Origin of the sequence: Luteolibacter flavescens, from assembly GCF_025950085.1 — a bacterium.
Classification (GTDB): Bacteria; Verrucomicrobiota; Verrucomicrobiia; order Verrucomicrobiales; family Akkermansiaceae; genus Haloferula; species Haloferula flavescens.
The window spans coordinates 57,672-114,021 of sequence record NZ_JAPDDS010000004.1; the positions used below are offsets into that span (position 1 = coordinate 57,672).

Below are 56,350 nucleotides of genomic sequence, written 5' to 3' on the forward strand. Positions count from 1 at the left end.
CACCGGGTTCCGGTTCGTCAGCTCTCTCGTCGCGCTGAAGGAGATCGAACCGAAGGAGGAGAAGAAATGAATGCGTGAAGTAAATTGAGGATCACTCCTTGCGGACCTTGGGGTGCACCCGCGGCTTCCCCTCGATCAGCACCGGCAGGCGCTTCTCCAGCCACTCGCGTGCGGCCCTTGTCTTCACGGTGCAGGCCCACAGGGTGACGACGTGCCAGCCCAGCCGGTGCAGCTCGTTTTCCACGCGGGCGTCGCGGGCCTTGTTTCCGGCGATCTTTGCCTCCCACCAGTCGCGGCGGGTACTCGGCATCTTGAAGTCCGGGCAGTGCTCGTGGCCGTGCCAGAAGCATCCGTGGACGAAGATCGCCACGTGGTGTTTTGCCAGCACCAGGTCCGGCCGTCCGGGCAGGGACTTGTTGCGCGGGCCGGCGACGGTGAAGCGGTAGCCGAGCCGGTGCACCATCGAGCGCACCAGCAGCTCCGGCTTGGTATTGCTGCCGCGGATGCGGGACATCACCTCCGAGCGCTTTTCCGCGGACCAGATGTCGGCCATGCGTGGAATAGCGCGGAGGAATCCACCCGGCGCAAGCGGATAGACGGGCAGCTTCGCTTGAAACCGGCGAATTCCGCTCGGTTGTTTGCAAGTGGAGTAGCGTGCGGCAGCGTGGCTTTCCGCTCCTCTGCAAGGTGGCGATTGCAAGAGCCGTGCGGCCTACATATGAGAAGGCAAGATGAAGATGATAAAGACGATTCCTCTCCTGGTCACCCTTTTGACTTGCGCGGCGTCGCAAGCGGCATCCGTGATTTACCGTTTCGATGGAGTCGTCTCAGGAAGCCTCTTTGACGACTCGAGGATATTTGAAAGCCAGCACGGTGTTATCATGGGCGTCACCACGGTAACCTACTTTTTTGAAGTGGACTTTGATCGTGATGCCGGTCAATTTACCACCCCCGTACAGACGGTGGAGTATTTCTACAGCGAACTCAAGGGGGACGGATTGGCCGAGTCCTTCATGGGCAGCACGTATGATCAAGATGCAGTCCAAGGCGCCAATATTGATTTCTCTGACTTTCACGATACTGGCAAGTTGACTGGCGGCAAGGTGGTGACGATCCACACCAACGATACGAGAACGTCCTTGTGGCGAGTCGAAGACTGGCAGGTTGGACAGAGTTTTCTATTCACGGATGTCACCCGGCCCGTAGGAAGCGTAACCAGCATAGGACTGCATGGTAACGTCACGCTGACATCCATTGAACCAGTCCCCGAGCCTGCTTGCGCCACATTGGCCGGCTTGGCTGGACTTCTCGCCCTGCGCCGCCGCCGGTAGTTGCGGCGGTCATGTTCCCGCTTGCTCTGCGAGAGGGGGGCTGCGGAGACCTGATCATTTTCACTTTTCTCAAGTTGGATCCATGGATGCTTCTTGTGTGGATCGCTAAAGATGAATGGTTTGTGGAAGAATGGAATCGACGATCTGCTTCGGTTCTCACAAGATCCACCCACCGCCATGCACCTCCTCAACCGCCGCCGCCTGCTGAAAAACTTCACCCTCGGGGCCGCGGGCCTGTGGGTGCCCGGGGCCTTCGCCGAAGCGCTGACGCTCACGCCGAGGCAAACCGAAGGGCCTTTCTACCCCGTGAATCTGCCGCTGGACACGGACAATGACCTGATCGTCCTGAATGATGGCCTCACGCCCGCGCTCGGGGAGATCACCCACTTCAGCGGCAAGGTTACCGACGTGAAGGGCGCGCCGATCCGCAATGCGGTGGTGGAGATCTGGCAGGTGGACCACCACGGCGTCTATATCCACGAGGGCAGTGATGGCGTGGAAAAGCGCGACAAGAATTTCCAAGGCTTCGGCCGCTTCCTCACCGGCTCGACCGGCGAGTATTACTTCCGCACCATCAAGCCGGTCCGCTATCCCGGCCGCACGCCGCACATCCACGTGGCGGTGAAGATGAAGGGCCACAAGAAGTGGACGACCCAGTGCTACATCAAGGGCGAGAAGCAGAACGACACGGACGGCGTGATCCGCGGCATCAAGGATGAGAAGCAGCGCGCCTCGGTGATCGTGGACTTCCTCCCGCTGCCCGGCGTGAAAACCGGCGAGCTGGCGGCGCGCTTCGACATCGTGATGGGATATACGCCGGAGGCATGAAAAAAGCCGGGAAGCAGGTTCGATCCGCTTCCCGGCTTTTGTTTGGTCATTCGGGCGGAATGAATTCCGCGCTCCCAGGGAGTCTTACCGCAGGGGCGGGGGATTCGGGTTTCCGGCGAGCGGATTGGTGGCGATCACGTTTCCGCGGCTGGTGTCGAGCACCTTGGCGAGGGCGGCGACGGTGCCGCCGATGTCGCTGAGATTCTGCGGCAGGATCATCGTGTTGGTCTCCTTCGCGAGGTTGCCGAATTGCGTCACGTACTGCTCCGCGATGCGGAGGTTCACGGCGTCCTTGCCGCCGGGCTCCTGGATGGCGTGGGCGATGCGGACGATTCCCTCGGCGGTGGCATTTGCCAGCAGCTCGATCTCGCGGGCCTTGCCCTCGGCCTCGTTGATCTGGCTGAGCTTCTTCGCCTCGGATTGCTTGATGACTTCCTGCTTCTGGCCTTCGGCCACGTTGATCTGCGCCTCGCGCTGACCTTCGGAAAGGGCGATCTGCGCACGGCGTTCGCGCTCGGCACGCATCTGCTTCTCCAGCGCGTCCTGCACGGACTGCGGCGGCTTGATGTTCGCGATCTCGTAGCGCGTGATTTTCAGGCCCCACGGCTCGGACGCCTTGTCGAGCGCCTGGATCACCGCAGCATTGATCGTGTCGCGCTCCTCGAAGGTCTTGTCGAGTTCCAGCTTGCCGATCTCCGATCGCAGCGTCGTCTGGGCGAGCTGGCTCGCGGCGTAGTAGTAGTTCTCGATGCCGTAGGATGCGAGCTTCGCATCCAGCACCTGCATGTAGAGCAGGCCGTCGATCTCGATGGCGATGTTGTCCTTCGTGATACAAAACTGCGGCGGCACATCCATCGCCACTTCCTTCAGCGAGTGCTTGTAGGCCACGCGGTCGATGATCGGCACGGTGATGTGAAAGCCCGCCTCGAGCGTCTTGTGATACTTGCCGAGCCTCTCGACCACGTAGGCCTGGCGCTGGGGAACGATGCGGGCGGTTTTCAGCAGCGCGACCACGATCAGTGCGACCAGGCCGAGGGTGAAGATCAGTCCGAAGTTGCCGCTGTTCACGGCGAGGAGGTTGAGGGCCAGTTGGGTATTCATGAGCGGATGGGGAAAAGTCGTGGTGTCAGAAGCGGGGGCGGACGTGGAAGGTGAGGCCTTCGCGGCGCTCGATGATGACGGTCTCTCCGGTGGCGACGGGAGCTTCGGAGCGGGCTTTCCAATTCGAGCCCTTGATCTCGATGAGACCGTCTTCGCCGCGGCCCGGGAGATGGGCGATCACACGTGCCTCTCGACCGGTGAAGTCGTCATCGGCCATGCCGCCGCCATTCGCCGAGTGACCCACGAACCACTTCTTCACGAAGCGGCGCAGGGTGAAAAGCAGCAACAGGGAGGTGATCGCGAAGGTCGCCGCCTGCGAGCCCAGCCCCGGCGTCAGACCCAGCCAGGTGGTCACCGAGGTGGCAATCGCGCCTGCGCCGAAGAACACCATCACTACTCCAGGCGCGAAAAATTCCGCGAGGATCAATAGGACACCGGCGATCAGCCAGACGATTTCCGGATCTATGGGCATGAGGGTTGGTCAGGGGTTTCGGCAGCTTTCTAACACGGGACCTGCCCGCGCCGAATTACAATCTGGCCGGAATGCTCCACCGTCCAGAGGGGAAAACGGGCGCGTGCAATGGGGTCTTGGCGCTGCGCCCATCTTCTCCCACGCTCCGCGCGTGACCACTTGGCAAACCGCCTGCTCGATCCTTGAAAGCTGCCTCGCCCGCGGCGTCCGTGAATTCGTCGTCTGCGCCGGAGCGCGGAATGCGGCGTTGGTGGAGGTGTTGGCGCGGGCCGAGGCGGCGGGGCTGGCGCGCGTGTGGCGGCATTTCGAGGAAAGGAGCGCGGGGTTTTTCGCGCTCGGGCGCACCATGGCCACGGGCGAGGCCTGCGCGGTGGTCACCACCAGCGGCACGGCGGTCGCTGAGCTGCTGCCCGCGGTGATCGAGGCGTATTACCAGGGCCGGCCGCTGCTCGCGCTCACGGCGGACCGTCCGGAGCGCTTCCGCGGCACCGGGGCACCGCAGGCGATTTCCCAGCCGGGTATCTTTGGCGAGCATGCGGGGAGTGGCGATGTGACCGAGTGGAACCACCGCGGTCCGTGGCACTGGAATGTGGAGCTGGAGGAGGACTTCCAGCCCGGCGAATGGACGCCGCCGCAGCCGGTCGAGAATTTCCGCCCGCCGCTGCCGAATTACTCTGTCGCCGTTCTCGCCCGCTGGCTGCGCGAGGATCTCTACCGCGGGCTCGTGGTGATGATCGGCGATCTGGAGCCGGAGGATCACGAGACCGTTTTCCACTTCTGCCTGGACCTCGGCGCGCCCGTCGCGGTGGAGGCCACCAGCGGCTTGCGCGAGGCGCTCGGCCAGCTCGCCCTGCCGGATCCGGACCGCATGCTGAAGGATCGCCCACCGGGGAAGATCCTGCGCCTCGGCGGCGTGCCGAGCGGGCGCTTCTGGCGGGACCTGGAGGACCTGCCTGACACGGAGATTTGGAACATCACGCGCACCGGCTTCCCGGGACTTGCGCGGAAGTGCGATACCATCACCTCGCCCGTGGGCCGTGTGATCCAGGGCCTCGGCGACGTGGAAAATGCGGGCGACGCGCTCGACTACTTCCATCGTACTTCGCGCCGCGCCGGGGAGATCGATGACCTGCTGGAAGCCTATCCGGACAGCGAGCCGGGCCTGCTGCGCGTGCTGTCTTCCTACGCCTCCACGGGCTCGTCGCTGTATCTCGGGAACAGCATGCCCATCCGCGAGTGGAATCTCTTTGCCCAGCGCGACAAGCCCGTCACGGACGTGCGGGCGAACCGGGGTGCGAACGGTATCGATGGCCAGCTTTCCACCTGGCTGGGCTGGACGGCGGACGTCGAGGACTCGTGGTGCCTCGTGGGGGACCTGACCGCGCTCTACGACCTCGCCGCGCCGGCATGGCTTGGCCAGATCGAGACAAAGGGCCGTGTCTTCGTGGTGGTGAACAACGGCGGCGGCCAGATCTTCTCCCGCCTGCCGCGTCTCGATGCGATGAGCGACCGGGCGAAGGACCTCATGCTGAATCCCCACGACGTGCGCCTCGATGGCTGGGCCGCGATGTGGGGCATGCGCTACCTGAAGATCACGAATGAAGACGGCTTCGACGCGCTGGAGCCGGGCGACGTTTCATTGCTCGTCGAGGTCATCCCGGATGCGGGCGAGACAAAGGAATTCTGGAAGGCGTGGGATGCCAGGTAGCAGGCGCTACATCACCTCGCTGACGAAGAGCGCGGGCTCCTCCAGCGAGTCGCCCATGCGCAGGCCGAGCAGCTTTTGGTAAAGCGCGCTCGCCGGGGTGAGCAGGGTGATTTCGCGCCCCTCCCACTCCAGCGTCACGCCGCCCGCGGCGGGGACGAGCAGGAACCACTGGCTCTCGTCATCGAGATCCACCTCGACCAGCGCGCCCGCATCGATGGGGTCCTCGGTGCCGAATTCCGCGAGCTGCAGCGTCTCGAAGGCGGTCACGTCGCGCGCCATGTCCTCCACCTGCTTCGCCTGTCCGGCGGCCAGGTAGGAGGCCTCCAGACTACGGGTATCGTACTTGCTCTCCGCCTTGCTGCCGGGGTCGGTCGCGGCGGCATGGCTGTCGCGTGCGGCCTGCGTCAGGCGTTCGAAGCGTGAGCGGAGTTCGTTGCGGATGGCGTCGAGGAGTCGGTCTTTCATCGGCGGGCGTGCAGCCTTGCGCGGACCGGGCCGCGAGGCAAGATCGCGGCATGTTGACCGTGTATGCCTACCAGAACTGTGACACCTGCCGGAAGGCGCTGAAGTGGCTGAAGGCGGAGGGCATCTCGCACGAGGTGAAGGCGATCCGCGAGACGCCGCCGGCTCCTGCCGAGCTGCACGCTGCCATCAAGGCCCTCGGCGGCGAACTCCGCCCGCTCTTCAATACTGCCGGTGGCGACTACCGCGAGCTGGGCATGAAGGACAAGCTGCCCACCATGACCGCGGATGAAGCCGTCGCGCTGCTCTCGAAGAATGGCAATCTCGTGAAGCGGCCCTTCGTCATCGGCGAGGGCGTGGTGCTCACCGGCTTCAAGGAAGACGAGTGGCGGAAGGCGCTGAAGTAGGGCGCGCGGGTCACGGCTCGAGCTTCTCCCCGTCCTTCTCCAGCACGGGATTTCCGCGGACCAGACGGTTGCGCTCGAAGGAGATCTTGTCCGCCCCGGTGAAGTAGTCGGTGCTCACCCACTGGGCCCCGCTCGCGAAGGCCTTGTCGCGCATCTTGTCGGAGGGCTTGTTCACGTTCGCGCGCGTGCGGACGAGGAAGCCCGCCTTGACGAGGCGCTGGATCTTGTCGAACTCGCGCACGGGGTCGTTGCACTTGAACCACCCAGCGGCGGGATGGTCCTCCTCCGGAGCGCTGGCGAAGATCAGGCGGCCTTCGAGCGATGGATTTTCCTCCAGGTAGCGCTTGCGGATCACGTCGGTGTTATCGAGGCAGAAGATGAATTTCCCGCGCAGGCTGTCCACCTCGGGCCAGCCGCTTTTCATCACCGCCTCGCGTAGCGTGGCGCTGGTGCCGCGCACGTCGTCCGGGCGCAGGATGCGGCTGGCGGGGATCACCGAGAGGATCTCCTTTTCGAGGCCGAGCAGGCGCTCGCGGGTGAAGGTCTCCGGCTTCGTCGGCAGCGGCGGTTGCGGCTGGTCCTTGCACTCCAGCAGGATCATCACGGGCAGGTGGCGCGGGTGCTTGTCCGACCACGCGAGCATCTCCGCCAGCCCGCCGGTCAGCAGCGGGGTATTGCTCCAGCAGTCCACGTCGGGCACGTGCAGCACCTTCGTGCCGGGCTTCTTCCACAGGCCGTCCGGGTCGTGCGGCGGCAGCTTCGTATTGCGCAGCTTGGCGAGCTTCAGGCCCAGGGGATCGGCGAAGAGGCCGCCCTTTTCATCGAGGAAGATATCGAGCTCGAATTGGCGGATGCCGAGGTCGAGCTGCTTTGCCAAGGGCGGGTGAGAGTAGTTCCACGCCTCGGCGTTCTTGTTGAAGGTCTTCAGCGTGCCGAGCAGTGCCGGGGGAGGAGCGAGGTGGTAGGAATTGTGGCTGCCCAGCGCCTGGATCTCATTCAGCCGTGGCGAGGCCATGGCGAGGGTGGGGAGCAGGCAGGCGAGGAGGCTGAGACGCATGACGCTCCGACTAGCGCGTGGAGGCGGGTGCGGCTAGGTGAAACGGGTCCGGTGACGGTTTCGTGAGGCATGACGAAATTTTGCATGCAAAAATTAGCCGATGTCTTGTCGTATCAACTCCCGCTTCCCATGCTTTCCCGGATGAAACCCTCCTTCCCGCTGCTCGCCGTGCTGTCGCTTTCGCTGGCGGGCCCGTCGGCTGCGGCGTCGCCATTCTTCGATCCCGCGGTGCCGGTCCACGCCACGCCGGTGAATGCCGGATCGGCCGGGGTGATCGCGCGCGGCCTGCTGGTCCGCACCGGCGGGGATGGCTGGGTGGTCTTTGACCAGGACCTGCTGCGGCCCGCGCTGTGGTTCCACGCGCCGGAGGGAAAGCCGCCGGTCTCGCTCGCGATGATGTCCCAGGCCTCGTGGGAAAAGGCGACGCAGAAGGGCGGGGTGAAGCCGCCGGTGCCTGCCGCACCCGGGCTGGCGATGACGCCGGAGCTGCCGGGTGTCGCGGGGAATGCCGATGATCTCCTGAAGGATCCGCGTCCCACTTACGGCAACGATCCCGGCCGGGGCGGGCTGGAAGGCACGGGCCGCCGCTTCCTCGGCTACCACCTCGCGGGAGATGCCGGGGTGCTTTCCTACCAGTGCGGCGGGTTGGTGGTGCGCGAGTGGTACGATGGGAATAGTAGCAATCTCAGCCGCCATCTCTCGGTCGCGGCGGGTGGGGAAATGCTCTTTCTGGTGGCGGCGGGTGATTTCGAGGTGAAGGGTGCGACCGCCACCTCGCCCGCGCTCCAGGTCTCCGGCAATCACCCCGGCCTGAAGCTGGAGGCGCGCGAAGGCCACCTTTTCGCCCGGCTCGCGGCATCGAAAGGGGACAGGCGCGTGACGCTGAACTACGGGAAAGATCGTACCAGCTCCACGAGTCCGACGCCCGCTCCACCGGCAGCCTACGCGCCGCGCTGGAAGCAGGGCATCGACACGCGCATCACGGAGGCCACCCGCAGCGGACCAGGCTGGGCGCTGGACCGGATCGCACTGCCGGAGGGGAATCCGTGGAAGCGCCGCGTGCGCCCGGCGGACATCGTTTTCCTGTCCCCGGAGAAGGCCGCGGTGGTCACCTTCGAGGGGGATGTCTGGCGGTTGGATCTCGGCGGGGCGCGGGTCCGCTGGACACGCATTGCCGCCGGGTTATGCGAACCGCTTTCGATCGAGCAGGTGAAGGGCGTCGTGCAGGTCCACACCCGCAACGGCCTCGTCCGCCTGCGCGACCTGAACGGCGACGGCGAGACGGACTTCTACGAGAATCATAGTAGCTTGCTCGTCCAGACCGCGGGCCTGCGCGGCTACCCGCTCGACATGGAGGTGGACGCGGAGGGGAACACGTGGTGCTCCACCGGCGGCATCGTCACCGATGACAAGACGCTCACGAACAGACCCGCGCCGGGACCCCACACCGGGGCAATCCTCAAGATCTCGGCGGACGGGACGAAGATCGACGTGATCGGGAAACACGCGCGCGAGCCATTCTTCGGCCGGGATCCTGTGACGGGCCACCTCGCGATGTCCGAGCAGCAGGGGCATTGGCAGCCATCCTCCGCCAGCTACCCGGTGCCGGAGGGCGCGTCCTTCGGTTTCGGCTACGCGGATGATTCGAAGATCACGCCGCCCGCGGTGTGGATCCCGCACGATCAGGACACGTCATCCTCCTCGCCGATGTGGCTGCGCGGCACCGCCTTCAAGGGCTGGGAGGGCGGACTACTACAACTCTCGTACGGAACGGGCAGGCTCTTCCTCGTGCGCCATGGCGAGGGCTGGCCGGCACGCGAGGGGGCCGTCATCCCGCTGGGGATCGAGACCGGCATCCCCGTGCTCCACGCCCGCACTCATCCGGTGGATGGCTCCATCTGGCTCGCCGGTTTCCGCATCTATGACTCGCGCGCGCCGGAGCTGGAGGCACTGGCACGGCTGCGCCCCACGGGCGAACCGCTGGCGGCCCCGGTGGATGCGCGAGTGGTGAAGGAAGGCGTGGTGATTTCCTTCGATGCCCCGCTCGATCCCGCCTCCGTGACGCCGGACGCCGTGCAGGCAAAGGAGTGGCAATACAGGCGCAGCGGCGGCTACGGCTCGCCACGCTTCAAGCGCGACGGCACGCAGGGCGTCGATCCTGTCCCGACCGGCGGCACCTTCCTCTCGAAGGATGGCAAAAGCGCCTTCATCCACATCCCGGAGCTGAAGCCGACGATGCAGCTCGAAGTCAGCCACCGCTTTCACCTGAAGGGCGGGAAGGATGACGCTCGCTCGGTTTTCTTCACCGTGGCCGCGCCTTCGCCTGCGGTGTGGGACGCGCTGGGATTTGACACGCCGAGGCTGGATGCGGCCGCGGCGAGCGTGCATGGCGGCGCGGCCGCGAATGCCACGCCGACCGTGGAGTTGGGCAAGGATCTCTCCACCCGCTACGGGTGCATCGCCTGCCACTCGCTCGATGGCACGAAGGAAGGCCACAGCGGTCCCTCGTGGAAGGGCCTCTACGGCTCGGAGCGCCGCCTGACCCAAGGGCCTCCGCGCAAGGCGGACGATGCCTATCTCATCGAGTCGATGGTGGACCCGGGCAAGGCAATCGTGGAGGGCTACGCGCTCGGCATGGGCAGCTACGCCGGGGTGCTGAGCGACGCGGAGATGCAGAGCATTGTGCTCTTCATCAAGTCGCTGGAGTGAAGCGGACTCACTGCTTCGGCGGAGCCCAGCCGATGGCGACCAGGTCGGTCACCTCGATGAATTCCCGGCCGTCATTCGTGCGGCGCTTGATCAGTCCCAGACGCAGCGGCACGCCATCGCCCGCGACCTGATGGCCGATGGTGTCCTTGTCGAAGCCATTCGATCCCTCGAAGACGGCTCTCAGTCCTGCGAGCGCGACGGAGTCCTTGCGGACCCAGGCGGTCGTCTGCCTCCCCGGCATCGGCACGCTGAGGCGGTAGCGCACCCAGTGCGGGCTCGGCTCTTCGCCGTGCTCGGGCTTCACCAGCAGGTTGAGGATGGCGGCCTTTTCCGGCGGCCCCACCAGCAGTTTCCTGAAGTGGTCGTCATTGAAGCCGGTGAAGGATTCCCAATACACCTTTGGCCCTTCGTCGGTGAAAACCACGAGCACCGGGAAGCCATCGGGCATCGCCTTCGTGCTGACCTTGAAGGAAAAGAATGTGGGTGGCGCGGACGCGGCCTGGTCCAGGCTGACGGCACTCGCCGGGATTGGGCCGTCGCCATTCTCCTTGGCGTGCTTTTCCATCTCCGGTCGTGTCTCCTCGGGATAGAGGACATACGCGCTGCGGGCCTGCCAATCGGGTGCGCCGAGGAAGGCGATCAGCGCCTCCTGGGCATCGTGCGCCTCGGACGCTTCCGGTGCGGGCGGAGGCAGTTGGCCGCTGTCCGTTTCGACCGGGGCAGGGGCGACCTCGGCGGTCGGCTCCGGCTTCGGTGCCGGATTTGGTGGACGATTCACCGCGTCCGGAGACGGGGTCTGCAGCAGATGCGGTTGCAGGTCCTTCGCGAAGTAGAACCCCACGCCCGCGAGTGCCAGGGCGAACAGCCCGATCGCGGCGAAGAGGCCCGCGCGGGATTTGCGGCGCGGCGGCAGGGGCGGGAGTTCGCTTTCGAAGTCGTCGCTGTCAGCGGCCTCTTCCTTCGCAGGTGGCAGGGGAGGGGTCGCAGGTGCAGGCGCTGGCTCACCCCATGGGCTCGGGCGGGTGTCGGCAGCGAGAGGCGGGAAAGCGGGTGCGGGGAGGGGATCTGGCGCGGCCACCGGCACTGGCACCGGAGCCACGGGAAGCTCCGCCTGCGGTGCGGGTGCAGCCACCGGTGCCAGTTCCTCCGTCGCGGGGACAGGCGTCTCGACCACCGGGAGAGCGGGCAGGCGTGCCACCTGCCCGCGGGCGGGGTCCGGGCTGATGATTTCCTGCCAGCACTTCGGGCAAGGTCCCTGCATCCCGGCGATCGATGCGGGCACGGTCAGCACCGCGCCGCATGCCGGGCAGTCGAATTGCAGGGGAGTCTCCGGGGTCGAACTCACGGGGGGCAAGCTAGGATTCCGGCGGGCGGGGTCAAGGAAGCGAGATGAATGCTTCGCTTGCACCGCCGGGATGAAAGTTAATCCAAGTTAGATTTATGCCAGTGTTAGGCAATCATTCTTTCCTTGATCCTCAATAGAAAAGATAGCTAAGACTTCAGCCCCTTACACTCCGTGACCCGCGGAGTGGTTCACCCCCATCCCCTCGATCCCCCCATGAAGACTCAAGCCGCAAGGCTCCTTGGTGTCGTGTTGGCAGCATCGGCCGCCGTGACCTCTCATGTCAGCGCAGGTACGGAACCGGATCCGTGCTATCCGGACAACCGCCACGCGACCTCGACCGCGATCGGCAAGAGCACGCTCGGCATGGCATGGGCGACCTCCCGCGACGTGGGCAGCCATCTCTACCGGAACCGCGCCGGCATCCGCCCGGGCAGCAGGCTCGTGGAGGAAACCGTGGCCGTCTCCCCGAGTGCGAAGGGCGGCATGTCCGCGAAGGGTGGTGCAAAGGTTTCCGCCATCTCCGTGCCCGTTCCAAACCGCTGGGAAGTCTTCGGCTCGCTCTTCTACCACACGCAGGACAGCGACGGTGACCGCTACGTGAACCGGAAAAAGAAGAAGGACGAGAAGGATAAGGACAAGGACAAGAAGTACGAGCTCTACGAGGTCGGTCTTGGCGGCGTCCCCGGCTTTGCCACCGGCACGGAGGAAAGCTCGCTGGATGTCTTCGGCGGCACCGTCGGCACCGAGTTCCGCATCAATCGGAACTGGACCGTCGGCGTGGGCTTCACTGCGGCGCAGGGCGATCTCGACATGGGCTCGGTCGGCAGCGCGGACATCGATTCGATCGCGATCTCGCCTTACCTCTCCTACTACCGTGCCGATACCATCGGCTCCGCCGACCTGTGGGCGGGCCTGATGTATTCCTACGGCATGCATTCCTACGAGACCCGCCGCTACACCGGCGCGGGCATCGCGACCGGCGAGCCGGATGCGGACACGCACACGCTGGAGTTCAATGTCGGCCTGAATTTCGGTGAGCGAGATGTGCTTCACGGGCCTTACGCGGGCTTCCGCTACGTCGCGGGCACCGTGGATGCCTACACCGAGACCGGCCCGGGCGGGACGTCCTTCAATGAGCAGGACGTGGACTCGCTGGTCTCTATCCTCGGCTACCAGGTTTCCTGGAAGATGCGCGGTGGCAGCGGCTACTGGGTCCCGCAATTGCGCGCTGCCTGGGAGCATGAATTTGAAGACGGCAACACCACTTCCTTCGGCATCCCGTACGCTTCTTCGGACGAAGACATCGGCGTGGTCGGTGCCGGCATCGGCTACTGGTGGGACAGTGGCTGGCGCCTCGGCGTCGAGTATGAAGGCCGCTTCGGCAGCGAGACCGAGTCCCACTACGGCGGCGTCACCGCCGGGAAGGAATTCTGATCGCGGCGAAATTTCCAGCGCATCATCGGCCCGTCCGGATTTCTTCCGGGCGGGCTTTTTTTGTCGGCTGCGGGAGGTTGTGGAGCGGCGTGGATTGTGTTAGATGACATGGGGCGAAAGGCGGCGGGCGCTGCTTTCGACCGCTCCATTTCCGGCCGTGAAATTCCGAGACTACTACGAGGTACTGGGCGTCCCCCGCGGCGCGGGCAAGGACGAGATCCGCAAGGCCTTCCGCAAGCTGGCGCGCACGCACCACCCCGACGTGGCGGGCGAGGCCGACAAGGCCAAGGCGGAGGAGCGCTTCAAGGAGATCAACGAGGCCTACGAGGTGCTCGGCGACGAGGAGAAGCGGAAGAAGTACGACGCCTTTGGCCAGAACTGGAAGCACGGCGACGGCTTCACCCCGCCGCCCGGCAGTGGTGGCGGCGGCTTCCCTCAGGGATGGCAGACCGGGGCCAGCGGCGATATGGAAGACGCCTATCACTTCGAGGGCACCGGCTTCAGCGACTTCTTCGAGAATGTCTTCGGTGGCCGTGCCGGGCGCGGTGGCTTCGCGCGGGGTGGGGCTGCTTCCTCCGGTGGATCACGGCCGAGGCGTGGCCGCGACATCGAGTCGGAGATCCTTGTCACGCTGGACGAGGTGATGTCCGGGGCCGAGCGGACGCTTGCCATCCAGCCCCAGGGTGGGGGTGAGCGGCGCACCGTGACGATCCGCATCCCGAAAGGGGTGACCGAGGGCCAGATGATCCGCGCCGCGGGACTCGGCCAGCCGGGCACAGCCGGTGGAGAGGCGGGCGATCTCTTCCTGCACGTCCGCCTGGAGCGCCATCCCGACTATCGCGTGGTGGAGCACGATCTCTACCTCGACCTGCGGCTCGCGCCATGGGAAGCCGTGCTGGGGGCCACCATCGCGGTGCGCACGCCGCATGGCGAGACCCGCATCCGGGTGCCCGCGGGCACGGAGGCGGGCACCGAATTCCGGCTCTCCGGAAAGGGCCTGCCAAAGGGCAAGTCGGGCGACTCCGGCCACCTCTTCGCCGTCGCCCGGATCGCAATGCCGCCCGATGTGACCGACGAGGAAAAGCGCCACTGGCAGGCGCTCGCCGACATCTCGAAATTCAACCCACGCCAGTCATGAGCACTCCATCGCCTACAGGTGACGATCTGGTGGACCTCGACACCGCCGCCCGGCTCTGCGGCCTGCCCGCGGAGACCATCCTGGAGTACAGCCGGACGGAGGTCATCACCGTGACGAGCTCGGGAGAGGGGAGCCCGCCTGCCTTTGACGCCGTCTGCCTCCATCGGCTGCGCCGCATCGAGGCGCTGCACCACGAGTGGAGCATGCCGCCGGGTTCCGTCGGTCTCGTGATGGGTCTCCTCGACCGGTTGGAGGCTGCGGAGAGGGAGTTGCGGGCGATGAGGGAGCGGCAGCGGTGAGACCGAAAAATTTGCAGAGTTTCCGGGAATAAAAGTCGTTTGACCCGCCGGGGAGCGGTGCAACGTGTTAGACGCCCGGGGCAACCCGGCGCGAAACCTACCCAGAATATGAAACTTACCTACCTGCTTGCAGCCGCCTCCCTCCTTACTTTTGCCGCCTGCGAAAATAAGGAAACGCCAGAGGTGCAGGAGAAAATCAACGACGCGCTGGACCGCCGTCCGAACGAGGAAATCAAGGACGCCGCCGAAGACGTCAAGGACGCCGTCAAGGACGTGGGCGACGAGGTCAAGGATGGCGCGAAGGATCTCAAGGACGCGGCGGACGACGCCACCCGCTAATTTTCACACCGATCGACCGGCGACATTTGCCGGGATCGACAGCCCCTTCCTCACTCCAGAGGCGGGGGCGAATTTTTTCCCGGAGCCCGGTTACTTCAGCACCCGGTGGAGCTTGCGGAAGACCAGCGCGCCACACATCGCGCCGAGGATGTCGGCGGTCAGGTCGGCGGCGTCATTCCCGCTGCGGCCGGGGACCTGCGTCTGGTGCCACTCGTCCGTCGCACCGGTCAGGAAGCACACGGCGAAGGTGATCGCGAAAATCGTGCCCCAGTCCGGAGCCTTCGGCTTCAGCCGGTAGAGGAAGGCGGAGAAGAGTCCCGCCCCGCCGAAGAAATAGCCGAAGTGCAGCACCTTGTCGCTGGCGCGGAAATCCAGCGCCTGCGGAAGGTGATTCACGCGCGAGGACAGCCACCAGAGCGTGCCGAACCAGACCGCGAATGCGGCAAGCCACAGCCAGGGCGAGCGGGTCAGTCGGCGCATGTCGCTACCGGGCTTACTGCTTGCGCAGCTCGTCCTCGAGTCGCTCTGCCAGCCACTGCTTCATCATCGACTGGTAGTTGAGGAAGCGGGAACGGGCGATGCGCTTGATGCGGGAGAGCATCCGCGGGTCGAAGCGCAGCGTGATCGTCGTCGATTCGCGCGAGTCGGGCTCGTGGATGGAGCCGGACATGAGCCGGGCTTCCAGCTCATGGGTCTCCCAAAAGCGGGCTTCGGCCTCCTCGTCGTCAAAGGTCGGGATGTCCGACCACTTGGAAATGGACTGCATGGGCTGGCTCATTATTTGAACTCGGCGTACTTGCGTTCGTAGAATCGTTGCTCTCCCTCGCTCATCGGGCGCGCGGCGATCACGCGGGCGCGCTTGCCGTCGGTCCAGAAGCACACGAAAAGATACCGGTCGGCCACCGTGCGCCCGAGGGCGTAGAAGCGGCTTTCGCCCGTCTCCTGGTCGGGCAGCAGGCGCAGACCGAACGGGTCCTCAAGGGCCTCCTCGAGTTCGCGGGGCTTGATGGACTTCAGGTCGAAGTGGACGTCGATGAGGTCGAGTTCCATGAGAAACAGTTGCGGCCCGCAGAAAACACGAGAATCGGGGCCTTGGGAATGGGAAATTGGAAATTAGGGGAAAAGCCGCATTTCCGGCCTTCTAACGGTCCGGAATCCTGAATCTACAATGCCCATCCAATCCCATCAGTCGTCGCCGAAGAGATCGACGACGAGGCGGCTGACGGAGTCGGCGCTCATCATGAAGGGGAGCGCTTCATTCCCGACGCGTCCGTAGAAAAGCCGGTTGGTCGGGCTGTCGCTGGCGGGTGCGAGGAGCAGTTCGCGGCGCTGGATGCCGATCTTCTCGCCCAGGGCGTCGCGCTGGTGGACGCCGAGGGTGAAGCGGATGGCAGGCTTCGCCAGCGCGTTGCGGGCATTTGCATCGTCGGGCGAGAGCCAGGTGTCGCAGCGGAGCTTCAGCAGCGGGTCGAGCAGGCGGTTCGCGCGCTCGGTGATGAGCTCGGCGCTGCGGTCGGTGCCGTTTTCCTGCGCCTTCCAGGATTCGTCGCCCCAGTTGTACTCCAGCATCAGCTTCGGGTAGCCCTCCACCTCGCGCTCGATGAAGGCGAGGTCGATGGAGGCCACGTTCCAGACGTCGGTCAGGCGCCACTGCCAGACGCGCGTGGCGATGTCGTGGATGAAGGCGTCATCGAGCTTCATCACCCGCGGCACGCCATTGTGCATCGCATGCCAGGTGCCGTCGCGGCTCTGGCCGAAGTGCAGGTCCACGGTGGCGTCCGTGGTGGTCACGATGCGGAGCTTCAGCGCCGGGCGATCCAGTCCGTAGGGTGCCAGATCGACCGCGGCGTCGCTGGGGAAGCCGATGACCTTCGTCTCCGTCAGGGCCTTCAGCAGCCGGTAGAGCGACATCTCATTGAGCGGCTCCATTCGCCCGGCGGGATTCTGCACCTGCCAGCGTCCGCCTTTCGGCCGGGCCAGCACGATCTCGTCGGAGTTCGCCGGGGAAATGAGGATGCCTTCCAGATCCTCCACCTTCAGGTCCGTCAGGCGTGGGTCGCGCAGCTCGTTCACCGTGTCCGGCAGGCCGGCGATGGAGACGAGATCCTCGGCGGGAATATTCGTCGCCGGGGTGCCGCTGGAGGTGAGGGTGGGGGCCAGCGGCTTGAGTCGCAGCTCGAAGACGGAGCCCGGGCGGTCGCTCACGGTGGCGAAGACGGTGTCCGCTTCCGGCGTGGCGGGCGGCAGAATTTCCATCACGGTCTCGTCGTTCTGGCCGAAGTGCTTGATCGCGATCTTCTGGCGGCCGTTCACGTCGTCCGCGGGCAGCGTGACCTCGGAGCGGTCCGCGATCTTCACGGCGCGCAGCAGGTAGAGGTCGGTCAGCAGCTTGGTCACCGCAGCGGTGTCGGTGCGCAGCTCGAGAGGCTTGGTGATCAGCCACGGGGCATTGCCACCGGTGCGGGAGAGCAGCACCTCCGACTCCGAGCTCTGGATGCGGACGGACTGGAGCGCGGCGGGATTGAAGAAGAGCGGGTGATGGTCACGCAGGTGGCGCAGACCGTCGCGGAAGAGGAAGTGGATGTCGCCCGTGGTGGCGTAGATGTCGCCGCCATGGGCGTCATCCTGTGGCTGGAGGAAGACGGTGGGGATCTCCTCCTTCGTCTTCGGGTCGCGGTGCAGCCACTCCGTCTTGCGACCGAGTAGGTAGGTCGCCAGCGAATTGCCGTCCTTGTCCTCGATGCGCACGCCGATGGTGCCCTCGACCAGGCCGGCCTTCGAGGAATCGATCTTCCCCTCCGGGATGATCTCCTCGACGCGGGTGCCGAGCGTGAAATTCAGGATGCCGTCCGCGGCGCTCGGGTCCATGCGGTCGTCCCATGGCTTGGCCACCCGCCAGATGCCTTTTTCGAAGACGCACTCCGCCTTCACCCCGTTCCCCGAGAGCAGGATGCGGTGGATCTTCTGCGGGTCGAAGTCGTAGAGGCGGTCGCCCTGGACCGCGGACTTCGGCCCCAGCAGGCGGTCGAGGCTGCCTTCGGAAAAGCGCATCGCGGCGGTCATGGTGACCCCGGTGGTCACCACCAGCAGCAGCAGCGTGAAGGAAATCGAGCGCATGGCGATGGATGGGTGGGCCGGATCAGGCGCGGCGCGACGACCAGACGAGACCCGCGATGAGGGCACCGAAGGCGGGGAGGAAGAAGAGATTCACCCGGTTGATGAAGGAGACCTGGCTGTCCAGCAGCGGCAGCTTGTAGCTGCCCAGCGTGCGCGGGCCGGTGCCTGCGAGGTCCTCGCGGCCGATGAGCCAGTTCACGCTGCTGGCGAGGAAGTCCTTGTTGATATCGGAGAAATACCTCGGCGAGAGGAATTCCGAATTCGACACCACCACCATGCGGGAGATGCGGTCGCCGAGGTCGTCGCGCGTGGCCGCCCCGCGGATGACGGCACCGGCCAGGCTCAGCGGGCCGGGGTAGTCCTCGTTGCGGTCGAATTCCGGCTTGGCGGTGGAGAATTTCGTCTCGCCCCAGAAGTCGCGGTCGGTCTCGATCAGCACGTAGGGGCGGATGCCCTTCGCGGTGAACTCGTCATTGTCCTTCTCCCGCACCTCGAGGCTGGAGGTGGCACCTTCGAAGATCGTGGTCTTGTTCGCGAAGTCGCGGGTGAAGTCCATGCCCGCGGTGAAGCCGGCGCGGACATTCGTGACGACCTGGTCGCCCTTCTTGGAGATCACGCGGTCCTTTCTCGGGGTGATGCCCAGATTCCGGAGAAAGGCCCGGAGGCGCGGCGGCGTGTCCGCGGAGCCGAGGGTGACGAGCACGGAGGACTTCGGGCGCTCCCAGTATTCCGTCAGCACGGCCAGCTCCTGCGGGCTGAAGTCGTAGGCGGGATTGATGATCGCCACGGCGGACACGTCGTCCGGGATGCGGTCGATGCCGGAGATCTGCGCGCGCAGCGTGAGCGCATTCTGGCTCAGCAGCGTGGCCTCGAAGTTCGTGAGTGGGGAGTCCGCGCCCTCGTTGCGGAAGCCGCTCTTGTCGGCCAGCAGGTAGATCTTGCGCGGCTTTCCTTCCAGCGCGGAGACGATGCCGGTGGTGATGGCGTCCTCGCCGAGGAAGCCGGTGATCTTGCGCTGGCTGTTCTCGCCCTTGAATTCGGTCTCGTAGCGGATCATCCGCTCGGCCTCGATGAAGTGGACGTGCGAGCTGGCATTCCCCGCCGCCTCCGCGGTCAGGCTGACCTGCTTCTGGTCCTTGGTGCGGGCGTCCACGATCACCAGGTCGGTGGTGAACATCGACTTGTTGAAGGAGATCTGGAAGACGTCGCCATATTCCTTTGCCACCTGCTGGGTCCGGTCCGGCGAGCGGACGGGGTCGAGCAGCTCCAGCTTCACCTTTCCTCCGGAGAGGCGGAAATACTCCTCACCCAGCGCGCGCACGCGGTCGTAGATCGGGCTGCTGCGGCGGAAGGCGAGCAGCAGGCGGATCGGCTCGGTGCGGTCCCGCACGGCAGGCGACTCGAGGTAGCGCTGCGTGGCGGGGGAGAGCATGTAGGCGGAGTCCGCGCTGAGGTCCTTTGGCACGTAGTGCTTCGCGCCCAGGTAGTTCAGCCCGGCGAAGAGCACCGTCACGCAGGCGACCTGCAGCAGCGAGAGCGCGCCGGTGCCGAAGCGCCGCACGGGCTTGGCCGGCTTTTCATCCTTCATAGAGGAGTCGGAAACGTTGCTCATGGGATATCAGCGGCGCCAGCGGCGGTAGTCGACCACCTGGTAAGTGATGAAGAGGACGAAAGCCGCGAGGCTCAGGTAATAGACGACCGGCCGGGTATCCAGCAGGCCCTTCGTGAAGTAGTGCAGGTGCTCCTGGCTGGAGATGTAGTGGAACATCGGCGCGGCCGCGAAGTGCTCGCCCCAGATGGCCGTCACGTAGCCCAGGAAGTAGTGGATGACCAGCATGCCGATGGTGAGCAGGCCGGCGATGATCTGGCTGGAGGTGAGCGCGGAGGCGAGGCAGCCGATGGCCGTGAAGGCGGCACCCATCAGCAGCAGGATCGAGTAGGCCCCGAGCATCGAGCCCGGCGAATACGCGGGTGGCACGTCCGTAACCCATTCATACATGCGGAACTGCAGGTAGCTCGGCACCCACAGCAGGGTGTAGAAGACCATGGCTGCACCATACTTCGACAGCACCACCTGCCAGCTCCGCACCGGGGCGGTGAGCAGGCCTTCCAGCGTGCCGCTGCGCTCCTCCTCCGCGAAGAGGCGCATGGTGATGAGCGGGAAGATGAAAAGGAACCAGAACCAGAAGAGCGTCGTATTGTAGGCCGAGTAAACGAGGCTGTTCTGGCTGGGCGAGTCGCGGAAGCCCTTCATGGCCGTGGACAGGGCAAAGCCTTGCATCCCCGTCACGAAGACGAAGACCACCCAGCCGAAGGGATTGAGGAAATATCCCTTCAGCTCCTTGCGGAGCATGATGAACAAGAGTCGCATGGTGAAATCCGGCCCGCGCGCGCGGGGCCGCTTGTGTAGGGAAAGGTCCCGCGGGCGGAAACACCAAAAATGAGGGGCCGCCGGACCGGGCGGGTCTCGCCGCGGGGCATTGGATTTACGATGTATGCAGGCGGATGCCCTGTTTTCCCCGTCTTTCCCCTTTGCTAGCGGGATTCCCCTCTTTAAATGCCGGGTGTGACCGCAAAAACCCTCTTGCTCTCCCTGGCACTCGCGACCGTCGTTTCCACCTCCGCCCCGGCGGCGGTGAGCACCGGGGTGGATGCCCCTGCGACCGTGCCGAGCGTGGCCGAAGGCCCGGCGAAGGCCGCTCTCGATGCCTTCCGCGAAGGCCGCCACACGGCCGGGGTGGATCTCGCGAAGCCTCTGGCGGAGAAGGGCGATGCGGACGCGCTCTTCCTGCTGGGCTTCGCCGCCGAGACCGGCCAGGGCATGCCCGCCTCGCGCGACGCCGCGCTGGAGAGCTACAAGAAATCCGCTGCCGCCGGGAACAAGGACGCGACCTACCGCCGCGCGCTGATCCTGCTGAACTCGAAGGAAGAGAAGGACCGCCAGGAAGCCCGCGAGGTGCTGGAGTCCGCCGCCGGTGCCGACCCGGCCAATGCCGGCCGCATCCTCGGCGAGGCATGGCTGCGCGGCCTGCTCAGCGAAAAGCCGGACTCCGCCAAGGCCGCGGAGTGGTGGACGAAGGCGGCGAATGCCGGTGACACGCCCTCGATCCTGCTGCTCGCCCGTTTTTACGAAGGTGCCTTTGGCTTCAAGGAAGAGGCCGATGCGAAGAAGTCGCTGGAGTACTACCAGAAGGCCGCCGCGCTCGGCGATGCCTCCGCCCTCATCCCGCTGGGCTCCCGCCTGCTCAATGGCGACGAGTCGATCCGCAATGAGAAGGAAGGCCGCGAGTGGCTGGCCAAGGCGATCGAGAAGGAGCAATGGTCCGCCTACCTCGCGCTCGGCGACTTCGAGGAAAACATCAAGAAGAACGAGAAGGAGGCCCTCGCGCAGTATCAGAAGGGCGCGGAAAAGGATCAGGCCGACTGCATCCTCCGCGTCGCCGCCTTCCATCTGGAGGGCAAGGGCGGTCTGAAGAAGAGCGAGGAAAAGGGCCGCGAGTGGCTGGTGAAGGCCGCCGAGGCGGGCAATGCCGTGGCCGCGCTGGAGATGGCCTCCCGCCTCTCGAAAGATGAGAAGCCCGAGATGATCTCGGTTTACAAGTACCTGCTCTCCGCCGCGAATACCGGCCTGCCGGTTGCGCAGAATGAGATCGGCCTGCTCTACGTCTCCGGAAACCTCGGCCTGAGCGACCCGACGGCTGCCGTGGCGTGGTTCACCGCCGCCGCGAAGGCCGGTCACGCTGCCGCCCAGAATAATCTGGGCACCCTCTACGAGCGCGGCATGGGCGTGCCGGTGGATTACAACAATGCAGGCCAGCTCTACTCCCTCGCAGCGAACCAGGGTCACGCCGCCGCCACCACCGGCCTCGCCCGCCTGCACGCCGCGGGGAATGGCACCACGCAGGACCTGCCAAAGGCTTGGGCGCTCGCCTCGCTTGGCATCGAGCGCGGGGACGAGGAGGCAAAGACCCTGCTCGGCGAGCTGACCAGCAAGATGAGCGAGGCCGACATCGCCGGCGGCAAGAAGGAACTTGAGGCCCTCAAGAAGCCCGCAGGAGAAGCACCTGCGCCAGCCCCCGCGCCGACCCCGGCACCAGCTCCCGCGCCAGCCCCGGCCGCTCCGAAGAAGACCTCCGCAGTCACCCCGGCCATCGAGGTCCCGGCGCTCGAAGCGCCGAAGGAAGAGAAGAAGGGTGAATAAGCCAAGAGTCTGGAGTTGAGAGTTGAATGGGGAGAGCGGAGAACCAGTCGTCGCCGCTCCGGCTCTCAACTCTCAACCATCCGCTCTTAACTTAAGCTCATGCGCATCCTCGTCACCGCCGGTCCCACCCGTGAAGCGCTGGATCCGGTGCGCTATCTGACGAACCGCTCGTCGGGGAAGATGGGCTATGCGATGGCGGACGCCTTTGCGCGCGCCGGGCATCAGGTGCTGCTGGTCTCCGGTCCGACCTCGCTGGAGGTGCCGGATGGCGTGGACTTCCTGCCCATCGAGTCGGCGGACGAGATGTTCGGAGCCGTGCAGCGGCACATCGGACGCATGGATGCCGCCGTCTTCGCCGCCGCGGTGGCGGACTACCGGCCTTCCGTGGTGGCGGACCAGAAGATCAAGAAAACGGGCGAGACCCTGACGCTGGAGCTTGTCCGCACGCCAGACATCCTCGGGTCTGTTAGAGGCGACTTCGGCTTCACCGGCACGCTGGTTGGCTTCGCCGCCGAGACGGAGAATCTGCTGGAGAACGCCCGCGCCAAGCTCGCGCGCAAGGGCTGCGACCTCGTCATCGCCAATGACGTGTCGAAGCCAGGCATCGGCTTCGACTCGGACCGCAATGAACTGCTGCTCGTTTTCCCGCAGCACGTCGAGGCGCTGCCCGAGGATGAGAAGCATCACCTCGCGCCGAGGATCGTCCGGGAGATCGAGCGGCTGATGGCGGAGCGATGAAGTTTTGGAAGAAGCAGAAGGTCCAGCCCACCCGGCTCACGGACTGGTTGTTCTGCGGGGCGATGTTTCTCTTCGCCGTGGGCGGTCTTTCATTGGGTGAGTTCAATCGACGCCACGGGGCCACGCGCGAGGCGGAGCTGACCGAGGTATCCGGCCTGGCCTCCGATGCCGAAGTCTCGACGGTGAAGGGCGAGTACGGAGCCCGGACGAAGTTCCTGAAGTTCACCGTGGAGGGTTTCCGCATGACCTATCCCGACGACAAGCCGGGCTATGATCGTGTCTTCGCCGCTGTGGAGAGCGGCACGCCGGTCACGGTGAAGGTCTCGACGAAACGGGAGACGGTTTTCCCGCGCGATGGCTGGGTGCCGATCTACGCGCTGACCATCGGTGATGATGTGGTCCTCACCTACCAGCAGACGATCGCTGAAAAGCGTGGCAGCTCGAAGGCGATGCACATCTTCGGGGGAGTGCTGACGGTGATCGCGGTGTATGGGCTGTATGGCTGCTACCGCAATCGCCCGAAGACCGGCGGGCTGATGGATGCGTCGCGCGGGCGGGGGAGGAATGGCTGGTAGTTGTTAGAGCCTGCGCTTCCGGCTTCGCCGAGCCAGGTGCCATCCTGGGGGCTCGCGGCCACTGGCCCGCTTGGAAGGATGGCGAACCACGGGCGAGGGCTGCTTTTCACGGCAGGGCTTCGCTGGGAGCGCGTGCCACCGGCTCGCTTGGATGGTGGGCGAAGTGATCTAACAGGCGCGCCCTTTTGGGGTTCCGTGCGAGCGGCTTTCACCTTGGGTTTGCCGAGGCTTTTACCCTGGGTTCGCCAACCTTCCAAGCGGGCCAGTGGCCGCGCGCTCCCAGGGATCACCAGTATCGGCGGAGCCGGGAGTGCTGGCTTCAGCCGGCTTGGATGGGCGGGCGAAGTGGCTATTGAAAGCCGGGGGCACGTGAGGCTATCGTGGTCCGCATCGCTCCGCGTGCGGTGCGCCGGTAGGGAAGCCGTGTGTGATGCCCGCCGCCATTATCACCATGCGAGGAAGGCTTCCGGTGGTGCCTCCATTCCCGGAGCCACAAAGCAAAGCCCGCCGCCAGAACCGCTTCGCCGCACGCGGAGCGATGCGGACCACGATGGCACAGGGTCTCCGTCGGCATTGAGAGCTGCTTCGGGCCGGTCTGATGACCGGCGCTCCCAGGGTAGGCACTCCCGGAAATGATCACTTCACCGTGACCTTGCGGCCCTTGCCGGTCTCCCAGGCGCCCTTGACGCTCTTGTAGATGGCATCGAGCTCGGCGACGCTCTGGACGCGGAATTCCACCATGCCGGCGTGGCTGGTGCTCGGGTAGTTCTTCTGCACGATTTCCTTCACGTCGGTGCCGGTCTTCTGGCCCACGCGGTCGAGTAGTTCATTGCCGCGCTCCACCACGCGGCGTGCGGTGCCTGAGGCGGAGTTCTCCAGCGACGTGGTCACGTGGTAGAAGCGCACGAGGCTGCGGCCGTTCGTGTCGATGATCATTTCGTTCACCACCATGGTGCCATCCAGCAGGTACTGGTGCATGCTGATGGAGGAGATGCGGTCGAGCGCCACCATGTAGTGGCCGCCCGGCAGGCTCGCCTGCCAGAAGCGGCGGTTGTCGTCGGTCTCCTGGACATTCTCCGCGGCTTCCTCGCTGGCGGGGTCGCTGTTAGGGTTCGCGGTGCCGTCCTGCTGGGCACGGGCGAGGGGGGCGGAGAGCAGCATCAGTCCGGAGAGCAGGTGGAGGAAGGCGGTCTTTTTCATGATGGCGGGAGCTTGGCGCGGGTCGGCGGGTTTGGCGAGTGTGGACCTTATTTAGGGGAAGTTAAGGATTGAGGCTTGGTATTTGTTTATCCTACGTTGCGCCTCGTGGTCCGATTTCGTCCAAATGTCGCGGCGCTGATGGTGAAGCCGCAGGGTCAATTGCTCGTCTGTGAACGCTGGACCATCCCCGGTGCATGGCAGTTCCCGCAGGGCGGAGTGGACGATGGCGAGACCTTGGAGCAGGCACTCTTCCGTGAGGTGCGCGAGGAGATCGGCCTGCTCCCATCGCACTATGAGTTATTGGGTTACCGCACCGGCTACCGATATCTCTACCCGGAGGACGTGCGCTTCAAGAAAATGCGCAAACACGGGTGCCACGGGCAGGAGCAGACTTACTATCATTGCCTTGTGAGGGAGGATGCTCCGGAGGTGGATGTGAACCAGCGTCCGCGTGAATTTGGAGCCTACCGGTGGATACTTCCGGAGGAGTTCGACCTCGATTGGTTGCCCGAGTTCAAGCGCGATGTCTACCGGCAGGTGATGCTCGATTTCTTCAATGTGAAGCTATAGTACCCTGCAAGTATTGCAGGCTGCATACTTCAGCTTGCCCCGTAGTTCCGTTTTCGATGACGTGGGTTCCAAGAAAGACAAGAGCTGATGGAGATTTCCCCGGAGCAGTCGCAGAGTGTCATCAAATGCAGAAATAGCCAGGGACTGGAGGTGCAGGCGAACCTGCTGCGCCTCACCCGATACTCGGTGGTTTTCGAGGTTTATAATCCCTACAGCATCCTCCAGCTCTCCGAAGTCCTTTCCGACTTCCGGATCCTCACGAACAAGAGGCTGATCTACCGCGGCAAGGCCGTGGTGAGCAACATCCTCAACACCGGCCTGGTCATCGTCTGCGAGGCGAATCTCGAGGACGGCTGGCAGGAGGTGGACTTCCTTTCCGCCGTCAATGGCGAGACCGACTTGGGTGCGCAGTTCAGCTCCTTCATGTCAGAGTGGCGGGCCGCGAACCACGTGCAGGACCCCTTCAAGGTGGCCGTGGCGGACATGGCCAGCGCGCTCACCGGCGTGCAGCACTGGCTCAGCAGCATCGACGTGGGCATCCGCTCCACCGCGACCCGTCGGCGCGACGAGCTGGAGCGTGAGATTTTCAGCAGCGTCCAGCAGCGGATCCTCGAGCAGATGATCCCCTCGATGGAGAATTTCGAGACCGTGGCAGGCCAGATCGACGAGGAGGAAGTGCCCTCGCACAAGTCGTATGTCCGCCGCGAGATGCACCCCATCGTGCTCTGCGCCCCCTTCGTCTATCGTACCTACGTGAAGCCCCTCGGCTACGCGGGCGACTACGAGATGGTGAACATGATGATGCGCGATCCCTACGAGGGTGCGTCGTCATTCGCGAAGATGCTGAACTACGCGATCCTGAACACCGAGCCGGTGGTGGCCCACCGCAACCGCATCGACTACCTGGTGGACATGCTCGACCGCGAGTCGAACCGCCGCATCGGCAAGGGCCGCGCGCGTGCCTTCAACCTGGGCTGCGGCCCTGCCGAGGAAGTCCTGCGCTTCCTGCGCGGGCACGACTCCAGCGAGCTGATCGAGTTCGACCTCTTGGACTTCAACCCGGAGACGCTGGAGTACACCCGCGAGCGCCTCGACAAGGTGCGGATGGAGGAAGGCCGGAATACCCGCCTGCGCTTCATCCCGCGCTCCGTCCACCAGATCCTGAAGGCGGCCGTCCAGCCGGGCGGCGACCCGGAACTCGCCGCCTACGACGTGGTGTACTGCGCCGGTCTCTTCGACTACCTTTCCCAGCGCGTCGGCAAGCGTCTGGTCGAGTTCTTCTGCTCGATCGCGAATCCGGGCGGGCTCGTCGTCGTCACGAACGTGGCGGACACGAATCCTCGCAAGGCGTGGATGGAGTATCTGATGGAGTGGAACCTCATCTACCGCAGCAAGGAAGAGATGCTCGACCTGGTCCCCCCCGGCCTACCCACCAAGCGCGTGGAAGTGAAAGCAGATGCGACCGGGGTGAATCTCTTCCTGGAAATCGAACTGGCCGATGGCTGACGCCGCCACAGTCCCCTACACAGCGGCCGATGGAGCCGGGCTGAACCAAGCCTTCAAGCGCTATGAGAATGGCGTCTTCGTGACGAATGCGCGTCGCACCGCCTTGCTGTCCGCGCTCTTCATGGTCGCGGGGTCCACGCTCGACTGGATGGTCTTCCCGCACAAGGCGTGGCAATTCCTGCTGATCCGCATCGTCGTCGCGCTGTTGCTTTGCGTGGTCTTCTGGCTGCTCGGCCGGTTTTCCAGCGAGCGGTCCCACCGCCAGATCGCGCACGTCCTCTTCATGCTGCCCACGGTCAGCATCTGCTGGATGATCGCCGTGACGGGCGGGGGGAATTCGCCCTATTACGCGGGGCTGAATCTCGTCCTGCTCGGTCTGTCGCTCCTGCTGCGCAGTTCCTTCAAGGACTCGGTGGTGATGATTCTCCTGAATCTCGCCTGCTATTTCTGCAGCGTCTGGTTCTCGAGCGAGGAGTCGATCACCAGCCTGCTTTTCAACAATTCCTACTTCCTCGTCGTCACCGCGGTCTTCGTCAGCGCGGGCAGCTATTTCTACGAGCGCCTCCGCTTCCGCGAGTTTGCCCTGCGGAAGGAAGTCGAGGATGCCCGGGGCCAGCTCGAGGCGACGAACAAGCAGCTCAGCGAGCTGGACGAGGCGAAGACGCGCTTCTTCGCGAATATCAGCCACGAACTCCGCACGCCGCTCACCGTGATGATCGGCCTGACGGAGCGGCTTTCCGAGCGCTTCAAGCCGACCTCGGAGAAAGAGGTGAAGGACATGCTCGCGATGACCGAGCACAATGGTCTCCGCCTGCTGAAGCTGATCGACGACCTGCTGGATCTCGTCCGCTTCGATACCGGCCACGCCGACCTGAAGAACCAGTCCACCGACGTGGGCGGCATGCTCGACGGCCTCATGCAGTCGATGCGCCACCTGGCCGATCAGAATGGCGTGGCGCTGGAGTGGCGCTCCATGGGCTCGCAGGGCCACGTGATGCTCGACCGCGACAAGATCGAGAAGGTGCTGCTGAATCTCACGGTCAATGCGATCAAGTTCACCCCGGCGGGTGGCAGGATCGACGTGGACGCGGTCCGCGAGGGCGACCGCCTGAAGATCTCCGTGGCCGACACGGGCGTGGGCATTTCCACGGAAGTGCTGCCGCGCATTTTCGAGCGCTTCTGGCAGGTGGACTCGTCGTCCACCCGGAAGTTCCAGGGCGCGGGCATCGGCCTCGCGCTGGTGCGCAGCTTGGTGGAGACCATGGGCGGCACCATCGACGCGAAGAGCACGGTGGGCGTCGGCACCCGCTTCGAGGTGGAGCTGCCGGTGGAGAATGCGGAGGGCTCTGCTTCCGAGGCCGTCGCCGTGGATGTCGAGAGCGGCAAGCACATCGAGGAGCTTCACCGCCGCGCGGCTCTCTCCGCCGCGCGTCCCGCGGATGCCGGGGACGTGAGCACGGGCGCGCGCGCCATCGGCCGCTCGACGGCCACCACCCGCCCGCTGGTGCTGGTGGCAGATGACGAGCCGGACATGCGCCGCTTCCTCGTGATGCAGCTCGAGAATGTCGATGTCATCGAGGCGCGCGACGGTGCCGAGGCGCTGGCGCTGGCGAAGCAGCACATGCCAGTGCTGGCGCTGGTGGACCACATGATGCCGGAGATGGACGGCGAGGAAGTCTGTCGTGCCCTGCGTGCGAACCATGCGACCCGCGAGATGCCCATCATCATGCTCACCGCCCGCGCGGATGAGAAAACGAAGCTCCAGGCGCTCGACGCGGGTGCCAGCGATTTCCTGACGAAGCCCTTTTCCAGCAGTGAACTCGTGCTGCGCCTGCGGAACCAGCTCGCGATGGCCGCCATCCGCCGCGAGCTCGCGGACCTGAACCGCGACCTCGCCGCGGCGATGGAGCAGCTCAAGGAGAACGAGGTGCTGCTGGTGCGGAATGAGAAGCTCTCCGGCCTCGGCCAGATGAGCGCGGGCATCATCCACGAGATCAACAACCCGCTGAACTACGCGCGCGCCGGCCTGCACGCGCTGAATTCCTTCAAGCGCTCGCTGCCCGCGGACGACCACGAGGACTACGCCGAGATCGTCGGCGACATCAGCGAAGGCGTGGAGCGCGTCGCCCAGATCGTGGCCGACCTGCGGCAGTTCACCCGCGATGACGACCGGATCGGCGGGGACGCGGACCTGGCGAATGTCATCGAGCGCTCGCGCCGCCTCGTCAGCCACCAGCTCGGGGAAAAGGTGGCCTTCAACTACAAGGGCCCCGAGAAGGCCCCGGGCACCGGCAATCCGAACCAACTGGTGCAGGTCTTCGTGAATCTCTTCCAGAACGCCGTGGACGCCATCCAGCAGCGCGTGGACGAGAAGGGCGGGGACCCCGGACGCATCGACGTCACCCTGCGCGCCGCCGCGGGCGGCTGGGAGGTGACCGTGTGGGACAATGGCGCCGGCATCCCGCGCGAGATCGTCCACAAGATCTACGATCCCTTCTTCACTTCGAAAGATGTGGGCAAGGGCATGGGCCTGGGCCTCAGCATCACCCACCAGATCCTGGGCCGCCACGGTGCCCATATCGAAGTCGATACAAGGCCGGGTGAATTCACCTGTTTCACGATTTTCTTTTCGCCGCCCGATCCAGATGCAGATGATGGCGACGCCGACCCCGAAACTTCCAGAGATTCCGAACCATGAGCGACTTCAACTACGACTATCAGCGCTACGCTATCCTCTTCGTGGATGACGAGGACAAGACACGGAAGTACTTCCGGCGGCTCTATGGCGAGACCTTCCGCATCCTGGAAGCGGCGGACGGCCTTGAGGCGCTCTCTGTATTCCGCGCCCATGCCTCGGAGATCGGCATCATCGTGACCGACCAGCGCATGCCGAATGAGACCGGTGTCGGCTTCCTGGCGAAGATCACGGACCAGTATCCGGACGTGGTGAAGATCCTCTCGACGGCATACTCGGATCTCGATGCTGCCATCAACTCGGTGAACAAGGGCGGTATCTACCGATACATCACGAAGCCATGGGAAGTGAGTGAACTGGAAGTCACCCTTCGCCGTGCGATGGAGTTCTATCTCGTGAAGCGCGAGCTGAACGGACTGATGTCATCGAAGCTGCAGGCGCTGGGGAACGTGATCTACTCGTCCCGCCTGGCAGCCTTCGCGCTCGCGCCGCTGGCGGCAGGCCTGCCGGCGAAGCACGTGGCGGAGGCGGTGTCGTCCTTCGTCCGCCTCGGTGCCTTCGGCGCCGCGGCCGGTGGTCGTGCCGGTGCCATGGATGCCGGTGTGGTTTCCTGGAGAAAGGTCCACGAGGAGCAGAAGCAGCTCGCCGGAGCGCTGGAGGAGACCCTGAAGGATGGATTCGCCGGTGGCTCGCTCGCCGACCGGGTGGCCGCCTTTGCCAAGTCGCTGCCTGCGGGCGACACCCTCGAGGTGACGGCAGAGGGCGACGGCTTCCGCCTGACGGGCGCGACCGATGCCTTCCCGCGCCTGCTCGCCGGTCTCTTCGGCGTGGGTCGCCAGGGTGGCGATGAGGCCGTGCCGGTGCTGGCTGCGCTCATGGGGATCTACGATGCAGGTGCCTCGGTCGGCCGCCAGCGGGGTGACGCGCTGGTGATCGACGTCCGCCCGGGCGGTGCCGCCGCGGAGAGCACGGCCGGATCGGACGTTGCCCGCTGGCTCTTCGATGACGATCTGCTGATTTCTTCCGCCTTGGGGCTTCTCTAATCGCGTTCGGGGTGTTTAGTTTGCGCGCGTCATTTGCCAACCTCCCCGGCATCGTGACATTGACAGCTCATGAAGCGCCCTGAACTCCAGATTGCCTATCGAGGCGGCCGTGTCGTAGCCATCCGTCCGCGAGAACTAGAGCCCGAACCGCTCGGTCCGATAGCTCGCGAGACGGGGTTCAAGGTGTCGCCGTTGTGCGAGCGCTTCGAGGTCTCGGAGCGCCAGCTCCACCGCATTTTCACCGACTCGCTGGGCATCAGCCCGAAGGACTGGATGCGCCGCGAGCGCATCGTCCAGGCGCGCCAGCTCCTCATGGAAGGCATGGCGGTGAAGGAGGTCTCCGTGATCCTCGGCTTCCCGACGCCGAAGGACTTCAGCCGGGAATTCCTGATTCTCCACGAGGTGACGCCGACCGAGTTCCAGCGCCGGCACGATGCCGAGCGGGATCGTCGGCTTGAGTAATAAATCGTTCCTGCTGGAACGAAAAAGACCGCGTGGAATGTCTCCCACGCGGTCCTGAATGAAGGGATTGCGGCGCTTCAGAAGCGGAAGCGCACCGAGGCGTTCACCGCGTGGTTGAAGGTCTCGTACTCGCCGTTGACGGTCGGATTGTAGTTCCCGCTCACCGTGCGTCCGCCGTTGTAGGCGAAGTGGTAGCCGAGCGCCCAGCCGAACTTCTCGCCGCGATGGCCGAAGCCGATGCTGCCGAGGTGTAGGTCGGAGTCCGGATTCAGCGGGGTGAAGGTGGCATCCGGCGCGGAATTCTCGCTGTAGATATATCCGGCGCTGACGAACCAGCCGTCGCCGAGCTGGCGGGTCACGCCGAAGTTGTACATGAAGGTGGACTCGTAGCGGAAGGGAAGCACCTGGTTCCCGCCGAAGGTGCCGACGAAGACCGCGTCGTTCACCTGGTCCCAGTCGGTCCAGTCGAGGTTGAACTCGAAGTTCCAGTCGTCATTCGGCCGGTAGGAGATGCCGCCGACGATGTATTGCGGGAAGTGCAGCGAGCCCTCCGTGGGGGTGCCGCCGCCGAAGGGTGGCACCGGCGCGGTGATCGAGCGGCCCTCGTAGTCGATCTCGGTGGGCGAGCGGTAGTTCAGTCCGAGGGACCACTTTTCCGCGGGCTTCCACATCACGCCGAGATTGAAGCCGGTCGCGTAGCCGTCGCCTTCGAATTGGAATTCGTCGAAAGGCAGCACGCCGATCCGGCGCTCCAGCCGCACCTGCGACGGGTTCATCGTGACGCCCGCGGCCACCGAGAGGCAGGGATTGATCTCCCAGGCGACCACCGGATTGATGGTCATGTACATCAGCTCCGCATCCTGCGCCGCCGTCGGGAAGGGCGTGCGGCGGGTGTAGTCGATGCCGAGGCCGTAGGGAGCATAGACGCCGAGGCCGAAGGACAGCGGGGAATCCGCCGGCGAGTAGGTGTAGTAGATCTGCGGGACGGCCTGGAAGTCGGTCTCCGTGCTGGCGGAGCCGCCTGCGGACTCGAAGCTGACATTCGTGGAGATGAAGTACACCCCCAAGCTCATGTCGTGGCCCTCGAGCTGGGTGATCCCCGCCGGATTGTAGTAGATGGCCGAGGGATTGTCGGCGGTGGCGGCGAAGGCGTTGCCGCGGGCGATGCCTTCCGGATCCTGGTTCGGCAGCCGGAAGCCGACGGCGTGGGCCAAGGGTGTGGAGAGGGCCAGGGTGAGGAGGAGAGGGCGGAGCGAGGTCATCAGGTTCAGGTTTTAGGGAAGCCGGTTTCGATCTCGCGCACCCAGCGCCGCATCCACTCGGCGGGCACTTCGGGCGAGGTGGTCAGGTCGGGGTGGACGTGCAGCGTCAGGCTGAGCTTGCCCCGGAAGGTTACGCAGCCGGCACCGAGCATCTGGATCGCCAGTGTCGGCGGGGCGAAGAGCCAGTCGCCCTGGCACTCCGGGGCGTCGATCTGCTTTTCCGCGTCCCACACGCCGAGATTCGAGAAGCTACCGAGATTCCACTGCGAGGTGGCGCGGTCGGTGCGGATCAGGTGGTGCTTCATCTTCTCCGAGGTGAAGCGGGTGGCGTCGAAGGCCTTCCAATTCGCGCAGTGCCGGCCCTTTGCAAGAGACTCGTAGATGTGGTTCTGCACGTCCCGCGCGCCTTCCGAGGCGAGCACGCGGATGCCCACGTAGCTGGAGTGGTTCCCCGTGTCCTCGGGCTGGTCCGCCTTGCCGCGCATGTTCACCGGCACCATCCAAGGGTTTGCCTGTGAGGGGTCCTCCAGGTATGGGCGGATGGTGCGGTCGAGGTACTTCAGCAGCAGCGAGTTCACCGTGACCTGGCTGTTGCGGGCGGAGCGGCGGATCTTGGCCGTCTGGTCCTCGTCGAAGACGTGCCACGCCACGGCAGGGGTGGGGGTCTGCTTGGGAAGGGGATCGCCGGAGGGAAGCTTTTGCCATTTCAGCCGGCGCCGTGGTGCCAGTAGCTCCGGCACGCTGCGGAGAAATGCACCCCAGCTCAGCGGCGCATGATGGGTGATGCGCGGCAGGTCCCGGATGTCCGCCCCACGCTCGCGGAGCAGCTTCGCGAATGCCCCGATGCCGTCGTACTCGATGTGGGAGAGGAAGTGCCATTCCACCTCCTTAGAGCCCGGCTTGATCTGGCCGTAGCGGATACCGACGAATTCCCCCATGGATTCCAAGGCTCGGAACCACGGGCTTACAGGATCATCAGACGCAGTGACTGGCCGGGGAGAGGCAGACATTTTGGCTGTGTTTACTATCTGGTAAGGTCTTGAGCGACCAAAAAATCATTGCAACATTTTCAAATCGACTCTTTTTCGCTCATTCTTTGAGGATCAAGGAGCTCATTGAGTTCCGCAGTGGTGAGGCCAAGATCGTCCAGCCGGGCCGTGCACAATTCGCGCACGGTGCGGCCCGTGGCGACGGACTCCTTCGCGATCGCTGCGGCGCGGTCGTAGCCGATCTTCGGCACCAGCGAGGTGACCATGGAAAGGGAAAGCTCGATCAGCTCCCGGCAGCGCTCCTCGTTCGCCTCGGTGCCTTCCACGCACTTCGTCCTCAGGATGGTGGCGGCGTTTGCAAGCAAGCGGATGGACTCGAGAAGGCAGGTGCCGAGCAGCGGCATGGAGACATTCAGCTCAAGGAAGCCACCTGCGCCGCACCACGTGACCGTAGTCTGGTTCCCCGCCACCCGGGCGGCGACCATGGTGACGGCCTCGGGGATCACGGGATTCACCTTCCCCGGCATGATGGAGGAGCCGGGCTGGGTGGCGGGCAGGCGTAGCTCGCCAATGCCGCAGCGGGGGCCGGAGCCGAGCAGCCGGAGGTCGCAGGCGATCTTGTGGAGTGAGACAGCGATGGTCGCGAGCTGGCCGTGGGCCTCCACGCAGGCGTCCTTTGCCGACTGCGCCTCAAAGTGATCCGCCGCCTCGCGAAAGGGCAACCCGGTCTCCGCCTCCAGCCGCGCGATGGTCCTGGCGGCGAATTCCGGGTGGGCATTCAGCCCGGTACCCACGGCCGTCCCGCCGAGCGGCAGCTCCATCAGTGCGTCAAGCGCCCTCCGGGTGCGCGCCACGGAGAGCCCGGCCTGGCGGGCCCAGCCGCCGAATTCCTGGCCGAGCCGCACCGGCGTGGCGTCCATCAGGTGGGTGCGGCCGATCTTCACCACCGCGTCAAAGGATGCCGCCTTCCGTCTCAGCGAGTCTTCCAGATCCATCAGCGCCGGGGCCAGGGTGTCGCGCAGCGCGAGCGCGGTCGCCACGTGGATGGCGGTCGGGAAGGTATCGTTGGAGGACTGGCCGAGATTCACATGGTCGTTCGGGTGGACGGCCAGCGGCTTGCACAGGGTGGCGATCACCTCGTTCACGTTCATGTTCGTGGAGGTGCCGGAGCCGGTCTGATAGATGTCCACGGGGAAGTGGGCATCGTGCCTGCCCTCCGCGATCTCCCCGGCGGCGGCGGCGATGCCTTCCGCCACGGCGGGCTCCAGCAGGCCGAGCGCGGCATTCGTCTGCGCGGCGGCGCGCTTGATGCGGCCGTAGGCGTGGATCAGTTCGGCGGGCAGGGGCGTGCCGGAGACGGGGAAATTCTCCACGGCCCGTGCGGTGGACGCCCCGTAGAGCGCCGCGGCGGGCACCTGCATTTCTCCCATGGAATCGCGTTCGGTGCGGGTATGGTTCATTTTCTCCCACCGAAGCACCTTTCCCGGAAAAAACCATGTTACGAATCTCCCCTCCCGAGCGGACTTCCTGTCATCCATGAGAAAGTCAGACACAAATCGGAGGCGCTGCGGTTTTACGCGGAGGACATCCCGTCACGACTCGGCGCTTGCGAGCCCGGGTTTCCCGTTCCTACGTTCCGCTACAAGGAGTTTCTGATCCCCGGTTTTCCAAACATATGCGTTTCTTCATCTTGTCACTGCTCGCGCTGACGGCCGTTCCGGCCTTGGCGCAAACTCCGACGATCCCGACCAACGTCCAGGCGACCGCGACGAGCGGCAACGCGGTGACGGTCACCTGGACCGCCTCCACGGGCGGCGCGGGGATCACCTACCGGGTCTTCCGGAACAACACCCAGACGGGCACCGACACCAGCTCGACGACCTTCAGCGACAGCAGCCTGACACCGGGCACGACCTACCAATACTCGGTCTCCGCGATCAACAGCGTCGGCGCGTCCGCACGCTCGGCAAATGTCTCCGTCACGACGCCCACCACCCCGGGCGTCCCGACCGGCCTCAGCGGCACCGCGGGCACGGACGGCGTGGTCCTGCGGTGGAACTCCGTCAGCGGAGCCACCGAGTACGTCATCTTCCGGAATGGCACGGAGATCGACACCTCCACCACCACGACCTACACGGACACCGAGACGGATTTCGCGACCACCTACCGCTACTCGGTTGCGTCCTCGAATTCCTCCGGTGACTCCTCCCGCTCGGCGGAGGTGGCCGTGACCACCCGCGGCGACGGCACCTACCGCACCGCCTACTGGACGCGTGTCTTCGAGGAAGCGGACGGCGATTTCGACGGCATCGTGACCTTCGAGGAATACCTCGTTTCCCATCCGGTGACGAAGCGGCCGGAAGTCTTCATGCTCCACCGCTACCGCTCGATCGACGATGACGAGAGCGGCGACCTGACCGTGGACGAGTACATCGAGCACTTCGCCGGCAAGAAGGTGAAGCGCCCGTCGAAAGTGCAGACCTTCACCCTCGCGGACGTTTACAGCGAGATCGGCGATGGCGACGGCTACCTCGATCCCTATGAATTCGCGCTGACGATGAACCGCGGCACGAAGGAGTCGCAGGTGATGAAGAAATTCAACAAGCTGGACAAGAACGGCAGCGGCTACCTTTCCGAGGTCGAATTCGGCATCCGCTACGGCAAGGCCGAGGCTGCCACCGAGATCATCAGCTCCCTCACCGCCAGCGGGAATCCGGGCGAGCCCTTCACCTACGAGATCATCGGGACCAAGAATCCGACCAGCTACGGCGCGACGAACCTGCCTCCGGGCCTGACGCTCGATCCCGTGACCGGCATCATCAGCGGCACCCCGACGACCATCGGCATGTGGGGCGTGGCGATCAGCGCCACCGATGACATGGGCACGAACACCGCTACCCTGACGGTCCGCATCGGCGTGCCGACCATCACCAGTGTCGCCACCGCGAGCGCCACCACGGCCACCGCCTTCAGCTACCAGATCGTGGCGACGCAGACGCCGTCGAACTACTCGGCGACGAACCTGCCCGCGGGCATCACCCTCGACACCGCGACGGGCCTGATCTCCGGCACCGCCACGGTCACCGGCACCTTCAATGTGGTGCTCGGCGCGACGAATGCCGCCGGCACCGGCAGCAAGACGCTGGTGCTGACGGTCACCACCGTCCCGCCCGCCATCACCAGCACGCTGACCGCCACCGGCACGGTGGGGACTGCCTTCAGCTATCAGATCACCGCGACCCCGGCTGCCACGAGCTACACCGCCGTCGGCCTGCCATCCGGTCTCACGATCAGCGCCACCACCGGCCTGATCAGCGGCACCCCGGTCTCCGTCTCCACCACGAGCGTGACGATCACCGCGACGAACGCCGCTGGCACCGACTCCGAGACGCTGGTCATCACCATCTCGGCGGCTGGCTGAGATTCCGGTCGACAGATTTATCCAAAGGAAAAGGACCGCCCGATATCGGGCGGTCCTTTTCGTTTCAGAGTGGAGAGAGCTTTCAGCGGGGCGACGCGGCCAGTGCGACCTTGATTGGCAGGCCGCTCGAGTGGGTGCCTTTCAGGACGTTCTGCTTGCGGTTCACGTTCACGGTGCCGGTCAGCGAGGAGAAGCTCGGCTCGTCTTCGTCCGGGATGCTGACGGCGGCGAGGCGGATCTTGCCCTTCGAGCCCACCAGCGCGACGCCGCTGATCGAGTAGCTGCCGGTGAGCAGCGACGTGCCCTCGCCGGAGATCTCATAAAGGTGGGGGAAGGCGCTGGGCGTGATCTGGTAGAACTCGGCCATGCGGACCTTGCCGACGGCGGTCGCGCCGGTCCAGACGCCGGAGATGCTCTGGGTCGGGACCTCGCGTTTGGCGTTGAATTTGAAGCTGCCGATCGTGGAGGCGATGCTGCCGGTGATCTTCTTGGCGGCGACCTTGCCGGTCAGCGTGCCGGTGATCTCGTCGCCGTTGATGGTCTCCGTGTAGTTGCCGGTCAGCTTGCCCGCGGCATCCACGGTCCAGGTGCCGGAGAGGGTGAAGAGGCCGAGCGAATTCCGGCTCAGGCCATAGCCGGAGAACTCATTGTCGTCCTCGAAGGTCACGTAGGCCGTGCCTTGGTCGGCGCCGGTCAGGGTGACTTCCCAGGTGCCCACGGGAGTGGCAGGGGCGGGAGCGGCGGAGGCGGAGAGAGGGGCGAGCGCGAGTGCTGCCGAGGCGATGAGGGTGAACTTCATAGGAGGAATGAAGCCCAAGGCGATACACCGGAGGCGCTGAATATCAAGCGACTTCCCCTGCATGATCGCGTGGATTTGCGTCACGCATCCACCAGCGTGCGCGCGTATTGAAGGGTGTCGATGTCTGCGGGGGTCTTGTCGCGGCGGATGGCGTGGATACGGGGGAAGCGCATCGCAAGGCCGGAGTCGTGGCGCTTCGATGCCTGGATGGAGTCGAAGGCGATCTCCAGGACCAGATTCGGCTCCACCAGATGCTTGCGGCGGTCCTTTGAGACGGTGTGGCGCTGGAAGTGGTCGGTGAGTTCCTCGATCTCCACGTCGGTGAGTCCGGAGTAGGCCTTGCCGATCACGCGGAGCTGGCCGGAGGACTCGTCGCGGACGGCGAAGGTGTAGTCGGAGAGCACCTCGGCGCGCTTGCCGTGACCCTGCTCGGCGGCGACCACCACGCAGTCGAGCGTGCTGGAGGTCTTCAGCTTCAGCCATGCCTTTCCCCGGCGGCCGGGCGAATACAGGCTGGCCGGGTCCTTCGCGATGAGTCCCTCGAGCCCGTCCGTGCGCGCTTGCTTGAAGGCGGACTGCACCGCCTCCGCATCGGCCTCGATCCGCTGGACCTCGATGGGCGAGATGATGGCGGGCAGGGGCACGATGCTGCTTTCCAGCAGCGCCCGGCGCTCTGACAAGGGAGTTCCGAGCAGGTCGGCATCGTCCCGGTGGAGCAGGTCGAAGGCGATGAAGCGCACCGGCGGGATGGACACGCTGGTAGCGGAAAAGAGGTCCGTCTGGGCGGTGGAGATTTTCCCGAGCCGCGTCTGGAGATCGTGGAAGGTCAGGCGGCGGCCCTCGGCGTGGGCGATGATCTCGCCATCGAGGATGAAGTCGCCGGGGATCGAAAGTGCAGCGGTGACCAGCTCGGGGAATTCACCGTCGAGCGGGCGGAGATCGCGGGAGAAGATGGCGGCGCGGTCGCCCTGCTTGTGGAGCTGGGCGCGGATGCCGTCGTACTTCGGCTCCAGCCAGAGAAGTTGAGGGTCGGTGGTTGAGAGTTGAGAGGGGGAATGTGGAGACGCGGCGACGAGGGCGGCGGCGTCGGGCATGGGGGAGGCGAGCATCACCTTCACCGGGACCAGCGGTCGGAGCGTGGCCTCGCCGAGCGACTTGGCCTTCGCCAGCTTCGCGGTCTCACCGAGGTCGCCGGTCAGCATGTGGGCGTGGCGGACGGCGGGGGGATCGGCGGCGAAGGCCTCGGCCACCGCGTCCTCCACCAGGCCTTCCTTCAGGCCGATCCGCAGGTCGCCGGTCAGCAGCTTCACCAGCGTCTCGCCCTCGGCGGGGTGCAGCGTGCGCAGGCGTTCGGAGAGCAGGTCGATGCGGGCGATCGATCCGGTGGCCGCGGCGAGCTCGCGGAAGAAGGTGGCGAGCCCGGCCAGATCCAGCGGTTCCGGCTTCAGCGTCAGCTCCTGCAGCAGCAGGCGGGTCGTGCGGGCGGCGTCATTCTGGGAGAGGGAGATCTCGCGGTAGCGTTCCTCGCGCGCGCCCGGCAGCTTCAGCAGGGCGCGGCGCAGGGTGGCCCCGCCGGTCTGGACGGAGCGGCGGTCGCCATCGCGCGGCAGGGCGCGGCCGGTCAGCCAGCGGGAGGCGAGCGCCAGGTCGTCCTCGCTCGCGAGGCCGCGCAGGTAGGTGGCCAGATGGCGGATCTTCTCCAGCCGGCTGCTGGTCTCGCCGACCAGGCGGCAGACGCTGGTGAAGTCGGCGAGCGCGCAGATCGGGCGGACGTGGCGGGCGCTGGCGGTGGTCTGGATGCCGGTGCCGGAGGCGAGGGCGCTGCGGATCGGCGGCGCGGCCAGCGGCAGGTCGAGCTGGTCATTCCCGGCCATCGACCACGCATCGTGGCCGCGCAGGCGCAGCTCCGCGGCGAATTCCCGGGTGTAGCCGTGGACGGTGAGGACCTTCTTCGGCCGCACGCGCTGGAGGCACTCCATCAGGCCCGGGTGGTCGGCGTGGTCGGACAGCGGGATAGCATCGTCCACGCGGTAGCGGAAGGTGGCGCCGGGGACGAGCGCCCAGCCGCTGAGCATCGCCACGCGGCGGTTTCCCACGGCGCGGAGCAGCTTCGAGCGGACGGCATTCGGCGGGGCGATCACGGCGTGGCCGGGCGGCACCGGGCCATCGAGCAGGATGGGCTGCGGCAAGCAGGTCACGCCCGCGGCGAGGCAGGCGGCAGTCATTTCCGCCACCGCGGGGTGCAGCACCACGGGGATCTCGTGGGCGTGGAGCAGGGCGAGTGCTTCCTGGGCCTTGCCCAGCGAGTAGCCCAGCAGCACCGGCACCTCGCCATCCGCCAGCGCGTCGTGGACGAAGCGCAGCACCGCGCCCTCCACCTCCATCGCGGGCGGGAAGACGAACTGCGGCAGGCCGAAGGTGGTCTCCAAGATCAGCAGGTCGGCCTGCTGGAAGACGACGGGCTCGGCGGTGCGGCCCTTCCGCACCTTGAAATCCCCCGTGTAGAGCAGCGTCGCTCCATCGGAAATGCGCGTCACGTGCAGCATGGCGGACCCGGCGATGTGGCCGGCGGGCAGCAGCCGCAGGCGGAAGCCGTCCCGTACCACCGGCACGTGGAAATCCACCGGCTCGATGCGGCTTTCCGCCAGGCCGAAGCGCGAGCGGACCAGCGAGGCGGTCATGGTCGAGCACAGCGCGCTCTCATGCCGCGCGAAGTGGTCGGCATGGGCGTGGGAGACGAATGCCCACGGCTTCGGGTCCCAGGGATCGAGCCAGAGGTCGAGCTCGGGTAGGTGGAGGCCGCGTTGGAACCGGACTTCGATCACGCCGGGGAGGAGGTTGGAGAGCGGAGCATGTCGGGCCAAGTGGTAAGATTGTGTGCCACGGCATTCCGGAATTTCAACCTCTCGGATGCTCGAATCCCCAGCGACCGCCGTAGTGGACCCTCTCGTGGCGCGCCTGGGCCATGGTCGGATTGATCCACTCCGCGGGTTTCTTGAAGTGCTCGTAGGCGAGCCGCATCTGGGTGGCGGCTTCCATCAGCGGGACGCCGCCGGTCCCCGTGCCGAGGCCGGGGCAGGCGAGGGTGCGGATCGGGCGCTCCGCATCGCGATTGTGACGATGGACGGCGGTCAAGGTGGCCCACAGGGCGGTGTAAACGTGGTCCGTCCCATTGATATTCATGGGAATGCGCATCGTCGGGGTGTGGACCACCCACGGGTGGTCGGGATGGCCCGTCGGGACGATGAGGCTGGTGCCGACCGGTTGCTCGCCGAGGTGGTCCTGCAGGATGAGCTTCTGGATCCGCTCCATCAGCGGCTTGCCGAAATAGCGGACCACGGCGAGGTCCACGCCCGCGTCCATGAGGCCGAAGGAATTCCCCGCCGTGACCACGCAGTCGAAGGCCGGCAGCTCCTCGAATGGCCCGCAGACGATCTCCACCTCCGGGTGCGGTCGGAATTCCCATCTCAGGACGTCGGTGAGCTCTCGGCCCCGGTCAACTAGGATCAATCTCATGGGATGCTGGGTGTAGTATCGGGAGTCTGGGGGAGAAGTGGCCTTTCTATCAATCCCCAACGGTTTGCGTGGAAAATCGCTTTTCTCCAACATCCTTGAAAAACGCGCGCGGGACCGTCATTAGCATCGCGACGCCGGTCCATACCCCCCGGCGGAACCCGACTGACCCGAGATGATTTCACGACGAGAATTCCTGCGGCGCGCCGCTCTGCTCACCGGTGGCCTGGGCTCGGTATCGGTCATCCCGCCGTCCATCCTGCGGGCTGCGGGGATCGAGCCGGCGGAGGGCTCGACCTACCTGGATGCGGAGCACGTGGTCATCCTGATGCAGGAGAACCGTTCCTTCGACCACGCCTTCGGCACCTTGCGCGGGGTGCGGGGCTTCGATGACCCGCGGGCGATCACCATCCCCGGCGGCAGGCCGGTGTGGCTGCAGACGGACGGGAAGGGGGACACCTACGCGCCCTTCGGCCTGAAATTCCACGAGTCGAATTCCACCTGGACGAGCTGCCTGCCGCATGACCGGCGGTCCGAGGTGGCGGCGGGGAATGGCGGCAAGCACGACCAATGGCTGCCGGTGATGCAGTCGGGCATCGATGCCTACGAGCACATGCCGCTGACGCTGGGCTACTACGACCGGGCGGACCTGCCCTTTTATCACGCCTTTGCGGATGCCTTCACGGTGTGCGACCAGCATTTCTGCTCGCTCCAGACGTCCACGACGCCGAATCGCCTCTACCTGTGGACGGGCACCAGCCGGGACCCGCGCGACCCGGCATCGCCCGCGCTGCTGAGCAATGGCCAGGCGGACCACGACACGCACCCGGACTGGCCGACCTTCCCCGAGCGGCTGGAGGAGCACGGCATCTCCTGGGCGATCTATCAGAATGAGATCGACCACCCGACCGGCTTCTCGCCGGTGGAGGCTTCGTGGCTGGCGAACTTCGGCGACAATCCGATGGAATACTTCGCGCAGTATCACGTGGACTTTTCCTCCTCCCGCGTGGCGCACCTGAAGTCGCGGCTGGAGGTGATGAAGCAGCAGCTCGCCACCCTGATCGCGCAGGCTGGTGACGCGCCCGAGGAGGCGGTGACGCGACGGGAAAAGGTGGAGCGGGAGATCGCCGCGCTGGCCGCGGAGATCGAGCGATGCTCGCCGGAGAATTTCGCAAACCTGCCGCTGCGCGAGCAGAGTATCCATCGCAAGGCCTTCACCGTGAACCGCGGCGACTTCTCCTACCGCGATCTCGCCACGCTGGCCTACGAGGAAGCCGGGGAGCAGCGCGAGGTGAAGATCCCGGCGGGCGATGTCCTGTATCAATTTCGCAAGGACGTGGACGAGGGCAAGCTGCCGACCGTCTCGTGGCTGGCGGCCCCGGAGAATTTCTCCGATCACCCGTCCGCGCCGTGGTATGGCGCGTGGTATGTCTCCGAGGTGCTGGAGATCCTCACGAAGAATCCGGAGGTGTGGAAGAAGACCATCTTCATCCTGACGTACGACGAAAATGACGGCTACTACGACCACGTCCCGCCCTTCGTACCTCCGCATCCGGACCAGCCGGGCAGCGGGGCGGTCTCGGCGGGGATCGATGCGTCGCTGGAATTCGACACCCGGGGGAATCCGCTCGGGCTGGGCTACCGCGTGCCGATGGTGATCGCCTCGCCGTGGAGCCGGGGCGGCTGCGTGTGCTCGGAAGTCTTTGATCACACGTCGGTGCTGCAGTTCCTGGAGAAATTCCTGAGCCACAAGAAGGGGAGGGAGATCCGCGAGACGAATATCGGCTCATGGCGGCGTGCGGTCTGTGGGAATCTCACCTCGGCCTTCCTGCCGCAGGGCGACGGGATCGGCGGGCACCCGCTGCCGGTCGAGCTGGCGCCCTTCATCAGGGACGTCCACCGCACGCGCTACCTCGCGCCGCCCGCGGGCTATCGGGCGCTGGACGAGGTGGCGATCCGGGAGGTGATGGAGGAACCGTTCGCCTCGCCGCACCTGCCGCGCCAGGAGCCGGGGTCAAAGGTCTCCGTCGCGCTGCCCTATGCGCTGCACGCGGAGGGTCGGCTGGACCGGGAGAAGCGGGCATTCGTCATCCGCTTCGAGTCCGAGGCGAGTGATGGCCGGGGGAAGGGTGCGCCCTTCCACGTCTATGCGCCCGGGCTGACGTATCCGGACGATGTGGCGAGCTACACCGATGCCCCGCCGCCTGCGGAGGAGGTGCGGCGCTGGTCCTTTGCGACGCTCGCGGGAGCGTCCGTGGAGTATGCGTGGCCGCTGGAGATCTTCGAGGGCGGGCGCTATTTCCTCCGCAGCTACGGGCCGAATGGATTCTTCCGCGAATACCTCGGCGACGCCGCCGACCCGGCGCTGGAGGCCTCCACCGGATATGAGAACGGCGACTTCATCGTCCGGCTCGTGAATGCAGGCCGGGCACCGCTGGAGGTGATCGTCACGGACCTATCCTACGGCGCGCCGGAAATCCGCAAGACGCTGCCGCCCGGCGTTCGCGAGACCCTGCGCATCGACCTGACCGCCAGCCGACGCTGGTACGATCTCGGCATCACCGTCACCGGCGCGGACCACTTCTCCCGCCGCCACGCCGGCCGCGTGGAAACCGGCAAACCCGGCTCGACCGACCCGCTGATCGGGAGGAACGGCGTGGCCGTCATCGGAGCGTCCGAGAGTCGCGCCACGAAGCCGGATCAGCGCATGGAATAGATCGTCCTACTACGGAGCCGTGAGCGACTTGCCGTTGTCCTTTGGCCCGAGGTTTTCGAGGAAGGGGACGGCGGTGGTGGCCCATTTCTTGGGGTCGGGGAAGTCGGAGGAGGAGCCGCCGAAGCAGCTCTGGAGCATCTCGGTGTCGATGATGCCGGGATTCAGCGCGACGGCGGCGAGGCCGGAGGGCAGCTCTTGGGCGAGGGCCTGGGTGAGGCCTTCCACGCCCCACTTGGTGGCGCAGTAGGGGGCGACTTCCGGGGAGGTGGAGCGGCCCCAGCCGGAGGAGAAATTCACGACCACGCCGGAGCCGCGGGCGATCATCGCGGGGAGGAACTCGCGGAGCACCAGGTGGATGCCCTTGAGATTCACGTCCAGCACGCGGGAGAATTCCTCCGCGGACACCTCCCAGAGCGCGGCATTGCGGTTGATGATGGCGGCGTTGTTGATGAGCAGGTCCGGGGCGCCGGGTCCGGCGAGGATGTCGCGGGCGAAGTCGGCCACGCCGGACTCCGAGCTGACGTCGGTGCGGACCACGCGGTGCTTTTCCCCCAGCTCCGCGGCGAGGACGTCCACGCGGATGGGATTCGTGCCACAACCGGAGACGGTCCAGCCCTTTGCGGCGAAAGATCGGGCCATCGCGAGTCCGAGTCCGCGGGTGCAACCGGTGATGAGGACGTGCTTCATGGCGACCAACCTAGGGAGGTCGATTTGAAAATGAAGGCTGGAATTCCACCCGGCGCGAAGTTGCGGGCGGCCGGATGCCCGCTACACTGCGCGGATGATTTCTGAGTCCCTCCTTCTCCTCGCCCAGCAGCAACCCGGTGGCATCGGCATCGGCTACTGGGTGATCATCGGTGTCTCCATGCTCGCGAGCCTGGCGATTAGCGGGATGCTGAAGAAGCGCTTCAACGAGTATTCGCAGATCCCGCTCCGCATGACGGGCGCGCAGGTGGCCGAGGCGATGCTGCGCCAGAACGGCATCACCGACGTGCAGGTGATCCACACCCCGGGCCACCTGACGGACCACTATGACCCGATGCGCAAGACGGTGAACCTGAGCGAGTCGGTCTATCAGATGAACTCGGTGGCGGCCGCCGCGGTGGCCGCGCACGAGGTGGGCCACGCCATCCAGCACCAGCAGGCGTATGCGTGGCTGAATTTCCGCTCGAAGATGGTGCCCGCGGTTCAGTTCGCCAGCACGATCCAGCAGTACCTGATGTTCGGCGCGATGATCGGAGCCGGCTTCTTCCATAGCCCGACGATGCTGTGGATCTGGGTGGTGGTCTTCGGCATCACGACGCTCTTCGCGGTGATCACGCTGCCGGTGGAGTTTGACGCCAGCAAGCGTGCCATGGTCTGGCTGGAGCGCAGCGGCATCGCGAACCAGATGGAGCACGACCGCGCGAAGAACGCCCTATTCTGGGCCGCCATGACCTACGTGGCCGGTGCCGTCGGCGCGATCGCCCAGCTTCTCTACTGGGTGATGATGCTCATGGGCCGCCGCGACGAGTGAGCCCTGCCTTTTGAAGTCTGACGCTCATGACTCCTCCCCGGGATCGGCCGGAATTCATCATTCGCTTCGTCTGCGCGGCGGTGTTCTTCGGGATCATCGTCGCGCTGCTGGGGTTCCCCTACATTGAAAGGCTCGGCTGGTATTTCCTCGCCCTGTGGCTGGTCGTCACCGGGCTGATCGCGACTGCCGCCGCGATGTTTGGCGACGAGGTGTGGCACAAGCTGATCGACTTCATCCGCTGGTGGTGAAGGGGCATGCTCCTTTCAAAAGAGCCAGCGATCCAATCAAGAGGGTGATCTGACTTGCGGGTCTCCCTCGCGTGCGAAGGAGAGGAAGTCCTTCACATTCAGGGTCAGTATGGCGGTGGCACCGGCCTTTCTCGCGCAGACCAAGTGCTGGTAGTCGTAGATCGCGCCGCCGCGGATCCCGCGGGCCTGGGTTTCCGCGAGCATGGCGTGGGTCTCCTGCCAGGTGAGCGAGATGGACTTGAGCTGCTTCTCGAAGGAAACGCCGATCAGCCGGGCGGCGAAGGCCGGGGAATATTTCCGCGCCGCCCGCCCGCCGGTGAGGATCGAGAATGCCTCGAGCAGGGAGTGGTGGGAGGTGCAGCCGCCTGACTGCACTGCCTGAAGGCAAGCCGGATGCTGAGGCTCATCCTCGAGCACGGCAGCGATCAGGACCGAGGTGTCGAGGTAGGTCATGGGGTGCGATTGCCGCGGTGGATCATCGCGTCGCGCTCGTCGCGGACCGCCTTTTCAAGCCCGCCGGGAGTGGGGCCGCCGCCGAGGATGACCATGACGCCGTCCACCATCTTGAAGGGCGGGTCTTCCTCTTCCTCCGGGGTGATTTGCAAGCGCCCGCCCACGATCTCCGCCTCCAGCTTCGACCCCGCGGAGAGGTGCATCAGGTCGCGGATCGGCTTGGGCAGGATGATGCGGCCCGCCTTGTCCACGGTGAGGGTGGCTTTCATGGCAGGGGAAAATGCCATCGGAAATGGCAAAGTCGATGCCATTTCGGCCGGGGGACCTGAGGCGCATTGCCAAGACCCGCACGGCCCGCTTCCATCCCGCCCGCGCAATGGCAGGTGGCTTCTCATTCGACTCTCTCAACAAGGCCCAGCGGGACGCCGTGGCCTCCCTCGATGGCCCGGTGCTGATCCTGGCCGGGGCCGGGACGGGCAAGACCCGCACGGTGACCTGCCGGATCTCGAACATGCTCCAGCAGGGCATCGCGCCGGAGAATATCCTGGCCGTGACCTTCACGAACAAGGCGGCGGCGGAAATGAAGGAGCGCATCGGCGGCATGGTCTCGAAGAAGAAGGCCGAGGCGATGACCGTCTGCACCTTCCACTCGCTGTGCGTGCGCCTGCTGCGCGGCGGCATCCACAAGCTGGGCTACAAGAAGAACTTCTCCATCTGCAGCGGCAGCGACCAGGTCGGCATCATGAAGCAGCTCGTGGTCCGCATGGGCGGCACCGACGAGAAGGTGAAGGCGGAGGCCGTGCTGGCGGAGATCTCCCGTGCGAAGAACCGTGGCATCCCGCCGCAGGATCTGGAGGACGATTTCTTCGCCTCGCTGGGCGTCGCTTATCAGAATGAACTTCGCGCGCAGAACGCGGTCGATTTCGACGACCTGCTGCTGCTCGCCGAGCAATTGCTGCGCGAGCACGAGGACGTGCGCGACTATTTCCGCAGTGTCTACAAGCGCGTCACGGTCGACGAGTTCCAGGACACGAACGGCCTGCAGATGAAGCTACTGCAGCAGCTCGTGGGGCCGCCGTACCACGTCTGCGTGGTGGGGGATGACGACCAGTCGATCTACGGCTTCCGCGGGGCGGAGAGCGCGAATATCCTGGAATTCGAGCGCTTCTTCCCGAGTCCCAAGGTTATCCTGCTGGAGGAAAACTACCGCTCCACGCACGCCATCCTGCACACGGCGAACAGCCTGATCCGGCGGAATGCGGGGCGGCGCGAGAAGTCGCTGAAGTCCACCATCGCCGGGGGCGAGCCGGTGCGGCTCGTCGGCATGCCGGGAGACGAGGAGGAAGCCGTTTTCATCGCCGAGGAGATCCTGGCGGACAAGGCGCGCGGGAATCTGCCGTGGGAGCACTTCGCGGTGCTCTTCCGCACGAACAAGCAGAGCCGCAAAATCGAGGAGGCATTGCGCGAGCGGAAGATCCCGTATCGCATGGTGGGCGCGCAGTCCTTCTACGACCGCCGCGAGGTGAAGGACGCGCTGGCGTATACAGAGTTGCTGGATGATCCGGAGGCGGACGTGCCGCTGCTGCGCGTGCTGAATTCCCCGCCGCGCGGCATCGGCCAGGCGACCGCGATGCTTGCCACGGACTACAGCCGCGAGATCGGTGCAAGCGTGTGGCGGGCCCTGAATGACGAGGGGTTCCTGAGCCAGCTCGGGACGAAGGTGCGCAACTCGATCGAAACTTTCACCGCGCAGGTCCTCACCTCGAAGATGAAGATCGATGCGAAGGTGATGCCGGCGAATCTGGTGCTGAAGGAGTTCCTCGACGAGATCGAGTATCTCCCGTGGCTGGAGCGTGGCTGCAAGACCGACCAGGAAAAGACGCAGCGGGGCGAGGGTCTCGCCGAAGTCGTGTCCGAGCTCGCCAAGGCGATCGAGCGCGGCAAGAGCATCCGCAAGTTCCTGGATGACAGCGCCCTATCCGCGGACCGCGAGGATGATGACTTGGAGAAGAAGAGCGGTGCCACGCTCATCACGCTGCACGCGTCGAAGGGCCTCGAGTTCCCGAGCGTCTTCCTGGTGGGACTGGAGGAAGGCGTGCTGCCGCACCAGCGCAGCGTGACGGAGGGCACGAAGGACGAGGAGCGCCGCCTGCTCTACGTGGGCATCACCCGCGCCCAGCAGAAGCTGGCGATGACCTACTGCATGATGCGCATGAAGTGGGGTCAGCAGGTGTCCTGCCAGGCCAGCAGCTTCATCCCGGAGCTGGACGAGGAATACCTGATCCACACGACCTATGACGACATCATGGGTGCGGAGGCGGATGATGAGGAACTCGACAACTTTTTCGGGGGCTTGAAGGATTTCCTCGGGAGCTGACGTTCAGTATTGCCGTTTTTCCTAAAATACGGGAAATCAGTGGCTAAAGTGGGGTTTTCGGGCGATTTGCAACGCTTAACAGCGGGATAATTCGGAAAGAGAGGGGGAAAATCGGTCAAAAACTACGTGTTCGCGTACTTTGTTTACCCCGGGTCCGTGTTACTTTTCGTGCAGGTGAAGCGCTCCCCAGCGCTTCGACCGGAGTGTCAGTCCCACAACTTCCCCAGTTGAAGGCGCTCCGGTTCTCAGCCTCTCCCCAGCCATGAACATCACCACCCTTATCAGGGCAGCTATTGTGCTGCTCTTGTCCTTCTCTGCCCTCGAGGCAAACACCGGCGCCAAGGTGTATTGCTGGGCGCCTCACCTCGCCTCGCCGATCCTGCTGAATTCGCACGGCATGGGCGTCGGCAGCTACGCAGGCCGCCCCTACGGCTACAAGATCTTCGGCGTGGCCGGCAGCCTGGCGCTGGGCGACCAGTGCGACGGTGCCTTCCCTGACCCTGCCGATGCGCAGAAGCGCTTCCGCAAGGGCTGGTGGATCGGTGGCCTCGGCGACCGCACGAACATCTACTCGTCCGTGAAGCTGCAGGTGAACTGGGCGCAGTACTACCCGCGCCGCCTGGAAGTGACCGGCGACCGCCCGGGCGCCACCACCGGCCCCGTCCGCCTCCTCGGTGAGACCTGGGATTGCACCACCAAGTTCGGCTACCCGGAAGTGACGCTCGTCTTCCACTTGGCCGGCTCGCAGGACTCGGCGATCCCGAACCGCAACCCGAACGGCTTCTTCTACGTGGTGGCTGAATACAACGTCACCGCCCCCCAAGTGACCGGCACGCTGAACGTGACCAGCGCCGCGATCCTCCGGAACAACGTGACCCCGGTGGGCTACAAGATCAACCGCACCGGTGGCACCGCCCAGACGCCTCCTTTCACCGGCTACGACCAGAGCGGAGAAGTGGTCTTCCTGTCGAACCAGTAATAGGCTATAGGGGCCGTGCTGCCATGAAATCACCCGCTCTCACCCTGCTTCTCACCGCCCTGTTTTCCGCCGTGGGCCATGCCGATCCAAAGGATGCCGGCGGCCTCGGAATCGAGCACCTGCCGAAGGACCTGAAGCCGCCCGTCGGCAAGGCCGTCTCGGATGCCGACCTGAAGGCCCGCCAGCAGAACGAGAAATTCGGCGGCTTTGCCAAGGCGGGCTCCGAGCCGAAGGGCTGGGATCTGGAGAAGAACTCCGAGTTCATCACCTTCGACGGCATGGTGACGCTGGTGCCAAAGGGCGCGATCATCCACGTGCCGGAGCGCTACCGCGCGAACGTGGTGACGGAGCTGAAGGGAAACATCGTGCTGTGGACGGAATTCGCCGCCCGCTATCGCGCGGTGGTGGCTCCTTTCGAGGTCTCGCTCGCCGAGGCATCCGGCAAGGAAGCGATCAAGCCCGAGCGACTGGAAGCCGCGCAAAAGAGCGGCGTGATCCTTATCGGAACGGTGGGCGGGAATCCGATCTCCGTTCACAAGAAGGCACCGGCCGCCCCGGCCACGCCTCCTGCCGCCACCCGCTGACCCCCAGGAATCCGCCCGCATCATGAAAGCACTCCTTTCCCTTGCGATCCTTTCCCTGGCCTCCGCGGCGAGCGCCCAGGACTTCATCCGCCAGATCCAGACGGTGGAAGGCGCGACGGTGATCTACGACATGCCCGTCACCACGGATGAGGGCAGCGTGACCTCCAAGCCGCTGACGGCGGAGACCGCGATCTTCCAGCTCTACACGACCGTCACCGGTACGAACAATACCAAGACGCTGAAGAAGCTGGATGAGAAGACGGTGGGCACCTTCCTGCCGCAGGTGACGGTCACCGCTCTCTCCGAGGATCCCTATTTCCCGCCGCGCACCCGTGCGGACAAGCCCTACGGCCTGCGCATCGTCATCTCGGGCATGTCCACCTCGGCCACCGCGCCGGAGTATCTGAAGAAGCTGCAGGTGCGCCGCAGCTACCAGCTTTTCAATCCCACGACCTACGCCGCCACCGGCACGTCCGGGACCTATGCGGACAGCTTCACCTTCCGCGAGAATGGCACCTTCACCGACAATGCGATCCTGCAGCGCCTGCCGGGCGAGCGTCCGACGAAGGTGGTGGGCCAGGAGGCATTCACCGTCTACATGCACCCGGATGCCGGCACGGTGCAGTCCGAGCTGGGCAAGGCGACCGTGACCATCTGGCCGGTGGCCGAGGGCTCCATCCAGGGCATCGACGCGGGCAAGACCTACAACGATGTCCCGCGCGCGGGCAGCATCACGCTACGCGACCTCTACCCGAAGAGCATCACCTACGCCCAGATCTACAAGGGCAAGCAGGCGACCGGCAGCGTCGGCCGCCCGGTCCCATCGACGGTGCTCTCTTATAACACCCACGCGCCGCAGAATGCGCAGCTCGCGATCAGCGATCTGGACAACTTGGTGGATGACGATGGCGAATACACCATCGAGGTGCTGACCATCACGCCCTTCAATGGAGGAGCCCCGGAGTATCTGGGCAGCGTTTCCTTCATCCTGAACCGCACGATCCGCTCGAACGGCGCGATCAGCACGATGGAGTGAGCGAGGCCCCCGGTCTCCCGAATGTGAGATTCGGGAGATTTGTGGGAATAATATCGAGGGATTCGGGTGCTTGCCAGAGGTGCAAACGTGTTTCAGTAATGAACCCGGTACCTCGTATGACATCGATCTCAAAACTCGCACTCTCCGCCACCGTGGCCCTCGCGTCGCTGGCATCCGCTGAAGAAAAGAAAGCCGGCAACCCCGTCTTCGAAGGCTGGTATGCCGACCCTGAAGGCATCATCTTCCAGAACCAGTACTGGATCTACCCGACCTTCTCCGCGGCCTACGAGGATCAGACGCACTTCGACGCCTTTTCCTCGCCCGACCTGAAGACCTGGACGAAGCACGAGAAGGTGCTGGATACGAAGGAGGTCAAGTGGGCGAACAAGGCGATGTGGGCGCCCTCGATCATTGAGAAGGGCGGCAAGTTCTACTTCTTCTTTTCCGCGAACGACATCCAGAACAACGAGGATCCCGGCGGCATCGGCGTGGCCGTGGCGGACAAGCCCCAGGGCCCCTTCAAGGACTTGATCGGCAAGCCGCTCATCGACAAGTTCCACCACGGCGCGCAGCCCATCGACGGCTTCGTCTTCCGCGATGACGATGGCAGCCACTACTTCATCTACGGCGGCTGGCGTCACTGCAACATCGTGAAGCTGAAGGACGACTTCACCGGTCTCGTGCCCTTCGAGAATGGTGAGACCTACCGCTCGATCACGCCGAAGGGCTATGTCGAGGGTCCCTTCGTCTTCAAGAAGAACGGGAAGTACTACTTCATGTGGTCCGAGGGTGGCTGGACCGGCCCGGACTACCGCGTGGCGTATGCGATTTCCGACTCGCTCTTCGGCCCGCACGAGCGGATCGGCGTGGTGCTGGAGCAGGATGACAAGATCGCCCGCGGCGCAGGTCACCACTCGATCATCCACAACACGAAGGACGACTCGTACTACATCGTCTATCACCGCCGCCCGATCGGCGTGAACACGCGCGACCACCGCGAGACGTGCATCGAGAAGCTGGAATTCGACGAGAAGGGCCTGATCAAGCCGGTGAAGATGACCGTGGAAGGCGTGGCTCCGAATCCGCTGCGCTGAGCCTTGCTACTATCTTTCTAGTGCTTCGGCGAAGGCGCGGCGACGCTCCTTCGCCTGAAGCACGAGGAGGACGCAGAAGGATATGAAGAGCAGCAGGAAGGAGATGATGAAGCCTTCCAGCATGGTGGTGGCATAGACGGCGAAGAAGCTTTCGGAATCGCCGCCGCGGTCGATTCCCAGCCCGTGCCGCCACAGGCCGAGCGAGTCGACGATCCAGTTTTGAACGATCACGGCAGCCCAGCCGCACCAGAAGTCCGGCATTAGGAAGAAACCCTGGACGGGCACGAGGAGCAGCGAGAGGCAGGCAATCCAGGTGCGGATCTTGGTGCCGAGCCAGAGCGCCCGCGACAGGAGGGAAGACCGGTCCTCGAGCGGGCCGGGCAATGAGGTGAGCGTCGCATAGAGGACGATGAACGTGGCGATGGCCGCCAGCATGGCGACGATGGCCACCGGTTGCTTCGCCAGATTGAGCCCGACCAAGGCGATGTAGAAGCTCGGCAGCGCATTCAGCGTGCAGTGCAGCGACCAGTAGCCGAGTTGCTTTGGAAAGCGTGCGAGGAATTGCAGGTTCACGGATGTCTGCATGGAGGCTCGCGGTGAAGTCTTCGTGAACAGGGGAAGAAATTCAACCGGTGGGTGATGCCGGTTGCGTGCCCCTTACGGGTGACCGGGAAGATGCATGGGAGATATTCCTATCGGGTGTCTGATGATGTTGGAAGTGTGCGACTTGCGGGTGGCGGGTGTGGCGAGGGATGGATGGAACTTAAGGTGTAACGCGGCATCCGGAAATGGACGCGCGAATTTTTTTCGGGGTATTTGCCAAGGAATCCGCCGGTCACCCGCCTTGATTCAAGCGACCCGATGTCGCGCGGAACCCTGACCGGTTTGTTAGATCATGCATCCCTTCCCATTATCTGCTGCCATAGCCATGTCGCTGTTGCTGCCTGCGGCACTTCATGCCGCGAGCGACGTGACCCTATCCTCCACGGTCACCACGGGTGGCTCATTCAGCGGCGCGAATCCGAATGTCTTCACGCCGACGGCTGACGCGGCGAACGTCCAGACGAGCGCGATCCAGAGCCAGCTCAATGCGGGCACCGGCGTGACCATCAACTCCGCGAGCGCTGCCGCGGGGAATGGCGACATCACGCTGAATACCACGCTCACGAGGAACTCCGGCACCCTCGCGAGCCCGCTTGTTTTCAACGCCGTCCGCGACCTTTCCATCGGCACCACGCTCAGCGCGACATCCGCCGCGATGCCGCTGACGCTGAATGCGGGCCGCAGCATCAGCAATGCGGGATCAATCACCACGAATGGCGGTGCCGTGCTGCTGAATCCCACCGAGGAGATGGTGCTGCGTGCCGACCTGAATGCAGGTGCAGGCGCGGTGACACTGCAGAACGGCCTGCTCCGCACGATCGTCAGCTCGCGGGAAATCAAGGGCTCGTCCTTCACCATCGCCTCCGGTGCGTCGCTGCACATGACGGGCACGGTCGCCGCCGCACTGGATGTGGCGGGCCGCATCGCACCGGCTTCCACGACCGCCATGGGTGGCCTGCAGGTGAATGGCACGCTGGTGCTGCAGGGCGGATCCACGACGCAGATCGAGATCGGCGGCACCTCGGCTGGAGCCACGCACGACAAGATCACGTCGAATGGTGCGGTCACCGTCGGCGGCACCTTGCAGCTCGAGATCACGGGGAACTTCCACGACACGATCACCCCGGCGAATACCTTCACGATCCTCCAGGGCAGCAGCCTCACGGGCACCTTCGCGGGCCTGCCGAATGGATCGCGCTACACGCTGGCGAATGACCGCGGCTCCTTCCGCGTGAACTACACCGCGACCTCTGTGGTGCTGGACAACTGGCAGCCGGTCGTCACCACGCTCACCTGGGACCCGGGCACGGCGGAGGCTGGCACGGCGATCGTGGCGAAGACGAACACGCGGGCCGGGCGCCACTTTTTCAAGGTGACCACGCAGTCATCGGACCTCGGCGGCTGGCGCACGCGCCTTGCCGTTACCTCGGGAGAAGCCTCGCTCTACCTGTCGAAGGCGGCGCTGCCGACGACGAGCAGCAGTGCCTTCAGCTCGACGCAGACCGGCTCCGACGGACTGGTGCTGCGCGATGATGAATTCAACGCGAACGAGGAATGGAACCTGATGGTCTTCGCGACCGAGGGTGCGCAGTGGAGCATCGTGAGCGGCAGGCCGTATGTGCACGACCTCGGCACGCTGCCCTTCACCGATGCGAACTCGAACGGCCAATACGACATCGGCGAGGCGGTGGCCCCGCAGGATAGTCCGGCCGCGCCGATGCCTCCGGAAGGTATCCGCTTCTACAAGTCGGTGCTGCCCGCAGGCACGCCCGGCTGGAGCCTGTGGCTCGGCGGCAGCACGCGCGAGATCGCGCTGCGCTCGAACAAGCTGCCCTTTCACAATGCGACGGCTAGCTATACGCGCAAGCAGGCGGGCCGCATGCTGGCGGTGCCGCCGGTCATCGGTGCAGGCACCAGCACGTGGTATGCGAGCGTCATGGCACCCGCGGGCGAGGTCGTCGGTCTCGATTCGCGGATCCAATTCGTGAGCGACCTCGCTTACAATGGCACGGTCCCGAATGTAGCGGTGACCGGCGCACCGTATCGCGTCTATCGCGTGCAGGTGCCGGTGGACCAGATCGCGTGGGACATCAGCGCCGTGGCGGTGGCGGGGAATCCGGACATCGCCGTGAGGAAGGGCAGCGTGCCCGCGGAGTACGACAACGAGGCCTTCTCCGCCAGCCCCGGCAATGCCACGGAAGGCATCACGCTGGTGCCGAACTATCTGACGGACGGCACGTGGTACATCACCACCTGGGGCGATGCGCCCTACACCTTCACCCTGAAGAACGGCGATCCGGTGATCACGCCGCTTTCTTTCACCGACACGAAGGTGAATGACCAGACGGCCCGCTCCGGATGGCGCTTCTATGCGCTGACGAATATCCCCTCGCAGGTGGGTGCGCTCGGCTGGGAGCTGCAGCTTTCCAACCATGCTCCCGGCACCCAGCTCGCGCTGCGGCGGAACAAGGTCCCCGGCCGCTGGCAGAAGCGCACGGGCGGTGCCGCCAGCGTGACCGACACGAACTCGGACTACTTCGATGAATCTAGCACCAACGGCTTCATCCAGCGCGTGAACCACCAGGCGGACGTGTGGTATGTGGGCGTCTTCCTCCCGCAGCAGCCGCTCGGTGGCTTCACCCTCACGGCAAATCCGATCTCGCCGCCTACCGTGGCTTTCCAAAGCAGCACCATCGCGGCGGACATCCCGGCGCTGAAGTGGCGCTACTACCGCATCGACGTGGGCAGCGGCATGCAGGGCTGGGACCTGCGCCTGGTGAATGCCAGCGGGGGCGACTGCACCATGGTGGTGCGCCGGGATCTCCTGCCATCCGGCACGGGCACGAACAACGGTGCAAGCAGCTACTGGAATGCCACCGGCGACTCCTCCTGGCCGAGCGGCTACCAGTGGGCCGGTGGCAATGACTGGACCGCACGCCCCTACAACACCACTGCCACGGCGCGCCGCGAGATGAATGACGGCATTATCGCGGCCACCGGGCGTCCGCTGAATCCCGGCACGTATTACGTGGGCATCTACAATGACGGGAAGGATCCCGTGAACGGCGGCACCGGCCAGCCCGCAACGGTGACGCTGCAGAGCCGCGCCATCGGCAATGGCCTGGACATTCCCATCGGCACGCTGGATCTCGCCGCGGGGAGTTCGGTGGCGGTGAACAATCTCGCGCCGCGCGAGGCCGCCTACTATAAGGTTAGTATTCCGGAAAACACGCCAAGCTGGGAATTCACGCTCGAGCAGGTGTCCGGCGAGTCCTCGCTGGTGATGCGACGTGGAACCGTGCCGGACTTCGGCGCGGCCTACAATGGCGACGTCCAGAGCACCGGGAACAATTCCCGCGAGGTGAGGGTGCAGCGCGCGGGCAACGAGCGCTACGTGTTGCTGCCGCCGGACAACCAGACGTCGATCCTTCCCGGCGACTATTACATCGGCGTGATCGCCGAGGGCTTGAATCCTCCTCATTCGAGTGTGACGGGCAGCGGTCCATCGAGCGCCGTGCTCACGAGCCGCGGGCCGCTGGCCATCCTGGGCATCGGCGAGGCCACCGCGGCAGGCGTGGTGCAGCCGGTGGGGCTGGCACCCGCGCAGGTGAAGGCGTATCAATTCACCGTGCCGGCCGGGACCGCCGCGCTCGAGGTGCGGCTGGACAACAAGGTGGGGAATCCGGTGCTCTCGCTGATCGGCGGGCCGCGCATCCCACAGCCGGACGGCTGGGCGCAGGCTTACGGCTTCGGTGGAGGGCAGACGATATCCGTCGCCGGAGGGATGGGCCGCACGACGACCAGCACGCTGCTGAATATCCCCAATCCCATCCCCGGTCTCTACACCTTCGCCGTGCGTGCGGATACGGTGGGGTCGGCATATGTCGATGCGAGCACCGACGTGACGATCACGGCGAATGCTCCCGTGCCGCTTGATTTCAATGCGACCGCCACCGTGAGCAACCAGACGGCGGGTGCGTGGCGTTACTTCCAGGTCACCGTGCCGGACGGCGTGATGGCGTG

51 protein-coding genes (2 of these 51 only partly in view) are annotated in these 56,350 nt (G+C 65.1%); 28 read left to right on the plus strand and 23 right to left on the minus strand.

Features of this window, described 5'->3' with window-relative positions; translation table 11 throughout:
• Positions 1–70, plus strand: partial view of a hypothetical protein gene (locus OKA04_RS08235; protein WP_264500670.1) — the end only. The gene continues 407 nt to the left of window position 1, outside the view; the window shows 70 of its 477 coding nt (coding positions 408–477); its start codon lies beyond the left edge, outside the window; it ends in the stop codon at positions 68–70.
• A gap of 21 nt (positions 71–91) precedes the next feature.
• Here OKA04_RS08235 and OKA04_RS08240 read toward each other — a convergent pair whose 3' ends face one another.
• On the minus strand, positions 92–553 hold the full coding sequence (locus OKA04_RS08240) for a very short patch repair endonuclease (RefSeq protein ID WP_264500671.1): 462 nt from the start codon (positions 551–553) through the stop codon (positions 92–94).
• A 184-nt stretch (positions 554–737) separates the two neighbouring features.
• Here OKA04_RS08240 and OKA04_RS08245 point away from each other — a divergent pair, with 184 nt between their 5' ends.
• Both OKA04_RS08245 and OKA04_RS08250 read left to right on the plus strand, forming a co-directional pair.
• Positions 738–1,331: a hypothetical protein gene (locus OKA04_RS08245; protein ID WP_264500672.1), complete on the plus strand. Its 594-nt coding sequence runs from the start codon at positions 738–740 to the stop codon at positions 1,329–1,331.
• Between the two features lie 177 nt (positions 1,332–1,508).
• Positions 1,509–2,159: a dioxygenase family protein gene (locus OKA04_RS08250; RefSeq protein ID WP_264500673.1), complete on the plus strand. Its 651-nt coding sequence runs from the start codon at positions 1,509–1,511 to the stop codon at positions 2,157–2,159.
• Positions 2,160–2,243: 84 nt separating this feature from the next.
• Here the strand turns inward: OKA04_RS08250 and OKA04_RS08255 are convergent, their stop codons facing one another.
• Positions 2,244–3,260 (minus strand): SPFH domain-containing protein, encoded by a 1,017-nt coding sequence (locus tag OKA04_RS08255; RefSeq protein WP_264500674.1) that lies wholly within the window; start codon positions 3,258–3,260, stop codon positions 2,244–2,246.
• Between the two features lie 25 nt (positions 3,261–3,285).
• Complete coding sequence (locus tag OKA04_RS08260; RefSeq protein ID WP_264500675.1) at positions 3,286–3,732, minus strand: NfeD family protein; 447 nt, start codon at positions 3,730–3,732, stop codon at positions 3,286–3,288.
• Positions 3,733–3,883: 151 nt separating this feature from the next.
• Between OKA04_RS08260 and OKA04_RS08265 the strand changes: the two genes are divergently transcribed.
• Positions 3,884–5,440 (plus strand): thiamine pyrophosphate-binding protein, encoded by a 1,557-nt coding sequence (locus tag OKA04_RS08265; RefSeq protein ID WP_264500676.1) that lies wholly within the window; start codon positions 3,884–3,886, stop codon positions 5,438–5,440.
• 6 nt (positions 5,441–5,446) lie between these two features.
• On the opposite strand, the gene OKA04_RS08270 is transcribed toward OKA04_RS08265, so the two are convergent.
• Entirely contained in the window at positions 5,447–5,905 is a 459-nt protein-coding gene (locus OKA04_RS08270; protein WP_264500677.1) for a hypothetical protein, read from the minus strand.
• A gap of 50 nt (positions 5,906–5,955) precedes the next feature.
• On the opposite strand from OKA04_RS08270, the gene OKA04_RS08275 reads away from it, so the two are divergent.
• A complete protein-coding gene (locus OKA04_RS08275; RefSeq protein WP_264500678.1) occupies positions 5,956–6,309 on the plus strand; it encodes an arsenate reductase family protein in 354 nt (117 codons plus the stop codon).
• 10 nt (positions 6,310–6,319) lie between these two features.
• On the opposite strand, the gene OKA04_RS08280 is transcribed toward OKA04_RS08275, so the two are convergent.
• Positions 6,320–7,366, minus strand: coding sequence for a Ca2+-dependent phosphoinositide-specific phospholipase C (locus tag OKA04_RS08280; RefSeq protein WP_264500679.1), 1,047 nt, complete (start codon positions 7,364–7,366; stop codon positions 6,320–6,322).
• Positions 7,367–7,507: 141 nt separating this feature from the next.
• Between OKA04_RS08280 and OKA04_RS08285 the strand changes: the two genes are divergently transcribed.
• Positions 7,508–10,075 carry a c-type cytochrome gene (locus OKA04_RS08285; protein ID WP_264500680.1) on the plus strand — a complete coding sequence of 856 codons (2,568 nt, stop codon included), beginning with the start codon at positions 7,508–7,510 and terminating at the stop codon, positions 10,073–10,075.
• A 7-nt stretch (positions 10,076–10,082) separates the two neighbouring features.
• Here OKA04_RS08285 and OKA04_RS08290 read toward each other — a convergent pair whose 3' ends face one another.
• Positions 10,083–11,420, minus strand: coding sequence for a hypothetical protein (locus tag OKA04_RS08290; RefSeq protein ID WP_264500681.1), 1,338 nt, complete (start codon positions 11,418–11,420; stop codon positions 10,083–10,085).
• Between the two features lie 267 nt (positions 11,421–11,687).
• Between OKA04_RS08290 and OKA04_RS08295 the strand changes: the two genes are divergently transcribed.
• The 4 genes from OKA04_RS08295 to OKA04_RS08310 all read left to right on the plus strand — a co-directional run bounded on the left by OKA04_RS08295 (position 11,688) and on the right by OKA04_RS08310 (position 14,630).
• Complete coding sequence (locus tag OKA04_RS08295; RefSeq protein ID WP_264500682.1) at positions 11,688–12,854, plus strand: autotransporter outer membrane beta-barrel domain-containing protein; 1,167 nt, start codon at positions 11,688–11,690, stop codon at positions 12,852–12,854.
• 157 nt (positions 12,855–13,011) lie between these two features.
• Positions 13,012–13,992, plus strand: a complete 981-nt coding sequence (locus OKA04_RS08300) for a DnaJ C-terminal domain-containing protein (RefSeq protein WP_264500683.1) — start codon at positions 13,012–13,014, stop codon at positions 13,990–13,992.
• The gene (locus OKA04_RS08305; RefSeq protein WP_264500684.1) at positions 13,989–14,291 is read left to right on the plus strand and encodes a chaperone modulator CbpM; all 303 of its coding nucleotides are present in this window, start codon (positions 13,989–13,991) and stop codon (positions 14,289–14,291) included. Before OKA04_RS08300 ends, OKA04_RS08305 begins: the two co-directional genes overlap by 4 nt.
• A gap of 108 nt (positions 14,292–14,399) precedes the next feature.
• The gene (locus tag OKA04_RS08310; protein WP_264500685.1) at positions 14,400–14,630 is read left to right on the plus strand and encodes a hypothetical protein; all 231 of its coding nucleotides are present in this window, start codon (positions 14,400–14,402) and stop codon (positions 14,628–14,630) included.
• A 90-nt stretch (positions 14,631–14,720) separates the two neighbouring features.
• Here the strand turns inward: OKA04_RS08310 and OKA04_RS08315 are convergent, their stop codons facing one another.
• The 6 genes from OKA04_RS08315 to OKA04_RS08340 all read right to left on the minus strand — a co-directional run bounded on the left by OKA04_RS08315 (position 14,721) and on the right by OKA04_RS08340 (position 20,118).
• Positions 14,721–15,110 carry a VanZ family protein gene (locus tag OKA04_RS08315; protein ID WP_264500686.1) on the minus strand — a complete coding sequence of 130 codons (390 nt, stop codon included), beginning with the start codon at positions 15,108–15,110 and terminating at the stop codon, positions 14,721–14,723.
• A gap of 13 nt (positions 15,111–15,123) precedes the next feature.
• A complete protein-coding gene (locus OKA04_RS08320; RefSeq protein ID WP_264500687.1) occupies positions 15,124–15,396 on the minus strand; it encodes a CopG family antitoxin in 273 nt (90 codons plus the stop codon).
• An 11-nt stretch (positions 15,397–15,407) separates the two neighbouring features.
• Entirely contained in the window at positions 15,408–15,680 is a 273-nt protein-coding gene (locus OKA04_RS08325; RefSeq protein WP_264500688.1) for a BrnT family toxin, read from the minus strand.
• A gap of 135 nt (positions 15,681–15,815) precedes the next feature.
• On the minus strand, positions 15,816–17,747 hold the full coding sequence (locus OKA04_RS08330; protein WP_264500689.1) for a DUF4340 domain-containing protein: 1,932 nt from the start codon (positions 17,745–17,747) through the stop codon (positions 15,816–15,818).
• Positions 17,748–17,769: 22 nt separating this feature from the next.
• Positions 17,770–19,359, minus strand: coding sequence for a motility-associated ABC transporter substrate-binding family protein (locus OKA04_RS08335; RefSeq protein ID WP_264500690.1), 1,590 nt, complete (start codon positions 19,357–19,359; stop codon positions 17,770–17,772).
• 6 nt (positions 19,360–19,365) lie between these two features.
• A complete protein-coding gene (locus OKA04_RS08340) occupies positions 19,366–20,118 on the minus strand; it encodes an ABC transporter permease (RefSeq protein WP_264500691.1) in 753 nt (250 codons plus the stop codon).
• 195 nt (positions 20,119–20,313) lie between these two features.
• Here OKA04_RS08340 and OKA04_RS08345 point away from each other — a divergent pair, with 195 nt between their 5' ends.
• The 3 genes from OKA04_RS08345 to OKA04_RS08355 all read left to right on the plus strand — a co-directional run bounded on the left by OKA04_RS08345 (position 20,314) and on the right by OKA04_RS08355 (position 23,261).
• On the plus strand, positions 20,314–21,948 hold the full coding sequence (locus OKA04_RS08345; protein WP_264500692.1) for a tetratricopeptide repeat protein: 1,635 nt from the start codon (positions 20,314–20,316) through the stop codon (positions 21,946–21,948).
• A 99-nt stretch (positions 21,949–22,047) separates the two neighbouring features.
• Complete coding sequence (locus OKA04_RS08350) at positions 22,048–22,686, plus strand: phosphopantothenoylcysteine decarboxylase domain-containing protein (protein WP_264500693.1); 639 nt, start codon at positions 22,048–22,050, stop codon at positions 22,684–22,686.
• Positions 22,683–23,261: a hypothetical protein gene (locus tag OKA04_RS08355; protein WP_264500694.1), complete on the plus strand. Its 579-nt coding sequence runs from the start codon at positions 22,683–22,685 to the stop codon at positions 23,259–23,261. The genes OKA04_RS08350 and OKA04_RS08355 overlap by 4 nt, the downstream gene beginning before the upstream one ends.
• A gap of 636 nt (positions 23,262–23,897) precedes the next feature.
• Here OKA04_RS08355 and OKA04_RS08360 read toward each other — a convergent pair.
• Positions 23,898–24,461 (minus strand): hypothetical protein, encoded by a 564-nt coding sequence (locus tag OKA04_RS08360; RefSeq protein ID WP_264500695.1) that lies wholly within the window; start codon positions 24,459–24,461, stop codon positions 23,898–23,900.
• A gap of 105 nt (positions 24,462–24,566) precedes the next feature.
• On the opposite strand from OKA04_RS08360, the gene OKA04_RS08365 reads away from it, so the two are divergent.
• From OKA04_RS08365 to OKA04_RS08385, 5 genes are all read left to right on the plus strand, one after another.
• On the plus strand, positions 24,567–25,031 hold the full coding sequence (locus tag OKA04_RS08365) for an NUDIX domain-containing protein (protein ID WP_264500696.1): 465 nt from the start codon (positions 24,567–24,569) through the stop codon (positions 25,029–25,031).
• 87 nt (positions 25,032–25,118) lie between these two features.
• A complete protein-coding gene (locus tag OKA04_RS08370) occupies positions 25,119–26,537 on the plus strand; it encodes a class I SAM-dependent methyltransferase (protein ID WP_264500697.1) in 1,419 nt (472 codons plus the stop codon).
• Positions 26,530–29,235 (plus strand): ATP-binding protein, encoded by a 2,706-nt coding sequence (locus OKA04_RS08375; RefSeq protein ID WP_264500698.1) that lies wholly within the window; start codon positions 26,530–26,532, stop codon positions 29,233–29,235. Before OKA04_RS08370 ends, OKA04_RS08375 begins: the two co-directional genes overlap by 8 nt.
• Positions 29,232–30,275 (plus strand): response regulator, encoded by a 1,044-nt coding sequence (locus OKA04_RS08380; protein ID WP_264500699.1) that lies wholly within the window; start codon positions 29,232–29,234, stop codon positions 30,273–30,275. Before OKA04_RS08375 ends, OKA04_RS08380 begins: the two co-directional genes overlap by 4 nt.
• A 69-nt stretch (positions 30,276–30,344) precedes the next feature.
• The gene (locus tag OKA04_RS08385; protein WP_264500700.1) at positions 30,345–30,737 is read left to right on the plus strand and encodes a helix-turn-helix domain-containing protein; all 393 of its coding nucleotides are present in this window, start codon (positions 30,345–30,347) and stop codon (positions 30,735–30,737) included.
• Positions 30,738–30,814: 77 nt separating this feature from the next.
• Here the strand turns inward: OKA04_RS08385 and OKA04_RS08390 are convergent, their stop codons facing one another.
• The 3 genes from OKA04_RS08390 to OKA04_RS08400 form a co-directional block, all read right to left on the minus strand.
• The gene (locus tag OKA04_RS08390; protein WP_264500701.1) at positions 30,815–31,999 is read right to left on the minus strand and encodes an OmpP1/FadL family transporter; all 1,185 of its coding nucleotides are present in this window, start codon (positions 31,997–31,999) and stop codon (positions 30,815–30,817) included.
• 5 nt (positions 32,000–32,004) lie between these two features.
• The gene (locus OKA04_RS08395) at positions 32,005–32,937 is read right to left on the minus strand and encodes a hypothetical protein (protein ID WP_264500702.1); all 933 of its coding nucleotides are present in this window, start codon (positions 32,935–32,937) and stop codon (positions 32,005–32,007) included.
• 131 nt (positions 32,938–33,068) lie between these two features.
• Positions 33,069–34,448 (minus strand): class II fumarate hydratase, encoded by a 1,380-nt coding sequence (locus OKA04_RS08400; RefSeq protein ID WP_264500703.1) that lies wholly within the window; start codon positions 34,446–34,448, stop codon positions 33,069–33,071.
• A 215-nt stretch (positions 34,449–34,663) separates the two neighbouring features.
• Here OKA04_RS08400 and OKA04_RS08405 point away from each other — a divergent pair, with 215 nt between their 5' ends.
• A complete protein-coding gene (locus OKA04_RS08405) occupies positions 34,664–36,409 on the plus strand; it encodes a putative Ig domain-containing protein (RefSeq protein ID WP_264500704.1) in 1,746 nt (581 codons plus the stop codon).
• An 82-nt stretch (positions 36,410–36,491) separates the two neighbouring features.
• Here OKA04_RS08405 and OKA04_RS08410 read toward each other — a convergent pair whose 3' ends face one another.
• The 3 genes from OKA04_RS08410 to OKA04_RS08420 form a co-directional block, all read right to left on the minus strand.
• Positions 36,492–37,208 carry a hypothetical protein gene (locus tag OKA04_RS08410; RefSeq protein ID WP_264500705.1) on the minus strand — a complete coding sequence of 239 codons (717 nt, stop codon included), beginning with the start codon at positions 37,206–37,208 and terminating at the stop codon, positions 36,492–36,494.
• 80 nt (positions 37,209–37,288) lie between these two features.
• The gene (locus OKA04_RS08415) at positions 37,289–40,033 is read right to left on the minus strand and encodes an ATP-dependent DNA ligase (protein ID WP_264500706.1); all 2,745 of its coding nucleotides are present in this window, start codon (positions 40,031–40,033) and stop codon (positions 37,289–37,291) included.
• 73 nt (positions 40,034–40,106) lie between these two features.
• Complete coding sequence (locus OKA04_RS08420; RefSeq protein ID WP_264500707.1) at positions 40,107–40,724, minus strand: macro domain-containing protein; 618 nt, start codon at positions 40,722–40,724, stop codon at positions 40,107–40,109.
• Positions 40,725–40,896: 172 nt separating this feature from the next.
• Here OKA04_RS08420 and OKA04_RS08425 point away from each other — a divergent pair, with 172 nt between their 5' ends.
• Entirely contained in the window at positions 40,897–43,437 is a 2,541-nt protein-coding gene (locus tag OKA04_RS08425) for a phosphocholine-specific phospholipase C (protein ID WP_264500708.1), read from the plus strand.
• 9 nt (positions 43,438–43,446) lie between these two features.
• Here OKA04_RS08425 and OKA04_RS08430 read toward each other — a convergent pair whose 3' ends face one another.
• Positions 43,447–44,124 carry an SDR family oxidoreductase gene (locus OKA04_RS08430; RefSeq protein WP_264500709.1) on the minus strand — a complete coding sequence of 226 codons (678 nt, stop codon included), beginning with the start codon at positions 44,122–44,124 and terminating at the stop codon, positions 43,447–43,449.
• Positions 44,125–44,218: 94 nt separating this feature from the next.
• Between OKA04_RS08430 and OKA04_RS08435 the strand changes: the two genes are divergently transcribed.
• The gene (locus OKA04_RS08435) at positions 44,219–44,953 is read left to right on the plus strand and encodes a zinc metallopeptidase (RefSeq protein WP_264500710.1); all 735 of its coding nucleotides are present in this window, start codon (positions 44,219–44,221) and stop codon (positions 44,951–44,953) included.
• A gap of 26 nt (positions 44,954–44,979) precedes the next feature.
• On the plus strand, positions 44,980–45,201 hold the full coding sequence (locus tag OKA04_RS08440) for a hypothetical protein (protein ID WP_264500711.1): 222 nt from the start codon (positions 44,980–44,982) through the stop codon (positions 45,199–45,201).
• Positions 45,202–45,237: 36 nt separating this feature from the next.
• Here the strand turns inward: OKA04_RS08440 and OKA04_RS08445 are convergent, their stop codons facing one another.
• Both OKA04_RS08445 and OKA04_RS08450 read right to left on the minus strand, forming a co-directional pair.
• Positions 45,238–45,654 (minus strand): PIN domain-containing protein, encoded by a 417-nt coding sequence (locus tag OKA04_RS08445; protein WP_264500712.1) that lies wholly within the window; start codon positions 45,652–45,654, stop codon positions 45,238–45,240.
• Positions 45,651–45,923: an AbrB/MazE/SpoVT family DNA-binding domain-containing protein gene (locus OKA04_RS08450; protein ID WP_264500713.1), complete on the minus strand. Its 273-nt coding sequence runs from the start codon at positions 45,921–45,923 to the stop codon at positions 45,651–45,653. The genes OKA04_RS08445 and OKA04_RS08450 overlap by 4 nt, the downstream gene beginning before the upstream one ends.
• A 35-nt stretch (positions 45,924–45,958) precedes the next feature.
• Between OKA04_RS08450 and OKA04_RS08455 the strand changes: the two genes are divergently transcribed.
• The 5 genes from OKA04_RS08455 to OKA04_RS08475 all read left to right on the plus strand — a co-directional run bounded on the left by OKA04_RS08455 (position 45,959) and on the right by OKA04_RS08475 (position 51,724).
• The gene (locus tag OKA04_RS08455; protein WP_264500714.1) at positions 45,959–48,031 is read left to right on the plus strand and encodes an ATP-dependent helicase; all 2,073 of its coding nucleotides are present in this window, start codon (positions 45,959–45,961) and stop codon (positions 48,029–48,031) included.
• A gap of 262 nt (positions 48,032–48,293) precedes the next feature.
• A complete protein-coding gene (locus OKA04_RS08460; protein WP_264500715.1) occupies positions 48,294–49,010 on the plus strand; it encodes a hypothetical protein in 717 nt (238 codons plus the stop codon).
• A 23-nt stretch (positions 49,011–49,033) separates the two neighbouring features.
• Positions 49,034–49,594: a hypothetical protein gene (locus tag OKA04_RS08465; protein WP_264500716.1), complete on the plus strand. Its 561-nt coding sequence runs from the start codon at positions 49,034–49,036 to the stop codon at positions 49,592–49,594.
• A 22-nt stretch (positions 49,595–49,616) separates the two neighbouring features.
• The gene (locus OKA04_RS08470; RefSeq protein WP_264500717.1) at positions 49,617–50,630 is read left to right on the plus strand and encodes a hypothetical protein; all 1,014 of its coding nucleotides are present in this window, start codon (positions 49,617–49,619) and stop codon (positions 50,628–50,630) included.
• A gap of 116 nt (positions 50,631–50,746) precedes the next feature.
• Positions 50,747–51,724, plus strand: coding sequence for a glycoside hydrolase family 43 protein (locus OKA04_RS08475; RefSeq protein WP_264500718.1), 978 nt, complete (start codon positions 50,747–50,749; stop codon positions 51,722–51,724).
• 9 nt (positions 51,725–51,733) lie between these two features.
• Here OKA04_RS08475 and OKA04_RS08480 read toward each other — a convergent pair whose 3' ends face one another.
• Positions 51,734–52,309 (minus strand): hypothetical protein, encoded by a 576-nt coding sequence (locus OKA04_RS08480; RefSeq protein WP_264500719.1) that lies wholly within the window; start codon positions 52,307–52,309, stop codon positions 51,734–51,736.
• A gap of 343 nt (positions 52,310–52,652) precedes the next feature.
• On the opposite strand from OKA04_RS08480, the gene OKA04_RS08485 reads away from it, so the two are divergent.
• Positions 52,653–56,350, plus strand: the 5' portion of a protein-coding gene (locus tag OKA04_RS08485) for an InlB B-repeat-containing protein (RefSeq protein ID WP_264500720.1). The gene runs 5,110 nt beyond the window's last position; 3,698 of the gene's 8,808 nt are visible here — the first part of the coding sequence; the start codon lies at positions 52,653–52,655; its stop codon lies beyond the right edge, outside the window.

Excerpts from the sequence above, each read along its gene's own strand:
- OKA04_RS08240 (WP_264500671.1), bottom strand. The coding sequence starts at position 553 with ATGGCCGACATCTGGTCCGCGGAAAAGCGCTCGGAGGTGATGTCCCGC.
- OKA04_RS08245 (WP_264500672.1), top strand. The coding sequence starts at position 738 with ATGATAAAGACGATTCCTCTCCTGGTCACCCTTTTGACTTGCGCGGCG.
- OKA04_RS08250 (WP_264500673.1), top strand. The coding sequence starts at position 1,509 with ATGCACCTCCTCAACCGCCGCCGCCTGCTGAAAAACTTCACCCTCGGG.
- OKA04_RS08255 (WP_264500674.1), bottom strand. The coding sequence starts at position 3,260 with ATGAATACCCAACTGGCCCTCAACCTCCTCGCCGTGAACAGCGGCAAC.
- OKA04_RS08260 (WP_264500675.1), bottom strand. The coding sequence starts at position 3,732 with ATGCCCATAGATCCGGAAATCGTCTGGCTGATCGCCGGTGTCCTATTG.
- OKA04_RS08270 (WP_264500677.1), bottom strand. The coding sequence starts at position 5,905 with ATGAAAGACCGACTCCTCGACGCCATCCGCAACGAACTCCGCTCACGC.
- OKA04_RS08275 (WP_264500678.1), top strand. The coding sequence starts at position 5,956 with ATGTTGACCGTGTATGCCTACCAGAACTGTGACACCTGCCGGAAGGCG.
- OKA04_RS08280 (WP_264500679.1), bottom strand. The coding sequence starts at position 7,366 with ATGCGTCTCAGCCTCCTCGCCTGCCTGCTCCCCACCCTCGCCATGGCC.
- OKA04_RS08285 (WP_264500680.1), top strand. The coding sequence starts at position 7,508 with ATGAAACCCTCCTTCCCGCTGCTCGCCGTGCTGTCGCTTTCGCTGGCG.
- OKA04_RS08305 (WP_264500684.1), top strand. The coding sequence starts at position 13,989 with ATGAGCACTCCATCGCCTACAGGTGACGATCTGGTGGACCTCGACACC.
- OKA04_RS08310 (WP_264500685.1), top strand. The coding sequence starts at position 14,400 with ATGAAACTTACCTACCTGCTTGCAGCCGCCTCCCTCCTTACTTTTGCC.
- OKA04_RS08315 (WP_264500686.1), bottom strand. The coding sequence starts at position 15,110 with ATGCGCCGACTGACCCGCTCGCCCTGGCTGTGGCTTGCCGCATTCGCG.
- OKA04_RS08320 (WP_264500687.1), bottom strand. The coding sequence starts at position 15,396 with ATGCAGTCCATTTCCAAGTGGTCGGACATCCCGACCTTTGACGACGAG.
- OKA04_RS08325 (WP_264500688.1), bottom strand. The coding sequence starts at position 15,680 with ATGGAACTCGACCTCATCGACGTCCACTTCGACCTGAAGTCCATCAAG.
- OKA04_RS08330 (WP_264500689.1), bottom strand. The coding sequence starts at position 17,747 with ATGCGCTCGATTTCCTTCACGCTGCTGCTGCTGGTGGTGACCACCGGG.
- OKA04_RS08335 (WP_264500690.1), bottom strand. The coding sequence starts at position 19,359 with ATGAGCAACGTTTCCGACTCCTCTATGAAGGATGAAAAGCCGGCCAAG.
- OKA04_RS08340 (WP_264500691.1), bottom strand. The coding sequence starts at position 20,118 with ATGCGACTCTTGTTCATCATGCTCCGCAAGGAGCTGAAGGGATATTTC.
- OKA04_RS08350 (WP_264500693.1), top strand. The coding sequence starts at position 22,048 with ATGCGCATCCTCGTCACCGCCGGTCCCACCCGTGAAGCGCTGGATCCG.
- OKA04_RS08355 (WP_264500694.1), top strand. The coding sequence starts at position 22,683 with ATGAAGTTTTGGAAGAAGCAGAAGGTCCAGCCCACCCGGCTCACGGAC.
- OKA04_RS08360 (WP_264500695.1), bottom strand. The coding sequence starts at position 24,461 with ATGAAAAAGACCGCCTTCCTCCACCTGCTCTCCGGACTGATGCTGCTC.
- OKA04_RS08370 (WP_264500697.1), top strand. The coding sequence starts at position 25,119 with ATGGAGATTTCCCCGGAGCAGTCGCAGAGTGTCATCAAATGCAGAAAT.
- OKA04_RS08375 (WP_264500698.1), top strand. The coding sequence starts at position 26,530 with ATGGCTGACGCCGCCACAGTCCCCTACACAGCGGCCGATGGAGCCGGG.
- OKA04_RS08380 (WP_264500699.1), top strand. The coding sequence starts at position 29,232 with ATGAGCGACTTCAACTACGACTATCAGCGCTACGCTATCCTCTTCGTG.
- OKA04_RS08385 (WP_264500700.1), top strand. The coding sequence starts at position 30,345 with ATGAAGCGCCCTGAACTCCAGATTGCCTATCGAGGCGGCCGTGTCGTA.
- OKA04_RS08390 (WP_264500701.1), bottom strand. The coding sequence starts at position 31,999 with ATGACCTCGCTCCGCCCTCTCCTCCTCACCCTGGCCCTCTCCACACCC.
- OKA04_RS08395 (WP_264500702.1), bottom strand. The coding sequence starts at position 32,937 with ATGGGGGAATTCGTCGGTATCCGCTACGGCCAGATCAAGCCGGGCTCT.
- OKA04_RS08400 (WP_264500703.1), bottom strand. The coding sequence starts at position 34,448 with ATGAACCATACCCGCACCGAACGCGATTCCATGGGAGAAATGCAGGTG.
- OKA04_RS08405 (WP_264500704.1), top strand. The coding sequence starts at position 34,664 with ATGCGTTTCTTCATCTTGTCACTGCTCGCGCTGACGGCCGTTCCGGCC.
- OKA04_RS08410 (WP_264500705.1), bottom strand. The coding sequence starts at position 37,208 with ATGAAGTTCACCCTCATCGCCTCGGCAGCACTCGCGCTCGCCCCTCTC.
- OKA04_RS08420 (WP_264500707.1), bottom strand. The coding sequence starts at position 40,724 with ATGAGATTGATCCTAGTTGACCGGGGCCGAGAGCTCACCGACGTCCTG.
- OKA04_RS08425 (WP_264500708.1), top strand. The coding sequence starts at position 40,897 with ATGATTTCACGACGAGAATTCCTGCGGCGCGCCGCTCTGCTCACCGGT.
- OKA04_RS08430 (WP_264500709.1), bottom strand. The coding sequence starts at position 44,124 with ATGAAGCACGTCCTCATCACCGGTTGCACCCGCGGACTCGGACTCGCG.
- OKA04_RS08435 (WP_264500710.1), top strand. The coding sequence starts at position 44,219 with ATGATTTCTGAGTCCCTCCTTCTCCTCGCCCAGCAGCAACCCGGTGGC.
- OKA04_RS08440 (WP_264500711.1), top strand. The coding sequence starts at position 44,980 with ATGACTCCTCCCCGGGATCGGCCGGAATTCATCATTCGCTTCGTCTGC.
- OKA04_RS08445 (WP_264500712.1), bottom strand. The coding sequence starts at position 45,654 with ATGACCTACCTCGACACCTCGGTCCTGATCGCTGCCGTGCTCGAGGAT.
- OKA04_RS08450 (WP_264500713.1), bottom strand. The coding sequence starts at position 45,923 with ATGAAAGCCACCCTCACCGTGGACAAGGCGGGCCGCATCATCCTGCCC.
- OKA04_RS08455 (WP_264500714.1), top strand. The coding sequence starts at position 45,959 with ATGCCATTTCGGCCGGGGGACCTGAGGCGCATTGCCAAGACCCGCACG.
- OKA04_RS08460 (WP_264500715.1), top strand. The coding sequence starts at position 48,294 with ATGAACATCACCACCCTTATCAGGGCAGCTATTGTGCTGCTCTTGTCC.
- OKA04_RS08465 (WP_264500716.1), top strand. The coding sequence starts at position 49,034 with ATGAAATCACCCGCTCTCACCCTGCTTCTCACCGCCCTGTTTTCCGCC.
- OKA04_RS08470 (WP_264500717.1), top strand. The coding sequence starts at position 49,617 with ATGAAAGCACTCCTTTCCCTTGCGATCCTTTCCCTGGCCTCCGCGGCG.
- OKA04_RS08475 (WP_264500718.1), top strand. The coding sequence starts at position 50,747 with ATGACATCGATCTCAAAACTCGCACTCTCCGCCACCGTGGCCCTCGCG.
- OKA04_RS08480 (WP_264500719.1), bottom strand. The coding sequence starts at position 52,309 with ATGCAGACATCCGTGAACCTGCAATTCCTCGCACGCTTTCCAAAGCAA.